Consider the following 53,869-nt stretch of genomic DNA (forward strand, 5'->3'; position numbering starts at 1 on the left):
CGAGCGGGCCGAGGCGGTGCAGGCCGAGGTCAGCCGGCGGTTCGAGGGCGTCCAGCACGAGGTCGGCCGCCAGGTCGGCGCGGTGCAGGACAGCGTCGGCCAGCAGGTGTCCGCGGCGCACACCGACGTGCTCAAGCGGCTCGCCACGCTGGAGGAGACGATGCTGGCCCTGGCCGAGGCGCTGCTGCGGCCACGGCGCGAGGGCCGGGAGACGGGCCAGCGCTGATCTTGTGGTGCGGGGTGGGGTGCCTCCTTGGTGATTTCGGGAGGTACCCCACCATGCTCGTTAATATCGGCATATAGGCCGTAAAGCCGATATGAAGGTAGGCCCGGCCCGATCAAGACACGTCGATGACGTGCAAAGGATTACGTTCTGTTCTCAGCGAATCACTCCTCATACTGGCCGGAATCCGTTTACATGGATGCCGTGACCGAAACCCGGACGTCCAGCTTGACCACTGCCGAGCCTCCGTGCGCCGCCACCCTGCGCTGGGTGGAGGAGTGCCTGGGCTCCGGCAGCGTGGTCAAAATGGTCCGGCCGCTACTCGGCGGCGACTCCCACGTCAACCACGCGCTGCTGGTCGAGACCCGCAGCGGCATCGGGCACCGGCTGGTGCTGCGCCGCTGGGCGCACCCCGGCGAGGCGGCCCTCGACCACCACGAGTTCTCACCCGAGCGCGAGATCGCGGCACTGGCCCTGCTGGCGGGCTGCGAGATCCCCACCCCGTGCCTGGTCGCGGCCGACCCCTCCGGAGTGCACTGCGACGCGCCCGCGCTGCTGATCACCAGGCTGATCGGGCACCCGCCCCGCCCGTCCAGCGAGGAACTGCCCGAATACCTGATCCAGCTCGCCGCCGCGCTGCTGGCGGTGCACGCGGTCAAGGGCGGCGCCACCATGCCGCCCTACATCCCGCACAACCGGCTCGACTCGCGGCTGCCACCCAGGGCCGCGCTACGCCCGCAGCTCTGGGACCGGGCGTTCGAGATCGCCGCCGGGCCGGCTCCGGCCGCCGACGCACACTTCATCCACCGCGACTACCACCCCGACAACACGCTGTGGTCCAACGGGCGGCTGACCGGCATCGTCGACTGGTCCAGCGCCTCCTACGGCCCCGCCGCGGTCGACATCGCGCACATGCGGCGCGACCTCACCCTCCAGTACGGAGTGGGCGCCGCCGACCGCTTCCTGGACACCTTCGACCAGGTCTCCGGCGGCTACACGCACGACCCCTACTGGGACGTGCGGTGCGTCGTCGACCTGCTGCCCGAGACCTGCGTCCGCGCCATCTCCGACTGCCGCATCCCCGTGCTGGAGGAGTACCTGATCTCACGCATCGCGCAGATCACAACGTCACCGTGGTGACCGGCAGCGACGAGTCGGCCGGCAGGTCGAGCGCCGAGGGGTCGGCCCCCGCCGCCACCAGCTCCGCGCCCAGCGCCGCCACCATCGCCCCGTTGTCGGTGCACAGCCCGGGCCGGGGAACCCGCAGCCGCACCCCGGCCGCCTCGCACCGCTCCCGGGCCAGCGCCCGCAGCCGGGAGTTGGCCGCCACCCCGCCGCCGATCAGCAGGTCCTCCACCCCCTGCTCGCGGCAGACCGCCAGCGCCTTGCGGGTGAGCACGTCGACCACGGCCTCCTGGAACGAGGCGGCGACATCGGCCACCGGCACCGGCTCGCCCGCCCGTTCCCGGGCCTCCACCCACCGGGCCACCGCCGTCTTCAGCCCGGAGAACGAGAAGTCGTAGGTGCCGTCGTCGTACTTCCCGCGCGGGAAGCCGATCGCGGCGGGGTCGCCCTCCCGCGCCGCCCGGTCGATGTACGGGCCGCCCGGGAAGCCCAGGTCCAGCACCCGGGCGACCTTGTCGAAGGCCTCGCCCGCGGCGTCGTCCACGGTGGAGCCCAGCGGCCGCACGTCGGTCGCCACGTCCGGCACCAGCAGCAGCGAGGAGTGCCCGCCCGACACCAGCAGCGCCACGCAGGGCCGCGGCAGCGGGCCGTGTTCGAGCTGGTCCACGGCCACGTGCGCGGCCAGGTGGTTCACCCCGTACAGCGGCTTGCCGAGCGCCAGCGCGTACGCCTTGGCCGCCGCCACCCCGACCATCAGCGCCCCGGCCAGCCCCGGGCCGGCGGTGACCGCGATCGCGTCGATGTCGTTGAACGTCACCCCGGCGTCCGCCAGCGCCCGCTCGACCGTGGGCGTCATCGCCTGCAGGTGCGCCCGGGAGGCCACCTCGGGCACCACCCCGCCGAACCGGGCGTGCTCCTCGACGCTGGAGGCGATGGAGTTGGCCAGCAGCGTGTGCCCCTGGACGACCCCCACCCCGGTCTCGTCGCACGACGTTTCGATTCCCAGCACCAGCGGCCCGCCGCTGCTCATGAGAAGTCCTCCTCTCGGGTGAAGCCGACCGTCGCCGCACCGGCCCGGCGGCGCATCACGATCGCGTCCATGCCGGACGGCTGGTAGTAGTTCTTGCGGACGCCCACCCGGGTGAAGCCGAACCGCTCGTACAGCGCCCGGGCCCGGTCGTTGTCGGCCCGGACCTCCAGGAACACCGCGGCACAGCCGCGCCGGCCCGCCTCGTCGAGCAGCTCCGCCAGCAGCGCGGCACCCACCCCGCGGCCCTGGTGCCCGGCCCGCACGCCGATGGTCTGCACGTCGCCCTGGTCGCCCGCGGCGGCCAGGCCCGCGTACCCCACCAGCCGGCCGCCGTCCTCGGCCACCACGTAGTGCCGGGTGCGCGGCTGGTCGGCCAGCTCGGCGCGCAGCATCCCCTCGCTCCAGGCGTCCTCGGGGAACAGTTCCCGCTCCAGCATCAGCACGGCGGGCAGGTCGGTGGCCGTCATGCTCCGCAGCCGCACGCCGGAGCCGTCCCTCCCGCGCGGTGTCATGCCGGGGTCACCTTCTTGCGCGGGCCGGGCAGCCGGGCGTCGGGACGGCGCAGGTACAGCGGCTCGGGCGGCAGCAGCGGCGGGCCCGGGGCGCCGGACAGCCGGGCCACCGCCAGTTCGGCCAGGGCGGCGGCGGTGGGCAGCAGGGGGGCCGGATCGCCGGCCGCGCCCAGCACCTCGGGATACAGTGCCGCGCCCTCCCCGATCACCGGCAGGCCGGGTTCGGCGGCCTCGGCCGGCGGGCCGACCGCGGGTTCGGTGGCCCGCTCGCGCGCCGAGTCGTACCGGGCCCAGTAGACCTCCTTGCGCCGGGCGTCGCTCGCCACCACGAACGGGTGTTCCCGGCCGGACGCCCAGGCGATCGCGTCCAGCGTGCAGATGCCGTGCACCGGCACGCGCAGCGCCTCGCCCAGCGCGCGGGCGGTCATGACGCCCACCCGCAGCCCGGTGTAGGGGCCGGGGCCGACGCCCACCGCGATGGCGCTCAGCTCGGCCGGGGCCGTGCCCGCCTCGGCCAGCACGGCGGCGACCGAGGGGGTGAGCAGTTCGGCGTGGCGGCGGTCGACGCTCTCGGTCAGGGCACGGGAGCGTACGGCCTCGCCGGGGGCCCACTCGTACAGTGCCACGGTGACCGCGGCGGTGGCGGTGTCGAAAGCCAGGACCAGCACGACTCGCAAGCGTAGTGCAGCCGAGGGTCAGGATCGGCGCGTCACTTGGCGGTGTTCAGGCCCTTGACGGCTTCCTGCAGGGCGTCCAGCGCCCCGTCGAAGGCGGTGCCCTCGCCGATCGGCTTCTTGCCGCCGCCACCGGAGAAGTGGATGGTGACGAGCACGTTGCGCACCCGGACGTTGACGATCGCCTCGCCGTTGTCGCGGCCTTCATCGACGATGTAGACCGCGTAGCCCTCATCGCCCACGCCGTCGACGGCCTTGCGCGCGGCGACCCGCTGCCCGTCCAGCAGGCTCTTGCCGCTCTCGTCCGCCTGGCGTTCGGTCTGGAACCGCTGGCCCGCCGTGGTGGCGCCGCCGTCGACGATGCGCAGTTCCACGGTGAGCTGGCGCCGCTTGGTGGCGGTGTAGTTGCTCCACACGCACTGGTTCTGCGAGTCGCCGCCCTGGTAGGCGTCGCCCTGCGTGCGGTCGCCGCCGGGCACCAGGCGGTCGCTCAGGTCGTCGCTGATCAGCGTGCACGTGTCGGGGACGACGACGCGGTCGCCGGCCGCCCCGGCCTCGGCGGAGGAGCCGCTGGCGCTCACCTGACCGCCGCCGCCCTCCCTGTCCTGGGCCCCTGTCAGCACGATGAAGCCGGCGAGCGCGCAGGCGGCGACGCCCGCCACGACCCCCGCCAATACCACCGGCAGCCGCCACGAGGAGGCGGTGCGGCCCGAGCGGACAACGCGATGATTGCCGCTCTGGGTCCGGACGACCCGATGCCCCCCGTTCGTACTGCGATGACTACCGCTCACCGGCTCACCCCTGTATTTGAAAGCCTGTCTTGTTCGCGCAGGTGAGGTTTCTTTCCGGCAAAGCGTACGACATCTGTTCGTAAGGTGGGCAGCTGAGGTTTGGGAAAAAAACGCGAACGGATCTATCTCGACTGTGAGTATGCAAGCAACTTCGCGAGGTCCTTCCAACGTTCGCCCACGCCGGTAAGATTCGCGACCCGCTCCTCGGAGTCGTCCGAACGGTCGAGAATGATCTCCAACCGTTCCTCCGCGAGCCCCTCCGCCACGCCTTCGCCCCATTCGACAACGGTCACCGATTCGGCCACGGTGGCGTCGAGATCGAGATCGTCGAGTTCCGTGACGCCCCCCAGCCGGTAGGCGTCGACGTGCACCAGCGGCGGGCCGCCCGCCAGCGAGGGGTGCACCCGGGCGATCACGAACGTCGGGGACGTGATCGGCCCGCGCACCCGCAGCCCCGCGCCGATCCCCTGGGTCAGCGTCGTCTTGCCCGCACCCAGCTCGCCCGAGAGCACCAGCAGGTCCCCCGCCCGCAGCAGCCCGGCCAGCCGTGTCCCCAGCTCGTACATCGCCGCCGCGGTCGGCACCGTGACATGCACCGTCCCGCTCATGCCGGCCGCTTCCGGTTCCGGGGCCGGGAGCGGGACCGGGTGATCAGCCGCCGCAGCGCGCCGGTGACCACCCCCGGATGCTCCAGCGGCAGGACATGACCGGCCTCCACCACCTCGATCACCTCCGCGTTCGGCAGCGCCGCCGCGATCGCCCGGCCGTGCTCGGGCGGGGTGAGCCGGTCGCGCCCGCCCACCAGCACCACCGCGGGCACCCGGGCGATCGGGTCCAGCGCCAGCCGCTTGTCATGCGCCATCAGGGAAGGATAGAACTCCGCGATCACGTCGATCGGGGTCGATCGGATCATCTCCTCCAGGAAGCCCACCACGGTCGGGCTCACGTACTTGTCCGCGAACGCCATCCGCCGGGTGACCATGAAGGCCAGGTCGGCGCCGAGATGGCGGGTGCGGTCGACCAGCTCCGGCCGCCGGCCCAGCCCGCGGACCACGCCCGGGGCCAGCGGGCGCACCAGCTTGGCCAGGAGGATCGGCAGGCCCAGGGTCATCTCGGCGAGGTTCCCGCACGAGGTGTTGATCAGCGCCACCCCGACGACCTGGTCGCCGAACAGCTCGGGGCGCAGCTCGGCCAGCGCCATGATCGCCATACCGCCCATCGAGTGCCCGACCAGCACCACCGAACTCCCCGCCGGGACCGTCGCCCGCAGCACCTCGTACAGGTCCGAGCCGAGCTGGTCGATGGTGGCCCGGGTCGGGTTGCCGCGGCCGGAGCGGCCATGGCTGCGCTGGTCCCAGAACACCAGCCGGGCCCCGGTGCCGGCCAGATCGCGCCGCTGGTAGTGCCAGGAGTCCTGGTTGAGCGTGTAGCCGTGGCAGAACAGCACGGTCAGCGCCGCGTCGTCGGGGCCGTCGACCTCCACGTACAGCGGCAGCCCGTCGTCGGCCGGGACGGTCAGCGGCCGGCCGCGCAACTCGCCGAAGGGCTCGCTCGCGTCGTGGTCGGGCCGGAACCGCTCCCGTCCGACGACGAACCGGCGGACGCCCACGGCGGTGCCGATCCCCGCGGCGCCCAGCCCGGCGACGGTCCCCGCGACGCCCACCCAGCCCGGCCGCCGCCTAGGACGTTGCTCGCCCATCGGGCCTCCCCTCGTACACCCGCGGCACCCGGGCCCCGATCCGGGTGACGATCTCATAGGAGATCGTTCCCAGCGCGCCGGCCCAGTCCTGCGCCGTGGGCTCGCCGCGGTCGCCCGGGCCGAACAGGACCACCTCGTCGCCCGCGGCGATCGGGTCGTCGCCCAGGTCGATCACGAACTGGTCCATGCAGACCCGCCCGGCGATCCGCCGGCGGCGGCCGCCCGCCAGCACCTCCAGCAGGTTCGAGCCGTGCCGGGGGACGCCGTCGCCGTACCCGGCCGGCACCACCGCCAGGGTGGTCTCCCGCCCGGTCGTGTAGGTCATGCCGTAGGAGACGCCGCTGCCCGCCGGGACCCGCTTGACCAGCGCCACCGCGGCGCTCAGCGTCATCGCGGGGCGCAGCCCGAAGGCGCCCCGCTCCGGGAGGGGCGACAGCCCGTACATCGCGATGCCCGGCCGGACCAGGTCGTAGCGGGCCGCGGGGATCGTCAGCAGCGCGGCCGAGTTCGCCAGATGCCGCACCTCGGGGTGGATCCCGGCCTTCTCCGCGTAGTCCGCCGCCTCGGCGAACGCCCGCAGCTGCGCGGCGTTCGCCGGGTGGTCCGGCTCGTCGGCGCACGCCAGGTGGGACATCAGGCCGACCGCCCGCAGCCGCCCGGCGGCCTGCCCGGCCAGCGCCGCGTCCACCAGGGACGGCCAGTCGGACGGCCCCGCACCGCCCCGGGACATCCCGGTGTCGGCCTTGAGATGCACCCGCGCCGGCCGGCCCGCCCGGTCGGCCGCCGCCGCGATCTCCGCGAGCAGCCCGGCGGATCCGGCGGCGAGGTCCACATCGGCGGCGACGGCCCGGTCGTAGGGCTCCCCCGGCCCGCACAGGCAGACCAGGATCGGCGCGGTCAGCCCGGCCTCGCGCAGGTGCAGCGCCTCGGCCAGCCGGGCCACCCCCAGCCAGGTCGCGCCGCCCGCCAGCGCCGCCCGCGCGACCTCGGCGATGCCGTGGCCGTACCCGTCGGCCTTGACCATGGCCATCGCCGGGACGCCGCCCGCCCGCTCGCGCAGCAGCGCCACGTTGGCGCTGATGGCGCCCAGGTCGATCAGCGCCCGTGCCGGGATCGTCATGTTCTTCCGTCCCTCCCTCTCAGCGCGCGTCCGGGCCGGTCACCAGTGTCGCGCATCTGATCGGATGCCCGCGCTGACCCGGATGTTCACGTCCCGGCCAGCGTCCGGAAGGCGGCGGGCAGCGCGCCGATCACGTCGCCGGCGGCGAGCGGGGCCCCGTCAGCCGCCAGGCGGGCCGCCATGCCGTGCAGGTAGGCCCCGGCGGCGGCCGCGTCGAGCGCCGCCATGCCACCGGCCAGCAGCGCACCGATCAGCCCCGACAGCACGTCGCCGGTGCCCGCGGTGGCCAGCCACGAGGTGCCGGTGGGGTTCACCCGCACCGGCCGGCCGGCCGCCGCGATCAGCGTGGTGGAGCCCTTGAGCAGCACGGTGGCCCGGAGTTCGGCCGCCGCCCGGCGGACGTGCTCCAGCCGCCGGGCCTCGATGTCGGCGCGGTCGGCGTCCAGCAGCCGGGCCAACTCCCCGGCGTGCGGGGTCAGCACGGTGGGCGCGGTCCGGCCGGGGAGCAGGTCGCGGTGGCGGGCCAGCACGGTGAGCCCGTCGGCGTCCACCAGCACGGGCACGTCGGTGCCGAGCGCCGCGGCGACCAGCGCCGCGGCGGCGTCGCCGGTGCCCAGCCCCGGGCCCACCACCCAGGCCTGCACCCGGCCCGCCGCGGCGAGGCCGGCCGCGTCCCCCGGCTCGATCACCGTGGTGACGGCCTCGGGCCAGCGCCGCCGGACCACCGCCACGGCCGGGGCGACCGAGACGAACCGCACCATCCCCGCCCCACCGTGCACGGCTCCGCCGGTGCTCAGCACCGCCGCCCCGGTGAACTGCTCGCCGCCCGCGACGATGCCGACCACCCCGCGCCGGTACTTGTCCGACTCGGGGCCGGGGAGCGGGGGGTCCACGTCGTCCGGGCCGGTGACCGTCACGTCGGGGTCCGGCAGCTCGGGGCCCAGCCCGATGTCGACCAGTTCGACCACCCCGCAGCGCGCGGCGCCGGGGTCGATGAACAGGCCCGGCTTGTGGGTGCCGAAGGTGACGGTCACATCGGCCCGCACGGCCTCGCCCTCGACCCGGCCGGAGTTCGCGTCCACGCCGCTGGGGACGTCGCAGGCCACCACCAGGCCGGGGGTCTCGTTCGCCCGCCGGGCCAGCGCGGCGTACGGCTCGCGCAGCGCCCCGCCACCGCCGATGCCGGTCAGGCCGTCGATCACCAGGTCGGCGGTGTCGATCTCGGCCGCGTCGCCCAGCCGGCCACCCGCGGCCAGCAGGGCCGCCAGCCCCGCCGGGTGCGTCCTGGACCCGGCGGGCACCGCCACCACCCGGGCTCCGCGCCGGGCCAGCCGCTCGCCCGCGTAGAGGGCGTCGCCGCCGTTGTCGCCGCCGCCGACGAGCAGCACCACGTCCGCGCCGTACACCCGCGGCAGCAGCGACGCGCAGACCGCGGCCAGCCCGGCCGCCGCCCGCTGCATCAGGGTGCCCTCGGGCAGCCGCGCCAGCAGCGCGGCCTCCGCCGCCCGGACCTTGTCGACCTCGTGCGCGTATCTCATGCCCTACCCCGCGTTTCGGCGATGACGATCGCCGTGGCGATGCCACCGTCATGGCTGAGCGAAACGTGCCAGTCCGTCACGCCCAGCCCGGCGGCCGCCGCAGCGACGGTCCCCGCGACGTGCAGTTCGGGCCGGCCGCCCGGGGCGCGGCGCACCTCCGCGTCGGTCCACCGCAGCCCGCCCGGCGCGCCCAGCGCCTTGGCCAGCGCCTCCTTGGCCGCGAACCGGGCGGCCAGCGAGCGCGCCGGCAGCCCGCGCTCGCCCTCGGTGAACAGCCTGGTCCGCAGCCCGGGAGTGCGTTCCAGGGACGCCTCGAACCGGGCGATGTCGACCACGTCGATACCCACTCCCACGATCACAGCCACGATCGTAGGAGCCCGGGTCTCGCTACTCCACCGTGACGGACTTGGCGAGGTTGCGGGGCTGGTCCACGTCGTGGCCCTTGGCGGTGGCCAACTCGCAGGCGAAGACCTGCAGCGGGACGGTGGTCACCAGCGGCTGGAGCAGCGTCGGCACCGCCGGGACCTCGATCAGCGTGTCCGCGTACGGCTGGACCGAGGTGTCGCCCTCCTCGGCGATGACGATCGTCCGGGCGCCCCGGGCGCGGATCTCCTGGATATTGGAGACGATCTTGTCGTGCAGGACGGCGCGGGCCCGCGGCGGCACCACGACCACCACCGGCAGGCCGTCCTCGATCAGCGCGATCGGGCCGTGCTTGAGCTCGCCCGCGGCGAAGCCCTCGGCGTGCATGTAGGCGAGCTCCTTGAGCTTGAGCGCGCCCTCCATGGCCACGGGGTAGCCGACGTGCCGGCCCAGGAAGAGCACGCAGTGCTCGTCGGCCAGCGACCGGGCCAGCTCGCGCACCGGCCCCATGGTCTCCAGGACCTTCTCCACCTTGTCGGGCATGCCGCTCAGCAGTTGCACCATGGCGAAGACCTCGTCGCCCCACTTGGTGCCGCGCACCTGGGCGAGGTACAGCGCGATCAGGTAGACGGCGACGAGCTGGGTGAGGAACGCCTTGGTCGAGGCGACCGCGATCTCCGGCCCGGCGTGGGTGTAGAGCACGCCGTCGCACTCGCGCGGCAGCGTGGAGCCGTTGACGTTGCAGATGCCGAGCACCCGGGCGTGCTGCTCGCGGGCGTGCCGGACGGCCATCAGCGCGTCCATCGTCTCGCCCGACTGGGAGATCGCGATGACCAGGGTGGACCGGGTCAGGATCGGGTCGCGGTAGCGGAACTCGCTGGCCAGCTCCACCTCGCAGGGCAGCCCGGCCCAGTGCTCGATGGCGTACTTGGCGATCATCCCCGCGTGGTAGGAGGTGCCGCAGGCCACGATGATGATCTTGTCGATCTCGCGGAGGGCCTGGTCGGAGATGCGCATCTCGTCGAGCGTGAGCCGCCCGTCGGTGCCGATCCGGCCGAGCAGGGTGTCGGCCACCGCCCGGGGCTGCTCGGCGATCTCCTTGAGCATGAAGTAGTCGTAGCCGCCCTTCTCGGCGGCCGAGACGTCCCAGTCGACGTGGTACTCGGTCACCTCGCCGGGCTTGCCCTCGAAGTCGGTGACGGTCACCCCGTCCCGGCGCAGCTCCACGACCTGGTCCTGGCCCAGCTCGATCGCCTGGCGGGTGTGCGCGATGAACGCGGCCACATCGCTGGCCAGGAAGTTCTCGCCGTCGCCCCGGCCGACCACCAGCGGGGAGTTGCGCCGGGCGCCGACCACCACGTCCGGGTCGGCGGCATGGACGGCCACCAGCGTGAAGGCGCCCTCCAGCTTCCGGCAGACCCGGCGCATCGCCTCGGCCAGCCCGCCGGCGGCCGCGAACTCCTCCTCCAGCAGGTGGGTGACGGTCTCGGTGTCGGTGTCGGACTGCAGCGTGTGCCCGCGCTCGGCCAGTTCGGCCCGCAGCGCCGCGAAGTTCTCGATGATCCCGTTGTGGATCACGGCGATCGACCCGGAGCAGTCGACGTGCGGGTGCGCGTTCCGGTCGGTGGGCGCGCCATGGGTGGCCCAGCGGGTGTGCCCCATGCCCGCCGTGCCGGGCGGCAGTTCCCGCTCGGCCAGCGCCTCGCGGAGGTTCACCAGCTTGCCCGCGCGCTTGGTGACGGCCAGCCCGCCCTCGGCGAGCACCGCCACCCCCGCCGAGTCGTACCCCCGGTATTCCAGCCTGGCCAGACCTTCGATCACCACATCGAGCGCCGGCTTCGACCCCACGTAGCCCACGATTCCGCACATGGCGGTCACACTAGCCGGTGTGGCCGGCGGGGAGTACCGCGCACGCTGCCGAAGGCCGTTCGGGGGCCCGCCGGACCCGCGCCCTAGGCTGCTCCCATGACCAGGGAAAAAGCCGGCGTGCCGAGCCCTTATGTCGAGCTGTCACGGGACGCCTGGCGCGCCCTCCGGGCCAGCACCCCCCTCCCGCTGGGCCGGGACGAACTGGACGCCCTCCGCGGGGTACGCGACCCCATCGACATCGCCGAGGTGGAGGAGGTGTACCTGCCGCTGTCGCGGCTGCTCAACCTGTACGCCACCGCCCGCGGCCCGCTGCGCGACGCGATCGGCGCGTTCCTGGCCGAGCCGATGCGGCCCACCCCGTTCGTCATCGGGGTGACCGGCAGCGTGGCCGTCGGCAAGTCGACCACCGCCCGGTTGCTGCGCACCCTGCTGGCCCGCCGGCCGGAGCACCCGACCGTGGAGCTGATCACGACCGACAGCTTCCTGTACGCCAACGCGGAGCTGACCCGGCTCGGGCTGAGCGAGCGCAAGGGCTTCCCCGAGACCTATGACCGGCGGGCGCTGGTCTCCACGGTCGGGGCGCTCAAGGCGGGGGCGGCCGAGGTGGAGATCCCGGTCTACTCCCATCTGCAGTACGACCTGGTGCCCGGGGCCCGGCAGACCGTCCGGCGGCCGGACATCCTGATCGTCGAGGGGCTGCACGTGCTGGAGTCCGCCGAGCCGGGCACGCTCTCCGTCGCCGACCACCTCGACTTCTCCATCTACGTGGACGCCCGGGTCGAGGACATCCAGCAGTGGTTCGTGGACCGGCTGTTCGCGTTGCGCCGCACCGCCTTCACCGACCCCCGGTCGTACTTCCACCAGTTCGCCACCCAGCTCGACGAGGACGAGACCGCGGCGTTCGCCCGACGCGTCTGGCGCGAGATCAACGAGGTCAACCTCGTCTCCAACATCCTGCCCACCCGCGCCCGCGCCACCCTGGTGCTGCACAAGGCCCGCGACCACAGCGTCCAACGCCTGCGCTTGCGCCGTATCTAGCGCGGCACCCAGCGCCGAAAAGATCATGCCCGTCCGGTGTGACCACGGCGCCCTGAGGGGTCGCGTCGATAGAGTTGGGACACCGACCGCCCGACCCCGAAAGGCCAAGATCACCCGTGGCTGACTCGTTCGTGCACCTGCATGTTCATACGGAGTACTCCATGCTGGACGGCGCGGCGAAGATCGGAAAGATGGCCGACCGGGTCTCCCAGCTGGGGATGCCCGCGATCGCCATGTCCGACCACGGAAACCTGTTCGGCTCCTACGAGTTCCACAAAAAGATCAAAGGCGCAGGACTCAAACCGATCATCGGCGTGGAGGGCTACGTCAGCCCCCAGTCGCGGTTCCACAAGAAGCCGGTCTTCTGGGGAGAGCCGCATCAGCGGAAGTTCAACGAGCAGACCGGCGCCGGCGGTGACGTGTCGGCGAGCGGCACCTATCTGCACAAGACCATGTGGGCCTACACCGCCCAGGGCCTGAAGAACCTCTTCAAGATCAGTTCCCTGGCCTCGCTCGAAGGCCACATGAAGAAGTACCCCCGGATGGACGACGAGCTGTTCGAGCAGTACCACGAGGGGATCATCGCCACCACCGGATGCCCGTCCGGCGCGGTCCAGACCCGGCTCCGGCTCGGCCAGTTCGACAAGGCCCTGGAGCACGCCGCCAAGTACCAGGAGATCTTCGGCAAGGAGAACTACTTCCTGGAACTGATGGACCACGGGAACGTCCTGATCGAGACCGCGGTCCGCGATCAGCTGCTGGAGATCGGCAGGAGGCTCGGTATCCCGCCGCTGGTCACCAACGACTCCCACTACGTCACCGAGGACCAGGCCACCGCCCACGACGCGTTGCTGTGCGTGGGCACCAACTCCCGGCTGGACAACCCCGACCGGTTCCGGTTCAGCGGCCAGGGCTACTACATCCGCTCCGCCGAGGAGATGCGCGGCCTCGACCACGACGACCTCTGGCGCGAGGGCTGCAACAACACGCTGGTGATCGCCGAGCGGGTCGAGTCCTACGACGAGGTCTTCGCCCACCGTGACCTGGCGGCCAAGTTCCCGGTCCCCGACGGGGAGACCGAGATGAGCTGGCTGCGCAAGGAGTGCCGGCGCGGCGCCGTCCACCGCTACGGGGACCCGGTGCCCGCCGAAGTCCAGGAGCGCATCGAGTACGAGCTGTCGGTCATCGAGGGGATGGGCTTCCCCGGCTACTTCCTCGTCGTCGCCGACATCTGCCAGTACGCCCGCGACAACAGCATCTGGGTCGGTCCGGGCCGGGGCAGCGCCACCGGTTCCATGGTCGCCTACGTCACCGGGATCACCGAGCTCGACCCGATCGAGCACAGCCTGCTGTTCGAGCGGTTCCTCAACCCCGAACGCATCTCCATGCCCGATGTCGACCTGGACTTCGACGAGCGTCGTCGCGGTGACATGATCCGCTACGTCACCGAGAAGTACGGCGAGGACAACGTCAGCTTGATCATCACCTATATGACGATCAAGTCGAAGGCGGCCGTGAAGGACGCCGGGCGCGTCCTCGGCTACCCCTTCGTGGTCGGCGAGAAGATCACCAAGGCGTTCCCGCCGGCCGTCATGGGCAAGGAGATCCCGCTCACCGGCATCTTCGACCCCGAGCACGAGCGTTATGCCGAGGCCACCGAGCTCCGCAAGCTCTACGAAGAAGACGTCGACGTCAAGAAGGTCATCGACACCGCGCTCGGCCTGGAAGGCCTCACCCGCGGCACCGGTGTCCACGCCGCCGGTGTCATCCTTTCCTCGCAGCCCCTCGTCGACGTCATGCCGATCTTCATGCGGCCCGACGACGGCGCGCGCATCACCGGTTTCGACGGGCCGTCCAGCGAGAACATGGGCGCGCTCAAGATGGACTTCCTGGGCCTGCGCAACCTCACCGTCCTGGGCGACGCGGTCGAGAACATCAAGACCAACCGCGGGCTCGAACTGGACATGCTCAAGGTCCCCCTGGACGACAAGAAGACCTACGAGCTCCTGGCCCGCGGCGAGACCCTGGGCGTGTTCCAGCTCGACTCCTCGATGATGCGGGACCTCACCAAGCTCATCGCACCGACCCGGTTCGAAGACGTCTCGTCGATCCTCGCGCTCGGCCGTCCGGGTCCGATGGGCGCGAACGCCCACATCAACTACGCCCTCCGCAAGGAGGGCAAGCAGGCCATCGCGCCGATCCACCCCGGCCTGAAGGACGCCCTGGAGCCGATCCTCGGCACGACCTTCCACCTGGTCGTCTACCAGGAGCAGGTCATGGCCATCGCCCAGCAGCTCGCGGGCTACACGCTGGGCGGCGCCGACATCCTCCGCCGCGCGATGGGCAAGAAGAAGAAGGAGGAGATGGACAAGCAGTGGGCCACCTTCTCCTCCGGCATGGTCGACAAGGGTTACACCGAGGAGATGGCCAAGGCCGTCTGGGACGTCCTCGAACCCTTCTCCAGCTATGGCTTCAACAAGTCCCACACCGCCGGATACGGGCTCGTCTCCTACTGGACCGCGTACCTCAAGGCCAACTACCCGGCCGAGTACATGGCGGCGCTGCTCACCTCGGTCGGTACCAACAAGGACAAGATGGCGGTTTACCTGGCCGAATGCCGCCGGATGAAGGTCCAGGTGCTGCCGCCGTGCGTCAACGAGTCCAGCCTCCGGTTCGCCGCCGTCGGTGACGACGTCCGCTTCGGCCTGGGCGCGGTCCAGAACGTCGGCGACGGCCCGATCAACGGGATCATCGGTGCCCGTAAGGAACACGGCAAGTACACCGATTTCAATGATTTCCTCACCAAGGTCCCCGCGGTCGTCTGCAACAAGCGGACCATCGAATCGCTCATCAAGGCCGGCGCCTTCGACGGCCTCGGGCACGCCCGCATGGGCCTGGTCCAGATCCACGACCAGGCCATCGACTCCGTCATCGACATCAAGAAGAAGGAGGCGATGGGCCAGGACTCGCTGTTCGGCGCCTTCGAGGACAGTGACGCCGCGACCGAGGCCTTCGCCATCACCGTCCCCTCAGCCGAATGGGACAAGAGGACCAAGCTCGCCTTCGAGCGGGAAATGCTCGGCCTCTACGTCTCCGACCATCCGCTCAACGGAGCCGAGCGCGTACTGGAACGCAACCGCGACTACAGCATCGCGCAGATCCTCAACCGGGACGCCGATCGCGAACGTGGCGAGATCCGCGTCGCCGGAATCATCTCCGGCGTCGACAAGAAGGTCACCAAGCAGGGCAACGTCTGGGCCATCCTCAAGATCGAAGACCACGACGGCTCGCTCGAAGTCCCCTGTTTCCCGGCCACCTACCAGCTCTACGGCGAGAACCTGGCTCCCGACCTCGTCGTCTCGGTCGTCGGCAAGATCCGCATCCGTGACAGCGGCGAAGACGCCAGTGTCAGTTTCAACGCCGTCGCCATCGAGTTCCTCGACATCTCCAACGTCCCCCAGGCCGGGGAACACGAACCCGTCGTCATCGCGCTCCGTGAGGCGAACGTCAACCGGGAACTCCTCGCCGAGCTGAAGCAGATGTTCCGCACCCATCGCGGCGACACCCCCGTCCACCTCATGGTCGAACGCCTCAACCGCCGCAAGGTCCTCGTGAACCTTCCCGACCACAAGGTCAACCTCGCCAACGGAGCCTTCGTCGGTGACCTCAAGGTCCTCCTCGGCCCGACGGCGCTCGCCGACAGGTGACCCTGGCCGGGAGGCCGGGGCCTCAGTCGGCGGTCGCCGCCGTCAGGGTGCCGAGCCGGCCTCCGGCCAGGAACGCGCCGCCGGCGACGACCACGACCAGCAGGACGACCGCCACCGGCAGGCTCACCGCGGGGGTGATCCGGTCGGTGTCGGCGACGGCGTCGGCCACCGACAGGGCCCACTGCTGGACGGACGCCGAGCGCGCCCCGGAGGCCAGGTTGCCGATCAGCGACTCCCAGACCAGGGCGTAGATCAGCCCGATCGTCACGGCGTTGCGGCTGATCACGGCCAGCGCCACGAAGATCGCGCAGTAGGCGGCCGCGCCCACCAGCGCCCCGGCGGTGAAGCCCGCGGTGAGCCCGCTGAAGGTGCCGGTGAGCAGTAGCCCGGTCAGCAGGGTGGGGATCACCGCGAACACGACCGCCAGGCCGAACGCCACGACCAGTTTCGTCGTGGTGATGACGGGCCGCGGGATCGGCTTGGTCAGGATGTACATGATCTGACCGTCGTCGATCTCCGGCCCGATCACCCCGGTCCCCGCGATCAGGCAGAGCAGGGGCAGCAGCGTTCCCAGCACCAGGCTCTGCAGCACCCCGGCCGAGGTGCCGAGGTCGTTGTCCCCGGTCATCCGCAGTATGACGGCCAGCAGGATCGGCAGCGCGGGCAGCGCGAACAGCAGCAGCGCCCGCCGCCGGCCGAGCATGGCCCGCAGCGTGATGGCGGCGATCGTGGCGTTCATCCGGCACCTCCGACCAGGTAGGAGAAGACGCTCTCCAGGGATTCGTCGGCGGGCGAGACCTCCAGCAGCCGGACGCCCTCCTTACGGGCGACCTGCGGCAGCAGCCAGGTGAACCGCCGGAAGTCGGTCGCCTCCACCCGCAGCCCCTGGCCGCTCAGTTCCACGCTGCGCGCCGAGCCGTCCGCGATGATCGCGGCGGCCAGCCGCCGGTCGTCGGCGGACCGCACCAGGAAGACGTGCGGCCGGTCGGTCATCAACCGCCGGATCGCCCGGAAGTCGCCGGAGGCCGCGTGCCGGCCCGCCACGATCACCTCGATGTGCGTGGCCAGCCGCTCCACCTCCTCCAGGATGTGCGAGCTGAACAGCACGGTGCGGCCTTCGGCGGCCATCCGCCGGATCAGGTCCATCAGCTGGAGCCGCTGCCGGGGGTCCATCCCGTTGAAGGGTTCGTCGAGCAGCAGCACCGGCGGGTCGTGGACCAGCGCCGAGGCCATCTTGACCCGCTGTTTCATGCCCTTGGAGTACTTGCCGATCTCGCGGTCCTGGGCGGGCTCCATCTCGACCATGGCCAGCGCCCGCTGCGCCGCGGCGCCGGGATCGGGCAGCTTGTGCAGCTTGGCCATGGCCAGCACGAACTGCCGGCCGGTCAGGAAGTCGTAGGCGCTCTCGCGCTCGGGGACCAGCCCGACATGCCGGTAGATCTGCGGGTTCTTCCAGATGGTCGCGCCGTCCAGCTCGATCGTGCCGGTGGACGGCGGCAGGAAGCCGCCCATCATGTGGATCAGCGTGGACTTGCCCGCCCCGTTGGGGCCGAGCAGCCCGGTCACCCCGGGCCCGATGGTCATGGAGATCCCGTTCACCGCGACCACGTTCCCGTACCAGCGGGACACCTGGTCGAGCCGCAACTCGCTCATGAGAGACCGGCCTTCCGGAAGCGCAGGGACAGGACGGCGACCGCACCGGCCACCAGGAGCGCGCAGAGCGCCAGCGCCACCGGGCCGCCCCAGGGCCCGGGCGGCACCGCGACGGCCGCCTTCTCCGCACCCAGCAGCCGCACCTGCACGGCGTCAACGAGGTTGAACGGGGCGAACAGCCCCGCCCAGCCGGCCAGTTCGAAGTTGGTGCGCGCCTCGGCGATGCCCTGCACGATGAGCACCATCGTGCTGCTCACCATGTAGACGGCGATCACCGCGGCCACCCCGAAGCCGCGGCGCGGCGTGAAGGCCGCGATCACCAGCGCGATGGCGGCCAGCACCAGGGCGAAGAGCACGCATCCCAGCAGGGCGCCGAGGTAGTGCAGCACGTGATCGCCCAGCGGCATCGCCCGGGCGACCTCGCCGTCCGGCATGACGAGCGGCTTCATCTTGTCGGCCCGGGTGACCAGCGCCCCGACGAAGAGCACCGTCACCGGGACGGCCAGCAGCACGAACAACGCCGTGGCGAACGCGCCGACCTTGGCCAGCGTGAAGTCCGGCGGGACGACCGGCCGGGAGAAGTACAGCGGCACCACGCGGAAACGCAGCTCCCGGGAGGCGATCACCGGTGCCTGGGTGGCCAGGAAGATCGCCACCACCACCTGCATGATCGTCGCGTACTGGGAGTACACGATCAGGGTGTTCGGCTCCTTGGTGATGGCCAGCACCGCCACGCTGCCGGCCGCCGGCAGCAGCATCATCGCCGCCAGCAGGAACGGCATCACCTTGGCCCGCGCCGGCCGGCCCAGCCCGTAGGCGGCCCGCAGGTTGTGCACGTACAGCGACCGGATGATGTAGGCCCGGCCCAGCCGTCGGCCCTCGTAGTGCCGGTAGCCGATGTCGTGGATCGCGCCCAGCGTCACCGGAACACCTCCTCGATGTGGTGGCGGCGCTGCTCCAGCCGGATCAGGCCCACCCCGAGCTCGGCGACGCCGTCCCGGATCAGGTCGTAGGTGCCCTCGTCGGCGATGTCGACCAGCAGGTGCCGGCCCTCGGGGCGGACGGCCAGCCCGGCGGTGGCGAGCCGCTGCCCGAGCGCGTCGCGCTCCTCCTCCACCTCGACCACCAGCACGCCGCTGACCTCGGTGAACGAGTCGACCGCCGAGGAGCGCAGCAGCCGGCCGCCGTCGATGACGACCACGTGGTCGCAGATGCGTTCCAGCTCGCCGAGCAGGTGCGAGGTGACGAGCACGCTGATCCCGAACTCGGTGCCGACCCGGCGGATCAGCGCCAGCATCTCGTCCCGGCCGGCCGGGTCGAGCCCGTTGGTCGGCTCGTCGAGGAAGACCAGCTGGGGGTCGTGCACCAGGGCCTGGGCCAGCTTGACCCGCTGCCGCATCCCGGTGGAGTAGCCCCCGATGGGCCGGTAGCGCTCCTCGTACAGGCCCACGTGGCGCAGCGTGTCGGCGGCCCGCTCACGGGCCGCGGTGGGGGGCAGGCCGCACATCCGGGCCAGGTGCACCACCAGTTCGGTGGCGGAGACGTCGGGCGGCAGGCAGTCGTACTCGGGCATGTAGCCGACCCGTTCCCGGATCAGCGGCCCCTGCCCGGCCACGTCGAGATCGAGCACGGCGGCCTGGCCGGAGGTCGGCGGTAGCAGCCCGAGCAGGATCTTGATCAGTGTGGACTTGCCCGCGCCGTTGGCCCCGACGAGCCCGACGACCCCGGGTTCCACGGCGAGGCTCAGGTCGTTCAGTGCGGTGAACCCCCCGAACCTCATCGTGAGGTTCTGGGTGGCGATGATCGGCATGCCCCGAACCTAGTGGGAACGTACCGCTCCCGTCGTCACCCGGAAGGACTAGCCGGTACCGTCCTTCGGACGCATTTTCGTTCGCCTTTGGGCAAACCCCCATGCCGCCCGTTGGACGACCATGGTCGCGACCCCGGCAATGACCATGCCGACCAGGTTCACCAGCAGTTGCACCGCCGAGCCCGCCACCTCCGACCAGTGCCGCAACGCGACGGCCACGGCGATGTTGCCCGCCGCGGGGACGGTCGTGACCGAGATGAACACCCCGACCAGCGACGACGACTTGTCCGCCGTCAGGGCCAGCACCCCGGCCGCCCCGGCCAGCACCGCCACGATGAACGACCAGCGGTCCGGTTCGTACACGAACCCGGTCAGCGGGCGGGCGTCCGGCAGCTCGGCCAGTTCGATCACGCCGGTCCACCGGCCGAGCAGCGCGCAGACATAGGTGATCGCGATCGCCACCGCGAAGCCCACGGCCAGCGTGCGCAGCGCGCCCGCGACCCGGCCCGGCTTCCAGAAGACCAGCCCGAACGCGATCGCCGCCACCGCGCCGAACTCCGGGCCGAGCACCATGGCGCCCACGATGAGGATCGGCGAGTCGAGCAGCGCGGCGATCCCGGCGAGCAGGGTCGCCAGCGTCAGGAACGCGATGAACGACCAGGTCAGATCGGCCGCGTCGGCGGTCCGCTGGTCGAGGTCGGCCCAGACCACCGCGTCGTCGGGGGCGCCCGGGGCGCGCCGTTCGGCGTCCTCGGCGGCCTTCGACAGCGAGATGTCGATGTGTTCCAGCGTCAGCGAGCCGTCGCGGTCCAGCCGCAGGCTGCGCAGCGCGGCCAGGATCTCGTTGGCGGACTCCCGGGCGATGTCGGCGGTGACGACGTCGCCCGCGGGGTCCCGGGCCGCCCCGGAGAACACCGCGATATGGGTCGCGCCGGGATTCCCGGCGAGGACCGTGCACACCTGTTCGGTCCGGTCCTTGGGCACGATGGCCTGCAAGCGCAGCACGGCGCCCATGGTGCCAGGACGGGACGGGCCGCGGGAGGGTTCCCGAGCTGCGCGAGTTTCGTCCGGACATGCTGGGCATATCCGACGTAGCTTCGGGCCAAGAAAGGCAGAAAATGACTCGGTGGCTCCCCGCACTGGCCGCGGGAACGGCACTGGCGGCGGCCCTCACCGGCTGCGCGGTCGAGGTGGAGGGCACGGGCGGCGGCACCGACCGGACGCCCGACCGGCGCGGCGCGGCGGCCGCCCGGGCCGACCTGAAGGACCTGCGCACCGCGGCCGAGGGCAGCGGCTCCGGATACGAGCGCGAGCGGTTCGGGGTGCGCTGGAAGGACATCGACCGCAACGGCTGCGACCAGCGCAACGACGTCCTGGCCCGCGACCTGGAGAAGATCGAGAAGCGCGGCGACTGCGTCGTGGTGAGCGGCCTGCTGCACGACCCCTACAGCGGCAAGGACATCACGTTCAGCAAGTCGGACGCCGACGAGGTGCAGATCGACCACCTCTACCCGCTGGCACTGGCCTGGCGGATGGGCGCCGACGACTGGCCCGCCGACCGGCGCGAGCGGTTCGCCAACGACCACGACAACCTGCTGGCCGTCTGGGGCGTCCCGAACCGGCAGAAAAGCGACTCGGGCCCCGGCGAGTGGAAGCCGCAGCGCGACTTCCAGTGCACCTACGCGATCAGGTACATCGCCGTGGCCGACGAGTACGCCCTCCCCGTCACCCGCACCGACCGCACCGCCCTGGACGGCTTCCTCGACCGCTGCTGAGCCCGCCCGGGTCACCCGGAGGCGAGCTCCGCGCGGACCACGTCAGCGAGCCGCTCAGCGACCGTCTGGGCCTGCTCCTGGCTCGCCGCCTCCACCATGACGCGGACCATCGGCTCGGTGCCGCTGGGCCGGATCAGCACCCGGCCGGTGTCGCCCAGCTCCGCCTCGGCCGCCGAGATCGCCTCGGCCAGCACGGGGTCGGTCGCGGCCCGCGCTTTGTCGACGCCCCGGACGTTGACCAGCACCTGCGGCAGCCGGGTCATGACCTTGGCCAGCTCGTCCAGCGGGCGGCCCCGCCGGGCCACCGCCGCCAGCAGGTGCAGGCCGGTCAGCACGCCGTCGCCGGTGGTGGCGTGGTCCAGCATGATGACGTGGCCCGACTGCTCGCCGCCGAAGCCGAAGCCGCCCTCCTTCATCGCCTCCAGCACGTAGCGGTCGCCGACCGCGGTCTCGATCACGGCGATCCCCGCCTCCCGCATGGCGATCTTGAAACCGAGGTTCGACATCACCGTGGCCACCACGGTGTCGTCGGCCAGCCGGCCCGCCTCGCGCAGTTCCAGCGCCAGGATCGCCATGATCTGGTCGCCGTCGACCGTCTCGCCGGCGGCGGTCACCGCCAGGCAGCGGTCGGCGTCGCCGTCGTAGGCGATCCCCGCGTGCGCGCCGTGCTCGACCACCGCGGCCTGCAGCGCGGCCAGGTGGGTGGAGCCGCAGCCCGCGTTGATGTTGAGGCCGTCAGGCGCGACTCCGATGGCGACCACGTCGGCCCCGGCCCGGCGCAGCGCCTCCGGCGCGACGGCGGACGCGGCCCCGTGGGCGCAGTCGACCACCACCCGCACACCGTCGAGCGACCCGGGCAGCGTGGACACCAGGTGCGCCGCGTACTGCTCGACCGCGCCGAACGCGTCGCGCACCCGGCCGACCCCGGCACCGGTCGGCGGCTCCCAGGCCTCGCCCAGGTGCGCCTCGATGCTGTCCTCGATCTCGTCGGCGAGCTTGTAGCCGCTGCGGTCGAAGAACTTGATGCCGTTGTCGGGCGCGGCGTTGTGCGACGCCGACAGCATCACCCCGAGGTCGGCGTCCAGCGCCCTGGTCAGGTACGCCACCGCCGGGGTCGGCGCCACCCCGACGCGCAGCACGTCCACCCCCGCGCTGGCCAGCCCGGCGACCACGGCCGCCTCCAGGAACTCACCCGAGGCCCGCGGGTCGCGTCCCACCACGGCCACCGGCCGGTGCCCCGCGAAGGCCCCGGCCTCCCCCAGGACCCGGGCCGCGGCGACGGACAGATCCATCGCGAGCGACGCGGTGAGATCACGGTTGGCGACCCCGCGGATGCCATCGGTGCCGAAGAGACGACCCACAACTCACTCCAGATGTACAGGTCAATGACTACAGTCCGGAACGTTCCGTTTGCGCAGTCACACTAACCCCGAAAACGGGTGTGTACATGCGAACGGACCGTCGCATGGTGCGACGGCCCGTTCGGCGGAAAGGTTCGTTTCGTCAGCGCTTGCTGTACTGCGGAGCCTTACGCGCCTTCTTGAGACCGGCCTTCTTCCGCTCCTTCACCCGCGCGTCGCGGGTGAGGAAGCCGGCCTTCTTGAGCGCGGGGCGGTGCTCGATGTCGGAGAACTGCAGCGCCCGGGCGATGCCCAGCCGCAGCGCACCGGCCTGGCCCGTCACGCCGCCGCCGTGGATGCGGGCGATGACGTCCCACTGGCCCTCGGTGCCGAGCAGCACGAACGGCTCGTTGACGATCTGCTGGTGCACCTTGTTCGGGAAGTACTGGTCGAGCGACTGCCCGTTGATCGTCCAGTTGCCCGTGCCCGGCACGATGCGGACGCGCGCGATGGCCTGCTTGCGGCGGCCGGTGCCCGCGGCGGGGCCGGCGGCGACCGGCTGCGGGACGTACTCCTCGGCGACCTCGGGGCTCTCGGTGGTGTACTCCGAGGGCACCTCTTCGGAGTACGTGTCGTACTCCTCGCCCTCGCCCTCGACGGGCGTCTCGATGCCGCTGTTCTCGGCCACTGTTCTCCTAGGGGTCTTCTAGCCAGGGCGGCGGACCCGGTGGACGGGCACCCCGGCGGCCTCTGTTGGGAAACGGCGCGCCCCTGGGGGACGCGCCGCCGGTGCGGTTACTGCGCGATCTGGGTGATCTCGAACGGCACCGGCTGCTGCGCCTGGTGCGGGTGCTCGGGACCGGAGTAGATCTTCACCTTGCCGAGCATCTTCCGGCCCAGCGAGTTCTTGGGGAGCATGCCCCTGATCGCCTTCTCCACCGCGCGCTCGGGGCGCGTGGCGAGCAGGTCGGAGTAGGCCACGGAGCGGAGCCCGCCCGGGTAGCCCGAGTGGCGGTAGGCGCGCTTCTGCTCCAGCTTCTTGCCGGTCAGCGCCACCTTGTCGGCGTTCACGATGATGACGAAGTCACCCGTGTCGGCGTGCGGGGCGTAGATCGGCTTGTGCTTCCCCCGCAGCAGGATCGCGACCTGGCTGGCAAGGCGACCCAGCACGACATCGGTCGCGTCGATGACGTACCACTGACGCTGCACGTCAGCGGGCTTAGGGGTGTACGTGCGCACGGTCGTAGCCTTCATTTCTTTCGACGACTGCGGAATCTCTTGGTCGCGCTGGGCGGTCATTGATCCCGCAGGGCGACCCGGACGGCCGGGCACCCTGGGGCACGCCGGCACATACAACGAACTGGCAGGATACCCAGCCGCACGGGCATGGGTCAAAGCGGGTCGTCCATGGCAGGCTCCCAGCCTTTCCCCAGTATGCCCTACCAGGGAAGGTCTCCCGGCCCGTCGGCGAGTGTGCACCGTCATAGTTCCGGGGATAGACGGCCTAGTTCTGAGGATAGTGAGCACTCTGTGCCGTCTGTGCAGGTAACGTGCCTCCATGTCCGGTCGAATCCTGGAGGTTTCGTGAGCAGGCCCCGCACTGGACGCGCCATGGTCATCGGCCTCGGCGCCACCCTCGCCGTCGCCTCGGGCTTCGGCCTGGAACGAGTCGTCGACACCGGCGGGAACGCCGCGGCGACCACCCGGGTGGTCGCCGGCGACCGGCCCGCGGCCGACCCCCTCTCGGACGCCTCCCCCGCTGCCGACCCCGCCGCCGGCCCCGCCGGCCCGGCCCCCGCCCCGCCCGGCATCGAGGCCGAACCGACGCCGCCGCTCAAGAGCCTGCGCGTCCGGCCCCGCGAGGACACCGCCGGGAACACCGGGAACGCCGGCACGCCCCAGAACCCGTCCACCGGCGGGAGCGCGGGCGCCCCGGCGGGCGCGGCCGGGCCGGAGGGCCAGGTCGTGCGCCTCACCAACGCCGAGCGGGCCAAGGCGGGCTGCCCGGCGCTGCGCGTCGACGCGCGGCTCACCACGTCCGCCCGGCGCCACTCGGCCGACATGAAGGCCCGGAACTACTTCTCGCACACCTCGCCCAACGGAACCGACTTCGCGGCGCGGATCAGGGCCGCCGGCTACCCCAGCCCGGGCGCCGAGAACATCGCGATGGGCTACCCGACCCCGGCGGCCGTGATGAAGGGCTGGATGAACAGTCCCGGCCACCGCGCCAACATCCTCAACTGCAAGCTGCGGGCGATCGGCACCGGAGTCGCAACCGGTGGAAGAGGCCCCTACTGGACCCAGAATTTCGGCTGGCAGTGATCGCGCCCTGACCACCCGCTGACCTGGGCCGCCCGTGCCCGCGGTTCGTCATGACCGGCGGACGGGCGGCCGGATCGCGTGTCAAGGTGGAGTCCGCGTCGTCCAGAGCAACGTAAAGGCAAGGATAGGCTCCCACGCATGGGTTACCCGGGTGATAGAGACGGGCCCGGCGGCTGGCCCGGTGAGCAGCCGCCCTACGGCGGCGAGCCGCAGCGGCCCGACTCGGGGCCGACACACCCCTTCTCGCCGCGGCTCGGCGGTGAAGGCACCGCGGCGACCCCGTCGCCCTGGGCGCAGGATCCGCCGACCCAGCAGTACGGTTCCTCCTACGATTCCCCAGGTTACGGGTCGGACCCGTACGGTTCCGACCCCTACGGCGATCCTCCCGGCCGGTACGGCACCGGCCACCCGCAGGGGCTCGCCCAGGAGCCGCCGGACGAGCTCTACGGGACGACCGGCGAGCGGTACTTCACCGGCCCCGGCGACGAGCCCGAGGAGTACACCAGGCACCGCTCCACCCCGCCACGGCGCGAGCGCAACCGCATGCCGCTGGTCATCGGCGGTGCCGCGCTGGCCGGCGTCGTCCTCATCGCCGGCGGGTTCGGGCTGTCCGCGGTGTTGAAGGACGACCCGGAGCCCGCGCCCGCGGCGGCCTCCGCCCCGCCCGCCACGCCCACCGCCGCGCCGACCCCCACCACGTCGCCACAGGTCCCGCTCAACACCAAGATCAAGACCCGGACCACCGACCCGCAGGCGCTCACCTTCACCGAGATCTTCAACCGCTCCCGGTTCACCGTGAGCCGGACCCGCTACGTCATGACGGCCCGGCGGGCAGAGCGCTCCTGCGCCCGCGCCGTGAACGGCACCGCCCTGGCCACCGCGATCACCCGGGGCGGCTGCTCCCAGGTGCTGCGCGCCACCTTCGCCCGGAGCGACGGCGCCCTGGTCGGCACGGTCGGGGTGTTCAACCTGAGCACCGAGAACGCCGCCAAGCTCGCGCAGCGGGCGGGCGGCGGCAAGGACACCTACCTCCAGCCGCTGCCCGGCGGCGGGGTGACCAGGAAGATCGGCAAAGGCGCCGCGCTCGGCACGATCTCCGTCCGCGGTCACTACCTGGTGATGACCTGGGTGCAGCGCCCCGACGGCAAGGCCGTCCCGGCCGCCCAGCACAAGGCCGTCTCGACCTTCGGTCAGCACGTGACCTGGGGCAGCAACCTCACCAAGGCGCTGCACTACCGCGGAATCGAAGGCAAGCCCTACGGGAAGTAGCGACGATGAATACCCTGTCTACCTATGTCTGGTCGTGAGGAGACCTCGGGCGACCACCCGGCTCCCGAGTTCACGGCGCCCCCCGGCTTCGGCCAGTCCGGAGCGCCGGTCGACGCGGAGTCCCCGAGCGGGGCGCAGCAGCCGGGCCCCGGCCCACTAGAGGTACCGCCCCTCGGCGGTCCCAACACCCCCTGGTGGGCCGCTTCCGAGGACGAGAACGAGAACGCCGCCGGCCCGCCCCCCGGAACCCTGGTGGCGGGCATCGGGGTGCCCAGCGTCGACAGCCGCGGCGCCGTGCCCGCCGAACCTCTCGTCGAGCCGCCGCCGTCGGCCTACCCCGACACCGACCCCGACGGCATCCCCGTCGTCGACACCTCGAACCCGCCCGCCGAACCCTCCCCGGAGCCTCCCGCGTTCCCCGCCTCCCCCGTGCCCGAGACGGGCACCGCCGACGAATCCGCCGCGCCTCCGCAGGGCGGCCCCAAGTCCGGCCCCGAGAGCATCTGGGGGCTCCCCAAGGCCCCCGCACCACCCGCGCCGGAGCCCGCCGAAGAGGCCCCGGCCGAGCCCGCCGGCGAACCCGTGGCCGGGACCGTGCGGAGCGACGACGCCGACTCCGCGGAGACCGAGCCCGTGCAGCAGGTCGGCGCGCCCTTCCCCGAGCCCGCCGCGGAGCCGCCGGCGTCCTGGATCGCCGCGCAGGCGGCCGAATCGCGATCGTCCAGGCTCAGTTCCGAATCCAGCGATCCGCTGACCCCGGACGCGATCGTGCTGCCGCGCCGGCCCGGTTCGGGTGGTGGGAACCGGCCCGGTCCCGGCGGCGGGAAGCCGGCCTTGATCGTCCCTGCCGGGGCGCCGTCCCGGCCGGCCGCCGCACCGGCGGTGAACCGCCGTCCCCTGCTGATCGGCGGCGCGGTGCTGGCCGGGCTGCTGGTCGCGGTGTTCGCCTTCGTCGGGCTCGGCGGCGGAGACGACGAGAAGGGCCGGCAGCGGCAGGCCGGCGCCCAGGTGACGCCGGAGCCCTCCGCAGCGGCCCCCGCGGCCCCGCCCGCCTCGCCGTCCGACGTCCCGGCCCCCGTCGTCGACATCAACAACGAGCGCACCGACCGCCAGCCGCTCACCCTCCAGGAGGTCTTCCCACCGGGACGGATCATCCTGGGCGGACGCACCTACACCCAGGACAAGACGTCCGTGAACCACCAGTGCTCGCTGGCCTCCCGGGGCGCGATGGCCGCGGCGCTCCAGCGCAACGGCTGCCGCAAGGTGGTGCGCGCCACCTACATCGACTCCAGCAGGCGGTACGCCGTCACCACCGGCGTCGCGGTGCTGCCCACCCACGCCGCCGCGCTGCGGGTCAACCAGGCCGGCGACCCCAGCCGCTACGAGTGGTTCCGGGGCATGCCCGGCGCCGTCGCCAGGAAGATGGACCAGGCCGGCGGCTTCGCCGCCAGCACCGTCCGCGGACGGTACCTGATCTACTCCTACGCGCAGTACGCCGACGGCACCAGGCTCACCGCCCGCGACACCGCGCTGCGAGCCATCGCCCGGGAGTTCATCCCCCACTTCTCCCGTCCCATCGACCAGCGCGCGGCCTAGGCCGGCGCCTCAGGGCACGGGGAGGGTACGGACCCGGCGGGTCTCCTGGGCTCGCCGGGCGAGGTCCTCGTCGCCCGGATAGCGGATCTCCTCCAGCGACAGCCCGTGCGCCGGAGCCACGTTGACCGCCGAATCGCGGACCTGGGCGGACAGCACCTCGGCGGGCCAGTCGATGTCGCGCCGCCCGTCGCCGACCACCAGCAGCGCGCCCACCAGGGCCCGCACCATCGAGTGGCAGAACGCGTCGGCCTCCACCGTGGCGGTCACGATGCCCCGCCCCCGGCTGTCGGCCCCGGCGGCGGGCTCCTCCCGGGCCCACTCGAACCGCAGTAGCCGCCTGATGGAGGTGGCGCCCTCGCGCCGCCGGCAGAAGGCGGCGAAGTCGTGCTCGCCGACCAGCCGGGCCGCGGCGGCGTTCATCCGGCCCAGGTCGAGCGGGCGAGGGTGCCACAGCACGTCGTGCCGGCGCAGCGGATCGACGCCCATCGGGTCGTCCCCCACCCGGTACGCGTAGCGGCGCGACAGCGCGGAGAACCGGGCGTCGAAGCCGTCGGGCGCCACCGCGACCCGGCGGACCCGCACGTCCGGCGGCAGCAACCGGGCCAGCCGGCGCGGCATGGTGTCGTTGACGGTGGTGTAGGCGGCCATCGGGACGACGACGTGCGCCACCTGGCCGCGGGCGTGCACCCCGGCGTCCGTCCGGCCCGCCACGGTGAGCACGGGCGGGGGGTCGAGCCGCAGCAGCCGGCCCAGCGCGTCCTCGATCACGCCCTGGACGGTGCGCTGCTCGGGCTGGCGGGCCCAGCCGGCGAAATCCGACCCGTCGTAGCCGATGTCGAGGCGGAGGCGTACCAGGGCGGTCATCTCGTCAGTCTCCCAAACATCGGGCCCGCCGTCCCGTAGCGGGAACGGCGGGCCCTGTTCGCGGCGCGAGCGCGCCGGTTACTTCTCGGTGCCCTCGGCGGACTTCGCCTCGGCCGCTTCGGTCTCCTCGACCTCCGCGCTCTCGGCCTCCGTCGCCTCCGGCTCGGCCGGCTTCGACTCGGGCGCCGGCTCGGCCTTGGGGGCGGCCTTGGTGGTGGACACGGTCAGCGCCTCCACCAGCTCGATCACGGCCATCGGAGCGTTGTCGCCCCGGCGCGGACCGATCTTGGTGATCCGGGTGTAGCCCCCGGGACGGTTCTCGAACCGCTCCGCGATCTCGGTGAAGAGGCCGTGCACGACGCCCTTGTCCCGGATGACCGCCGCGACCTGGCGGCGGTTGTGCAGATCGCCCTTCTTGGCCTTGGTGATCAGCTTCTCCGCGTACGGACGAAGCCGCCGGGCCTTGGCCTCGGTGGTCGTGATCCGGCCGTGCTCGAACAGCGACGTGGCGAGGTTCGCCAGGATCAGCCGCTCGTGCGCCGGGCTACCGCCGAGGCGGGCGCCCTTGGTGGGCTTGGGCATCGTCGTTCCTTCCTGGTCCGGCCGTATCAGGTACCGGATCAGTTCATGGCCATGCGGCCGGGGTCAGTACTGCTCGGTCTCGGCGTAGCTCTGGTCGTCGTCGCCGTAGTTGTCGGCCGCCGCGCTCGGGTCGAACCCGGGCGGGGAGTCCTTCAGCGACAGGCCCATGTCGTTGAGCTTCTGCTTGACCTCTTCGATCGACTTGGCGCCGAAATTCCTTATATCGAGGAGGTCCTGCTCGCTGCGGGCCACCAGCTCACCCACGGAGTGGATGCCCTCGCGCTTGAGGCAGTTGTAGGAGCGGACCGTGAGGTTCAGCTCCTCGATCGGCAACGCCAGGTCGGCCGCCAGGGCGGCGTCCGTCGGGGACGGGCCCATGTCGATGCCCTCGGCCTCGACGTTGAGCTCGCGGGCCAGCCCGAACAGCTCGACCAGGGTCTTACCGGCGCTGGCCACCGAGTCGCGGGGCAGCATCGACTGCTTGGTCTCGACGTCCAGGATGAGCCGGTCGAAGTCGGTGCGCTGCTCGACTCGGGTCGCCTCGACCTTGTAGGTGACCTTGAGAACGGGCGAGTAGATCGAGTCGATCGGAATCCGGCCGATCTCCTGGCCGGGCTGCTTGTTCTGCGCGGCGGAGACGTAACCGCGGCCGCGCTCGACCGTCAGCTCCATCTCCAGCTTCGCCTTGTTGTTCAGGGTGGCGATGCGCAGGTCGGGGTTGTGCACCTCGACGCCGGCCGGCGGCGCGATGTCGGCCGCGGTGACCTCACCGGGGCCCTGCTTGCGCAGGTACATCACGACGGGCTCGTCGTGCTCGGAGGAGACGACGAGTTCCTTGAGGTTCAGGATGATGTCGGTGACGTCCTCCTTGACGCCCGGCACGGTGGAGAACTCGTGCAGGACGCCCTCGATCCGGATGCTGGTCACAGCCGCACCGGGAATCGAGGAGAGCAGGGTACGACGCAGCGAGTTGCCGATCGTGTAGCCGAAGCCCGGCTCCAGCGGCTCGATGGTGAACCGCGACCGGTACTCGTCGACCTGCTCTTCGGAGAGAGTGGGACGCTGAGCGATGAGCATGTGAATTCCTCACATTCCGCGACGCCCGCCATATGACGCCGCTGGAGATTACGTACCCCTCCCCATCTGAAACCTACGTATTCAGATGGGGAGGGTCGTGAGCCCTTACTTGGAGTAGAGCTCGACGATCAGCTGCTCCTGGACCGGCGTGTCGATCTGCTGCCGGACCGGGAGGGCGTGCACGAGGACGCGCATCCGGTCGGCGATGACCTCCAGCCACGCCGGCACGGGACGCTCGCCGGCCTCGGCCCGGGCCACCACGAACGGGGTGTCCTCCAGGGACTTCTGCCGAACCTCGATGATGTCGGCCTCGCTCACCAGGAAGGACGGGATGTCGACCTTCCTGCCGTTGACCCGGAAGTGGCCGTGGCGGATGAGCTGACGGGCCATGTCGCGGGACTTCGCGAAGCCCGCGCGGTAGACCACGTTGTCGAGGCGGCGCTCCAGCAGGGTCAGCAGGTTCTCACCCGTCTTGCCCTGCCGGCGGTTGGCCTCGTCGTAGTAGTTGCGGAACTGCCGCTCCAGCACGCCGTAGATGCGGCGGGCCTTCTGCTTCTCCCGAAGCTGGAGCAGGTACTCGGTCTCCTTGGGCCGACCGCGGCCGTGCTCACCCGGAGGGTAGGGCCGGTTCTCGATCGGGCACTTGGGACTTTCGCACTTGCTGCCCTTGAGGAACAGCTTCATCTTCTCGCGACGGCAGAGCTTGCAGTCGGCGCCGGTGTAACGAGCCATCTCTTTATCTCTCCTCAGACCCGGCGGCGCTTCGGCGGGCGGCAGCCGTTGTGCGGCACTGGCGTGACGTCCTGGATCGAGCCCACCTCAAGGCCGGTCGCCTGCAGCGACCGGATGGCGGTCTCGCGGCCCGAGCCCGGGCCCTTCACGAAGACGTCGACCTTGCGCATGCCGTGCTCCATGGCCCGGCGGGCGCACGCCTCGGCGGCCTGCTGGGCGGCGAACGGCGTGGACTTGCGCGAACCCTTGAAGCCCACGTGGCCGGAGGAGGCCCAGGCGATCACGTTCCCGTTCGGGTCGGTGATCGTGACGATCGTGTTGTTGAACGTGCTCTTGATGTGGGCGTGCCCGTGAGCGACGTTCTTCTTTTCCTTGCGGCGCACCTTTTTGGCGCCGACACGGCTCTTGGGAGGCATCTGCTCTCTTTACTCCTGAGGTCGTCGATCCGGAGCGCCGCAGGGCGGCGGCCGGACTACTTCTTGCCGGCCTTCTTCTTGCCGGCCACGGTCTTCTTCTTGCCCTTGCGGGTGCGCGCGTTGGTCTGCGTGCGCTGGCCGTGGACGGGAAGACCACGGCGGTGCCGGATGCCCTGGTAGCACCCGATCTCGATCTTGCGTCGGATGTCGGCCTGGACCTCACGCCGCAGGTCACCCTCGACCTTGTAGTTCGTGTCGATCCAGTCGCGGAGCTTCACCAGCTCCTCGTCGCCGAGCTGGTGCACCCGCAGGTCACCGCTGATGCCGGTCTCCCGCAGGGTCTCCAGGGCACGGGTACGGCCAACGCCGTAGATGTAAGTGAGAGCGACCTCCAGGCGCTTATCGCGCGGGAGGTCGACGCCAACGAGGCGTGCCATCGTCGGGCAGTTCCCTTCATGTCGCGGAGGTCCTGCACGACGCTCCGCACCCTGCCCGAGTGCGGCCCCGGCCTCCGTCCGGGGGTCTCCCCGGCCGGCTCGTGCCGTTCCGGGGATCGCGACGCGCTGTATTGCCTGCGGCGGGGTGTCAGCCCTGCCGCTGCTTGTGCCGCGGGTCGGAGCAGATCACCATGACCCGACCGTGGCGCCGGATGACCCGGCACTTGTTGCAGATCTTCTTGACGCTCGGCTTGACCTTCACTGGGTCTCCATTGCGATTCGCGGCCGGTCGGCCGCCACCACAAAGGGTCACCCCCACGCCGCCGGGACGAGGGGAAGGCAACCCCAGTGGACTACTTGTACCGGTAGACGATCCGACCGCGCGTGAGGTCGTAGGGGCTCAACTCCACGACGACGCGGTCGTCCGGCAGGATACGGATGTAGTGCATCCGCATCTTGCCGCTGATGTGGGCGAGCACCTTGTGCCCGTTGTCCAGCTCCACCCGGAACATGGCGTTCGGAAGGGACTCGACGACGGTGCCCTCGATTTCGATGGCCCCCTCTTTCTTGGGCATATCCTCCGCGCTTTGCTGCTCGGCTCATCTGGGATCGGCCCATGCAGGACTCATCTCACCGGAAGAGGTGCAGCGGGACCTGCCATCCCCCACTCCGCCAGGCGCATCGGCGCACGCGGAACAGTCAAGGGGTGGACCGTCAAAGGAGTCTACGTCACCGGAGCGGAGAATGTGAAATCGTGGCCACGCCCACACACCGGTGACCGGCTCGGCCCGGGAGGTCGTACGGCTGCCACCAGCTTAACGCCTCGCCGAACGAACCCCTACGTCGTTTCCCCTCGGCACCGCGGGTTGTACCTTTTTCCACACGGGCACGTATGTCGCGCGGGCCGATGCGGCGGGGCCGCCCGCCCAGGAGGATCCGAAGGAGGATCGGCATGCCGGGGTACGACTTCGAGCTGATCCTCAGCCGTCCCTTCTACGAGGCCGAGCTCGACCCCCTGTTCCAGCGCACGCACGGCGCGGTGACCGTGGGGTTCGTCCGCGAGGGCCAGCAGGCCGGACGTCCCGGCCAGGCCGGCGCCGACTGGCAGGCCCCCTCGCTGGCGGTGGCGATGATGGACGTCATCGCGCACATCGAGGCCAGCGCACCCGGGCTGCGCGTGCTCCGGGTCGAGGCCGACCCGCTGCTGTCGATGCACGAGATCGCCGAGCGGGTGGGCCGCAGCGTCGAGTCGGTGCGGCTCTGCATCAAGGGCGCCCGCGGGCCGGGACACTTCCCGGCCGCCGAGACCTCCACCCCCCGGCACCGGCTCTGGCGCTGGTCGCACGTGGCCGACTGGTACGGCATCCAGGACCCGCAGATCCTGGAGGCCGGCCCCACCAGCCAAGCCGTCAACGGCTGGCTGGCGCTGCGCGAGGTGGTACCGGACGTGGCCCCCGCCCCGCACGAGCTGACCGAGGCCCTGTCCGCGGTCTTCCCGCACGTGGCCTGAACCCGGCTAGCCCGGCGGGCGGCGGCCCTGGCCGCGCAGCCAGGTGGCCAGCAGCACCAGGCCCCACGGGCCGGCGACCCAGAGCCACCAGGGGTAGAACGCGCCCGTGGTGACCCCCACGGCCAGCCAGATGGTGAAGCAGAGCAGGCTCACCCCGGCCCAGGTCCCCCAGGCCGCGATCGCGTCCCGATGGGTCAGCGCACCGCCCGCCCGCCGCTCCGGAACCGAGCTCGCCCGCCGGGCGGCCGGTACCGGCAGCGCGTAGAGGTCCTCCTCGGGCAGGTCGGCCGTGATCTCCTGGAGCTGACCCAGCGTCCGGGCGGCATAGGTCGACTCCAGCCGTTCCTGGAGCTCGTCCAGGGTGATCCGGCCCTGCGCGCAGTGCTCGCGGAGCGCCTCCGCCACCTGGTCGCGGTCCCGGTCCGAGGCCCGCATCTCGGGGTTCGGCTGCATGGCCAGTCCTTCTGGGTCAGGAAGCGGCGACCCGTCCGCCGAGTGCGGTGAGGCGCTCGCGTCCCTCGTCGAGCGCCGTGAGCACCCGGGGGCCGTCCTCGGTCACCGCGAAGGTGTGCTCGAAGTGCGCGGACCGGCGGCCGTCGGCGGTGACCACCGTCCAGCCGTCGGCGAGTTCGTAGGTGTCCTTGGTGCCGAGGTTGACCATCGGCTCGATCGCGAAGCACATGCCGGGCAGCAGTTCCGGGCCGTGCCCCGGCGCGCCGTGGTTGGCCACCAGCGGGTCCATGTGCATCTCGGTGCCGATGCCGTGCCCGCCGTAGCCCTCGACGATCCCGTACGGCCCCTGGTCGCGGATGTACCGCTCGATGGCGTGCGAGATGTCGGTCAGCCGGGCGCCCGCGACTCCGGCCGCCAGGCCGTGCCACAGCGAGTTCTCGGTGACCTCCAGCAGCCGCCGCAGCTCCGCGGAGATCTCGCCGACCGGGACGGTGATGGCCGCATCGCCGTGCCAGCCCGCGACGATGGCACCGCAGTCGATGGAGATGACGTCGCCGTCCCGCAGCACCTTGCCGGGGTCGGGGATGCCGTGCACGATCTCCTCGTTCACCGAGGCGCAGATCGTCGCGGGAAAGCCGTGGTAGCCCTTGAAGGAGGGGACGCCACCGCCCGCCCTGATCGACTCTTCGGCCAGTGCGTCGAGATCGGCGGTGGTGATGCCGGGCTTGACGGCCTCGCGCAGCAGCTCCAGGGTCTGCCCGACCAACAGCCCGGCGGCACGCATCAACTCGACCTGCTCGGCGCTCTTCACCTGGATCGCAGGCTTACGCCTCTTCCACATGTCCCCTCCCGTACTCGTGCAGGAGGTCCGTTACTTGTCGAACTGTCGCACCACGGCGAGCGCGCGCTCGGTGACCTCTTCGACCGGACCGGTCGCGTCGATGCCGCGCAGGATCTCCTCATCGGCATAGAACGACACGAGGGGCGCGGTCTGTTCCTGGTAGACCTCCAGCCGGTGCCGGACGACCTCTTCCTTGTCGTCGTCCCGCTGGAACAGGGCGCCCCCGCAGTCGTCGCAGATGTCGTCCTGCTTGTCGTCGAAGTCGACGTGCCAGATCTTGCCGCACTGGCCGCAGGTCCGCCGCCCGGAGAGCCGGCGGACCACCTCGTCCTCATCGACCACGAGTTCGAGCACCAGATCGAGCCGCTGATCCCACTCGGCGAGGATCTTCTTCAGGGTCTCGGCCTGGGGCACGTTCCGCGGGAAACCGTCGAGCAGGAACCCCTCCCTCGCATCCTTCTCGGCGAGCCGGTCGCGGACCATCGCTATGGTGACCTCGTCGGGGACGAGGTCACCGCGGTCCATGTACTGCTTGGCCTTCCGGCCGAGCTCGGTGCCGCCGCTCACGTTGGCGCGGAAGATGTCACCTGTCGAGATTTTCGGGATCGACAGATGGGAGGCGATGAATTGGGCCTGCGTCCCCTTGCCCGCTCCCGGGGGGCCCACGAGCACGATACGCACTACCGGAGGAAGCCCTCGTAGTGACGCTGCTGCAGTTGGCTCTCGATCTGCTTCACGGTGTCCAGTCCAACGCCGACGACAATGAGGATGCTCGTCCCTCCGAAGGGGAACTCATCCCCGACCCCCAGGATCGCGAGGGCCACCATCGGGATCAGAGCGACGAGCCCCAGGTACAGCGCACCGGGTGTGGTGATCCGGGTCAGCACGTAGTCGAGGTACTCGGCGGTCGGCCGACCCGGACGGATGCCTGGGATGAACCCACCATACTTCTTCATGTTGTCGGCGACTTCAGTGGGGTTGAACGTGATCGCCACGTAGAAGTACGTGAAGAAAACGATCAGCCCGAAGAAGACGGCCATGTGCACCGGGTCGGTCGGCTGGAGGTACTTGCCCAGGGTCTGGTTGAGGAACTTGTTCTCCGGCCAGAGCCCCTGCGCCAGCACCGGCAGGTACAGCAGCGACGAGGCGAAGATGATCGGGATGATGCCGGCCTGGTTGACCTTGAGCGGGATGTAGGTGGAGGTCCCGCCGTACATCCGGCGGCCGACCATCCGCTTGGCGTACTGCACCGGGATGCGCCGCTGGGCCTGCTCGACGAAGACCACGGCCATCATGATCGCGAGGCCGACGAGCATGACGATGGCGAAGGTGAAGCCGCCCTTGGCCTGGTAGATGGCCCAGAACTGGGCCGGGAAGATCGCGACGACCTGGGTGAAGATCAGGATCGACATGCCGTTGCCGACGCCGCGGTCGGTGATCAGCTCGCCCAGCCACATGATCACGGCGGTGCCGGCGGTCATCACGATCACCATGGTGATGACCGTGAACAGGCTGTTGTCGTACAGCAGGTCACCCGACGCCTGCCCCTGGAACAGGTTGCCGGTGCTCGCCATCGCGACGATGCCCGTCGCCTGCAGGATCGCCAGGCCGATGGTCAAGTAGCGGGTGTACTGTGTGATCTTGGTGGTGCCGGCCTGGCCCTCCTTCTTCAGTGCCTCCAACCGCGGAATCACCACGGTCAGCAACTGAAGGATGATGCTCGCGGTGATGTACGGCATGATGCCGAGCGCGAACACCGAAAGCCGCAGCAGCGCGCCACCGCTGAACAGGTCGACAAGTTGGAAGACCTGGGCGGAGCCGCCTTCCTTCGCCGCCTCCGCGCTCTCGCGCAGCACCGCGGTGTTCACCCCCGGCGTCGGCAACAGCGAGCCGACCCGGAAGATCGCAATGATGAAAAGCGTGAACAGCAGCTTCTTACGCAGGTCCGGCGTACGGAATACCCGAGTGAACGCGGTCAGCACCAATCCTCCTGGGCGATTCCCGATCTCTGGCCGCCGACGGGGCCCGGGGCATAAGCGACGGCGTGCCGCACGATAGCGCACGCTGACCGTCGCACTCTAACAGCACAAGATGCCGGGGCCTGCCGGTCGAGCGCCCGGGGCGTCCCGCCCCGGGCGCCGAACCGGCGCAACCCCGGCATCTTGGTTACAGCTCTTCGGTGCTTCCGCCGGCCGCCGCGATCTTCTCTTTCGCGGAGGCGGAGAAGGCGTGCACCTTCACCTGCACCGCGACGGAGATCTCGCCGCTACCGAGGATCTTGACGGGACGGTTCCGGCGCACCGCGCCCTTCGCCGCCAGTTCTTCCGCCGTGACCTCGCCGCCCTGCGGGTAGAGCTCGGTCAGCTTGTCCAGGTTGACGACCTGGTACTCGACGCGGAAGGGGTTCTTGAAGCCCTTCAGCTTCGGCACCCGGCGGATCAGCGGCATCTGGCCGCCCTCGAATCCGACGGGCACGGTGCTGCGGGCCTTGGTGCCCTTGGTGCCGCGGCCTGCGGTCTTCCCCTTGGAGGCCTCGCCGCGACCCTTACGGGTCTTGGCCTTGTTGGCTCCGGGGGCCGGGCGCAGGTGGTGCACCTTCAGGGGAGTTCCTTGGGTGGACTCCGCCATTGTCAGTCGACCTCCTCGACGGCGACCAGGTGGGCCACCGTCCGGATCATGCCGCGCACCTGGGGGTTGTCCGGGCGGACCGTGCTCTGACCGATCCGCCGCAGGCCCAGGGTACGCAACGTCTCACGCTGGTTGCGCTTCTCGCTGATCACGGACTTGGTCTGCGTGATCTTCAGGTCGCTCATGAGGCCACCTCCGCCCGTGGCTCGGAGCCGGCGGCCCGCGCCCGGAGCATCGCGGCCGGAGCCACGTCCTCGATCGGCAGGCCGCGCTTGGCCGCGATCTCCTCGGGCCGGTTGAGCTGCTTCAACGCGGTCACCGTGGCGTGCACGATGTTGATCGCGTTGGACGTGCCCAGCGACTTCGACAGAACATCGTGGATGCCTGCACACTCCAGCACGGCGCGCACCGGGCCGCCGGCGATGACACCGGTACCGGGGCTGGCCGGCTTCAGCAACACGACGCCCGCGGCTCGCTCGCCCTGGGTGGTGTGCGGGATGGTGCCCTGGATCCGCGGCACCTTGAAGAAGTGCTTCTTGGCCTCCTCGACGCCCTTGGCGATCGCCGCGGGCACCTCCTTGGCCTTGCCGTAGCCGACGCCGACGGTGCCGTTGCCGTCACCGACGACGACCAGGGCGGTGAAGCTGAAGCGCCGACCGCCCTTGACGACCTTGGCGACGCGGTTGATCGCCACGACGCGCTCGATGTACGACTGACCCTTGTCGGCGCCACCGCGGCGGTCGTCGCGGCGGTCGCGACGGTCGCCACCCTGACCGCCGCCACGCCTCTGCGCTGCCATCAGTGGTTCCTCTTCTCGTTGACGTGCGTGGGCCGGGCCGGCATCAGAACTCCAGCCCGTTCTCGCGGGCACCGTCCGCCAGCGCGGCGATGCGACCGTGGTACTTGTTGCCGGCGCGGTCGAAGACGACCTGCTCGATGCCCGCCGCCCGGGCGCGCTCGCCGAGGAGCTCGCCCACCTTGCGGGACTTGGCGGTCTTGTCGCCGGAGTCGGCCCGCAGGTCGGCCTCCATGGTCGACGCCGACACCAGGGTGTGCCCGACGGTGTCGTCGATGATCTGGGCGAACACGTGGCGGGTGGAGCGGGTCACGACCAGCCGCGGCCGTGCGGCGGTGCCGACGACCTTCTTGCGGACCCGCAGATGCCGGCGCTTGCGGGACAGCGCCCGCGCCGCCGTGCCCTTCCGGGCCAGGGTCTTGGTGCCAGGCATGACTACTTACCAGCCTTTCCGACCTTGCGGCGGATCTGCTCGCCTTGGTAACGCACGCCCTTGCCCTTGTACGGGTCGGGCTTGCGCAGCTTGCGGATGTTGGCGGCGACCTCGCCGACCTTCTGCTTGTCGATGCCCTCGACCTTGAGGATCGTGGGCCGCTCGACGGTGAAGGTGATGCCCTCGGGCGGCTCGACGGTGATCGGGTGGCTGTAGCCCAGGGAGAACTCCAGGTTCTTGCCCTTGGCCTGGACCCGGTAGCCGACGCCCTGGATCTCCAGCGTCTTGCTGTAGCCCTCGGTCACCCCGACGACCATGTTGTTGATCAGCGAGCGGGTGAGGCCGTGCAGCGCGCGCACGGTGTTCTCGTCGCTCGGGCGCAAGACCTTGACCTCGCCGTCGGTGAGCTCGACCTTGATCGGCTCGGCAACGGTGTGCTTCAGCTCGCCCTTCGGCCCCTTGACGGTGACCGCCTGGCCGTCGACCTTGATGTCGACTCCGCCCGGAACGGGAACGGGCAGACGTCCAATACGAGACATGTTGAGTGCCCTCCCCTCACCAGACGTAGGCGAGGACTTCGCCGCCCACGCCACGCTTGCCGGCCTGCTTGTCAGTCATGAGACCGGACGACGTCGAGATGATCGCGACGCCGAGACCGCCCAGGACCTTCGGCAGGTTGTCCTTCTTCGCGTACACCCGCAGACCCGGCTTCGAGACCCGCTTGATCCCGGCGATCGAACGCTCACGGGTGGGGCCGAACTTCAGGTCGATCACGAGCTTCTTGCCGACCTCGGCGTCCTCCACGTGCCACGCGGAGATGTAGCCCTCCTGCTGGAGGATCTCGGCGATGTGCGCCTTGATCTTCGAGTAGGGCATCGCCACGGCATCGTGGTAGGCCGAGTTGGCGTTCCGCAGACGCGTCAACATGTCTGCGATCGGGTCGGTCATCGTCATGGCCTACTGGCCCTCCCTCGCCGCGGTTTCCGCACCATGCGGACCTTCGACGCGGTCATGGGCGCCGGCCCCTCCCGGATGGGGCGGCCGGGCACCCGGCTTATCAGGTTATCTGCGCTTCCGGCCGAGGTGGCCGGTCGCGTCCGCTACCAGCTCGACTTGGTGATGCCGGGCAGCTCGCCCCGGTGCGCCATCTCCCGGAAGCAGACCCGGCAGAGGCCGAACTTACGGTAGACGGAGCGAGGGCGTCCGCAGCGCGAGCAGCGGGTGTAGCCGCGCACCCCGAACTTGGGCTTGCGCGCCGCCTTGGAGATCAGCGACTTCTTCGCCATAGGTCAGTACTCCCTGTTGCGATTCTCGGGACCGCTCGCGGCGGCCTAGGCTTCCTTGAACGGGAAGCCCAGCAGCTTCAGGAGCGCCCGGCCCTCGTCGTTGGTCTTCGCGGTCGTCACGACCGTGATGTCCATGCCACGCTGCCGGTCGACCTTGTCGGGGTCGACCTCGTGGAACATCACCTGCTCGGTCAGACCGAAGGTGTAGTTGCCGTGGCCGTCGAACTGCTTGGGCGACAGGCCGCGGAAGTCACGGATCCGGGGAAGCGCGGTCGACAGCAGCCGGTCGAGGAACTCCCACATCCGGTCGCCGCGCAGCGTGACGTGCGCGCCGATCGGCATGCCCTCGCGCAGCTTGAACTGGGCGATCGACTTCTTGGCACGGTTGACCATGGGCTTCTGACCCGTGATCAGCGTTAGGTCGCGTACGGCGCCCTCGATCAGCTTGGCGTCCTTGGCCGCCTCGCCGACCCCCATGTTGACCACGATCTTGGTCAGCCCGGGGATCTGCATCACGTTGGCGTAGCCGAACTGCTCCTGCATCGCCTTCGCGGTCTCCTCGCGGTAGCGGAGCTTGAGCCGGGGCTGCGGAACGGGACGCTCGGTGGTCGTCTCGGTCATCGGAATCAGATCTCCTTGCCGGAACGGCGCGAGATCCGGACCTTCGTGCCGTCGTCGTTGATCTTGTAGCCGACGCGGGTGGGCTTGCCGTCCTCGACCAGGGCCACGTTGCTGGCGTGCAGGGCGGCCTCGACCGTGACGATGCCGCTCTCCCGGCCGGCCCGCTGGGCGTCGGCCTTGATGTGCTTCTTGACGAAGTTGACGCCCTCGACGATGACGCGGTTGCGCTCCGGGAAGACCTTGATGATCTTGCCCGTTTTGCCCTTGTCCTTACCGGCGAGGACGATGACCTCGTCGCCCTTCTTGATCTTCATCACAGCACCTCCGGCGCGAGCGAGATGATGCGCATAAACTTCTTCTCGCGAAGCTCCCGGCCCACCGGGCCGAAGATGCGCGTGCCGCGCGGGTCTCCGCCGTCCTTGATGAGCACCGCCGCGTTCTCGTCGAAGCGGATGTAGGAGCCGTCGGCACGGCGGCGCTCCTTGCGGGTGCGCACGACGACGGCCTTGACGACGTCACCCTTCTTCACGCCGGCGCCGGGAAGGGCGTCCTTCACCGTCGCGACGATGATGTCGCCGACTCCCGCGTAGCGCCGACCCGAGCCGCCGAGCACACGGATGCAAAGGATCTCCTTCGCTCCCGTGTTGTCGGCGACCTTGAGTCGCGACTCCTGCTGGATCACGTCAACTCCTGTTCGTCACACCGGTTCTCCCCGCGAACTCCTGCGAGTTCGCGGAGAGCCTGGTGGAACCAGTAATTACTTGGCCTTCTCGAGCAGCTCCACGACGCGCCAGCGCTTGGTGGCCGACAGCGGCCGGGTCTCCATCAGGCGGACCCGGTCGCCGACGCCGTACTCGTTGGCCTCGTCGTGCGCCTTGTACTTGGTCGTACGGCGGATGATCTTGCCGTACAGGGGGTGCTTCACGCGGTCCTCGACGGCGACCACAACGGTCTTGTCCATCTTGTCGCTGACCACGATGCCCTCGCGGACCTTGCGGTTACCGCGGGTCTTCTCGGTCGTCTGCTCAGTCATCGTTCTTGTCCTCCACGGGCTCCTCGACGACCGTGACGATGCCGAGCTCCCGCTCCCGCATCACGGTGTAGATGCGAGCGATCTCGCGCTTGACGGTACGCAGCCGCCCGTGGCTCTCAAGCTGGCCGGTCGCCGCCTGGAAGCGGAGGTTGAACAGCTCCTCCTTGGCTTCCTTCAGCTTGGTCACCAGCTCATCCTCAGGCTGGGTCCGCAATTCGTCAGCGGTCAGTCCCTTGGCCATTACTCAGCCACCTCACGCTTAACGATCTTGCACTTCATCGGCAGCTTGTGGATGGCGCGGGTGAGCGCCTCCCGGGCCACCGTCTCGTTGGGGTACGAGAGCTCGAACATCACCCGGCCAGGCTTGACGTTCGCGATCCACCACTCCGGCGAACCCTTACCGGAACCCATCCGGGTCTCGGCCGGCTTCTTGGTCAGCGGACGGTCCGGGAAGATGTTGATCCAGACCTTGCCACCACGGCGGATGTGCCGGGTCATCGCGATACGCGCGGCCTCGATCTGCCGGTTGGTCACGTAGTGGCCCTCGACGGCCTGGATGCCGTACTCGCCGAAGGTCACCTTCGTCCCGCCCTTGGCCATGCCGCGCCGCTTCGGGTGGTGCTGCTTGCGGTGCTTGACCTTGCGAGGGATCAGCATTGGTCGGTCAGCTCCCCTCACCACTCGCAGCGGGCGCCGCCGACTCGGGCGCCTGCTGCTCTGCACTCTGCTTCGGCGCGCCGCCGCGGTCGCCACCGCGCTCGCCACGCCGTCCGCCGCCGCCACCGCCGCCACCGCGGCGCTGCGGACGCTCCCGGCGACCGCCGCCACCGCCGCCACCGGCGCCGGCCCGGGCCGCAGCGGCCTTGGCCTCGCGCTCGGCCCGCGTCTGCGGCGCCTCGCCCTTGTAGATCCACACCTTGACGCCGATCCGGCCGAACGTCGTACGGGCCTCGTAGAAGCCGTAGTCGATGTCGGCGCGCAGCGTGTGCAGCGGGACCTGGCCCTCGCGGTAGAACTCCGACCGCGACATCTCCGCGCCACCGAGCCGGCCGCCGCACTGGACCTTGATGCCCTTGGCGCCGCTCTTCATCGCGCTCTGGATGCCCTTGCGCATCGCCCGGCGGAAGGCCACCCGGCTCGACAGCTGCTCGGCCACGGCCTGCGCGACGAGCTGGGCGTCGACCTCGGGGTTCTTGACCTCGAGGATGTTCAGCTGGACCTGCTTGCCGGTCAGCTTCTCCAGGTCACCGCGGATGCGGTCGGCCTCCGCGCCGCGCCGGCCGATGACGATGCCCGGCCGGGCGGTGTGGATGTCGACGCGGACGCGGTCGCGGGTGCGCTCGATCTCCACCTTGGAGATGCCGGCCCGCTCCATGCCCTTCTGCAGCATGCGGCGGATCGCGACGTCTTCCTTGACGTAGTCCTTGTAGAGCTTGTCGGCGTACCAGCGGCTCTTGAAGTCGGTGGTGATGCCGAGCCGGAACCCGTGCGGGTTGATCTTCTGACCCACTAGCGGGCCCTCCTCGTCTTCTTACCGCCGGCCGCGACGACGCTCTCGTCGCGCGACTCCACGATCACCGTGATGTGGCTCGTGCGCTTGTTGATGCGGTAAGCCCGTCCCTGGGCGCGCGGCCGGAACCGCTTGAGCGTCGGCCCCTCGTCGACCCAGGCCCGGCTCACGACCAGCGTGTCGGCGTCGAGCTTGAAGTTGTGCTCGGCGTTGGCGATGGCGCTCGCGAGCACCTTGCCCACCGGCTCGCTCGCAGACTGGGGGGCGAACCGCAGCACCGCCTGAGCCTCCTCGGCCGGCAGGCCGCGGATGAGGTCCACCACGCGGCGGGCCTTCCTGGGCGTGACACGGATGAACCGCGCCTGGGCCCTGGCTTCCATCGCTGTTCCCTCTCTCCTACAGACTGGCTCGCTCAGCCTCGACGGCTGCGGCGGTCTTCCTTGACGTGGCTGCGGAAGGTGCGCGTCGGGGCGAACTCTCCCAGCTTGTGGCCGACCATGGCGTCCGTGACGAACACCGGCACGTGCTTGCGGCCGTCGTGCACGGCGATCGTGTGACCGATCATCTCGGGCACGATCATGGAGCGTCGCGACCACGTCTTGATGACGTTCTTGGTGCCCTTCTCGTTCTGGTCGTCCACCTTCTTCATCAGGTGGTCGTCCACGAAGGGGCCCTTCTTCAGGCTACGTGGCATGACGGCTCCTACCGCTTCTTCTTGCTGCGCCGACGGACGATCAGCCGGTCGCTGGCCTTGTTGGCCTGGCGGGTGCGGCCTTCCTTCTTACCCTTCGGGTTCACCGGGTGCCGACCACCGGAGGTCTTGCCCTCACCACCACCGTGCGGGTGGTCGATCGGGTTCATGGCCACACCGCGGACGGTCGGGCGCTTGCCCTTCCAGCGCATCCGGCCGGCCTTGCCCCAGTTGATGTTCGACTGCTCGGCGTTGCCGACCTCGCCCACCGTGGCCCGGCACCGCACGTCGACCATGCGCATTTCACCCGAAGGCATGCGCAGGGTGGCGTACTTGCCCTCCTTGGCCAGCAGCTGGGCGCCGGCACCGGCGGAGCGGGCCAGCTTGGCGCCGCCCCCCGGCTTGAGCTCGATCGCGTGCACGACCGTACCCGTGGGGATGTTGCGCAGCGGCAGGCAGTTGCCCGGCTTGATGTCCGAGCCCGGGCCGTTCTCCACCCGGTCGCCCTGCTTGAGGCCCTGCGGGGCGAGGATGTAGCGCTTCTCGCCGTCCACGTAGTGCAGCAGCGCGATCCGCGCGGTGCGGTTCGGGTCGTACTCGATGTGCGCGACCTTGGCCGGCACGCCGTCCTTGTCGGCCCGGCGGAAGTCGATCAGCCGGTAGGCGCGCTTGTGGCCACCGCCCTGGTGCCGGGTGGTGATACGGCCGTGGTTGTTGCGGCCGCCCTTCTTGGGGAGCGGACGCAGCAGCGACTTCTCGGGCTCGCGGCGCGTGACCTCGACGAAGTCGGCCACGCTGGACCCGCGACGACCCGGAGTCGTCGGCTTGTACTTACGGATGCCCATCTTTTTCGTTCATCCCTTGTTTCGCTCTTCCGCACCCGGCCTAGGAGGTCGGGCCGCCGAAGATGTCGATCCGCTCGCCCTCGGCCAGGCTGACGATGGCGCGCTTGGTGTCCTTGCGCTTGCCGTAGCCGAACTTGGTCCGCTTGCGCTTGCCCTGGCGGTTGATGGTGTTCACGTTCGTCACCTTGACGTTGAACACCGCCTCGACCGCCTGCTTGATCTGCGTCTTGTTGGCGTCGGGCCGGACCACGAACGTGTACTTGTTCTCGTCCAGCAGCCCGTAGCTCTTCTCCGAGACGACCGGCGCGAGGATGATGTCGCGGGGGTCGGCGATCCTGCTCACTTGTCGCCACCCTCCTTCTTGCTCTTCGTCGCTTGGGCCACGAAGGCCTCGTAGGCCTTCTCGGTGAAGACCACGTCGTCGTTGACCATGACGTCGTAGGTGTTGAGCTGGTCGGCCGCCAGCAGGTGCACGCTCGGCTCGTTGCGCAGGCTGAGCCAGGCGACCTGCTCGGACCGGTCGAGCACCACGAGGACGCGGCGCGCGTCGGTGACCTCGCGCAGCGCCTTGAGGGCCGTCTTGGTCTTGGGCGTCTCGCCCTCGATCAGCTGGTCGACGACGTGGACCATCCCGTGCCGCGCCCGGTCGGAGAGGGCGCCGCGCAGCGCGGCGGCCTTCATCTTCTTGGGCGTCTTCTGGGAGTAGTCGCGCGGCTGCGGGCCGTGGACGATGCCGCCGCCGGCGAACTGCGGGGCGCGGGTCGAACCCTGGCGGGCGCGGCCGGTGCCCTTCTGCCGGTACGGCTTCTTGCCACCACCGCGGACGTCACCGCGGGTCTTGGTGGAGTGGGTGCCCTGCCGGGCCGCCGCCAGCTGCGCCACCACGACCTGGTGGATCAGCGGGACGCTGGTCTTGGCCTCGAAGATCTCGGGCGCCAGCTCGACGTCGATTTTGGCGGTCACTTGCCTGCCCCCTTCACGGCGTCGCGAACCAGCACCAGGCCGCCGTTGGGACCGGGGACCGCGCCCTTGATGAGCAGCAGGCCCTTCTCCACGTCGATGGCGTGAACGGTCAGGTTCTGCACGGTGGTGCGGGCGTTGCCGTGCCGCCCGGCCATGCGGAGGCCCTTGAAGACGCGACCCGGGGTCGCACAGCCGCCGATCGAACCCGGCGAGCGGTGCTTGCGCTGGGTGCCGTGCGAGGCGCCGAGGCCCTTGAAGCCGTGGCGCTTCATGACACCGGCGGTGCCCTTGCCCTTGCTGGTGCCGGTCACGTCGATCTTCTGGCCGGCCTCGAAGACCTCAACGGTGATCTCCTGGCCGAGGGTGTACTCGGAGGCGTCGTCGGTGCGCAGCTCGACCAGGAAGCGGCGTGGGGTCACGCCGGCCTTGTCGAAGTGCCCCGTGCTCGGCTTGTTCACCTTGCGCGGGTTGATCTGGCCGTACCCGATCTGGACGGCGGCGTAGCCGTCCCGCTCGGAGTCACGGACCTGGGTGACGACGCACGGCCCGGCCTGGACGACGGTTACCGGAACCATCCGGCCCTCATCGTCGAAGACCTGGGTCATGCCGAGCTTCTCGCCCAGGACGCCCTTCCTCTGCTTACTCATCTCGGTGCGTCCCTCAGAGCTTGATCTCGATGTCGACGCCGGCGGGAAGGTCGAGCCGCATGAGCGAGTCAACCGTCTTCGGCGTCGGGTCGATGATGTCGATCAGCCGCTTGTGCGTGCGCATCTCGAAGTGCTCGCGCGAGTCCTTGTACTTGTGCGGCGAGCGGATGACGCAGTACACGTTCTTCTCGGTCGGCAGCGGCACCGGGCCCGCGACCTTGGCGCCCGTCCGCGTCACCGTCTCGACGATCTTCTTCGCCGAGGAGTCGATGACCTCATGGTCGTAGGCCTTGAGCCGGATGCGGATCTTCTGTCCCGCCATGGTGGCCTCGGTGTCCTTTGCTGGTAGTGCCGCTGAATGACTTCGGTGTCGCGGTGCGGCGGCCCAGCCCCCTCGGGAGCCGGACCGCCGCTCCGACGATCTCTACTACTTGATGATCTTGGTGACGCGACCGGCGCCGACGGTACGGCCGCCCTCGCGGATCGCGAACTTGAGGCCTTCCTCCATCGCGATCGGCTGGATGAGCTCGACCCGCATCTCGGTGTTGTCGCCCGGCATGACCATCTCGGTGCCCTCGGGGAGGTGCACCACGCCGGTGACGTCCGTGGTACGGAAGTAGAACTGCGGGCGGTAGTTGTTGAAGAACGGCGTGTGCCGGCCGCCCTCGTCCTTGGACAGGATGTAGACCTGCGCCTCGAACTCGGTGTGCGGGGTGTTCGTGCCCGGCTTGATGACACACTGGCCGCGCTCGACGTCCTCGCGCTTGATGCCGCGCAGGAGCAGGCCGACGTTGTCGCCCGCCTGGCCCTGGTCGAGCAGCTTGCGGAACATCTCGACACCGGTGACCGTGGTGCTGGTCGCGGTCTCCTTGATGCCGATGATGTCGACGGTCTCGTTCACGTTGACCACACCGCGCTCGATGCGGCCGGTCACGACGGTGCCGCGGCCGGTGATCGAGAAGACGTCCTCGATCGGCATCAGGAACGGCTTGTCGGTCTCACGCACCGGCTCGGGGACGTTCTCGTCCACGGCGGTCATGAGCTCGACGATCGACTCGGCCCACTTCTCGTCGCCCTGCAGCGCCTGGTAGGCGGAGACGCGCACGACCGGGACGTCGTCGCCCGGGAACTCGTACTCGCTCAGCAGCTCGCGGACCTCGAGCTCGACGAGCTCCAGGATCTCCTCGTCGTCGACCATGTCGCACTTGTTCAGGGCGACGACGATGTACGGAACGCCGACCTGGCGGGCCAGGAGCACGTGCTCCTTGGTCTGCGGCATCGGGCCGTCGGTGGCGGCGACCACCAGGATCGCGCCGTCCATCTGCGCGGCACCGGTGATCATGTTCTTGATGTAGTCGGCGTGACCCGGGCAGTCCACGTGCGCGTAGTGCCGCGACTCGGTCTGGTACTCAACGTGCGCGATGGAGATGGTGATCCCGCGCTCGCGCTCCTCCGGTGCCTTGTCGATGTCCTCGAACGGCGTGAAGGGGTTGATGTCCGGGTACTTGTCGTGGAGCACCTTGGTGATCGCCGCGGTAAGCGTGGTCTTACCGTGGTCGATGTGCCCAATGGTGCCGATGTTGACGTGCGGCTTCGTCCGCTCGAACTTGGCCTTGGCCACTTGGGTGTCTCCTTGTAAATCTCAGGACGTTCGACTGCGTCGCTGTCGGCTTGTGGTTGTTCGGTCTGGCGGGCTCAGGGTGCTCTTACTCGCCCCGGGCCTTGGCGATGATCTCCTGCGCCACATTCGAGGGAACCTCGGCGTAGGAATCGAACTGCATGCTGAAAACAGCCCGGCCCTGGGTCTTGCTGCGCAGATCGCCCACGTAGCCGAACATCTCGGAAAGCGGAACGGTGGCCCGGACGACGCGCGCGCCGTGCGTCTCGTCCATGGCCTGGATCATGCCGCGGCGGCTGTTCAGGTCGCCGATGACATCGCCCATGTAGTCCTCGGGAGTGGTGACCTCGACGGCCATCATCGGCTCGAGCAGCGTGGGCGCCGCCCGGCGGGCGGCCTCCTTGAACGCCATCGAACCGGCGACCTTGAACGCCATTTCCGAGGAGTCGACCTCGTGGTAGGCGCCGTCGAGCAGGGTCACCTTGATGCCGACCATCGGGTAGCCGGCGAGCACACCGAACTCGGCGGCCTCCTGGCAGCCCGCGTCCACCGACGGGATGTACTCCCGCGGGATGCGGCCACCGGTCACCTTGTTCTCGAACTCGTAGCCGTCGCTGCCGCCGCCGATGGGCTCCAGGTTGATGATCACTCGACCGAACTGGCCCGAGCCACCCGTCTGCTTCTTGTGGGTGTACTCGACCTTCTCGACGGCCCGGGTGATCGTCTCGCGGTACGCCACCTGCGGGCGGCCCACGTTGGCCTCGACCTTGAACTCGCGCTTCATCCGGTCGACGAGGATCTCCAGGTGGAGCTCGCCCATCCCCCAGATGATGGTCTGCCCGGTCTCCTCGTCCGTGCGGACCTGGAACGACGGGTCCTCCTCGGCCAGCCGCTGGATCGCGGTGCCCAGCTTCTGCTGGTCGGCCTTGGTCTTGGGCTCGATCGCCACATTGATGACCGGCGCCGGGAAGGTCATCGACTCCAGCACGACGGGGTTCTTCTCGTCGCTCAGCGTCTCGCCGGTGGTGGTCTGCTTGAGGCCCATCACCGCGACGATGTCGCCGGCGCCCACCTGCTCGATCTCCTCACGCTTGTTCGCGTGCATGCGGTAGATCTTGCCGATGCGCTCTTTGCGCTCCTTGACGGAGTTGAGCACCGACGAGCCGGACGTCAGCACACCCGAGTAGATGCGCACGAAGGTGAGCTTGCCGAGGTGCGGGTCGCTCATGATCTTGAACGCGAGCGCCGAGAAGGGCTCGTCCTCGCTCGGCTTGCGAATGATCACCTTCTCCTCGTCGCGCACGTCGTGGCCCTCGACGGCCTCGACGTCCAGCGGCGACGGGAGGTAGCGGATGATCGCGTCCAGCAGCGGCTGCACGCCCTTGTTCTTGAAGGCCGTGCCGCACAGCACCGGGGTGAGCTTGCTGCCGATGGTCGCCCGCCGGATCGCCGGGATCAGCTGGTCCACGGTGGGCTCGTCGCCCTCCAGGTACAGCTCCATGATCTCGTCGTCGGCCTCGGCCAGCGTCTCGACCAGCTTGTCGTGCCACTCGCGGGCGGCGTCGGCGTGGCTGTCGGGGATGTCGACCTCGTCGTACATCTCGCCCAGCTTGGCCTCGGCGTTCCAGACCAGGGCCTTCATCTTGACCAGGTCGATGACGCCCTTGAAGTCGGCCTCGGCGCCGATCGGCAGCTGCATGACCAGCGGCACCGCGCTGAGGCGGTTCACGATCATGTCCACGCAGCGGTGGAACTCCGCGCCGACCCGGTCGAGCTTGTTGACGAAGCAGATGCGCGGCACGCCGTACCGGTCGGCCTGACGCCACACGGTCTCGGACTGCGGCTCGACACCGGCCACACCGTCGAACACCGCGACCGCACCGTCGAGCACCCGCAGCGACCGTTCGACCTCAATGGTGAAGTCGACGTGCCCGGGGGTGTCGATGATGTTGATCGTGTGCTCGACCTTGTCGACGGGCCACTTGCAGGTGACCGCGGCCGAGGTGATCGTGATGCCCCGCTCCTGCTCCTGCTCCATCCAGTCGGTGGTGGCAGCGCCGTCGTGGACCTCGCCGATCTTGTAGCTCATCCCGGTGTAGTACAGGATGCGCTCGGTCGTCGTGGTCTTGCCCGCGTCGATATGGGCCATGATCCCGATGTTGCGGACCTTGGCCAGGTCTACACCGGTCTGAGTAGCCACTGTGCTGCGTCCTCGTGTCTCGTGCGGTCTTCGGTCCGCTGTTACCAGCGGTAGTGGGCGAAGGCCTTGTTGGACTCCGCCATCTTGTGGGTGTCTTCGCGCTTCTTCACCGAGGCGCCCAGACCGTTGCTCGCGTCGAGCAGCTCGTTCATCAGGCGCTCGGTCATGGTCTTCTCGCGGCGGGCCCGGGCGAAGACCACGAGCCAGCGCAGCGCCAGGGTGGTGCTCCGCGCGGGGCGCACCTCGACCGGCACCTGGTAGGTCGCGCCACCCACGCGGCGGCTGCGGACCTCAAGGGTCGGCTTGACGTTGTCGAGCGCGCGCTTGAGGGTGACGACCGGGTCGTTGCCGGTCTTCTCCCGGGCGCCCTCCAGGGCGTCGTAGACGATGCTCTGCGCGATCGAGCGCTTGCCGTCGAGCAGCACCTTGTTGATCAGCGCGGTGACCAGCGGCGAGTTGTACACCGGGTCGGCGATCAGCTGGCGCTTCCCGGCGGGGCCCTTACGCGGCATTAGCTCTTCTCCTTCTTCGCGCCGTAGCGGCTGCGCGCCTGCTTGCGGTTGCGCACGCCCTGCGTGTCGAGCGTGCCGCGAACGATCTTGTAGCGAACACCCGGGAGGTCCTTCACTCGACCGCCGCGCACGAGCACGATGGAGTGCTCCTGCAGGTTGTGTCCGACGCCGGGGATGTAGGCCGTGACCTCGATCCCGCTGGACAGCCGGACACGGGCGACCTTGCGAAGCGCGGAGTTCGGCTTCTTGGGCGTCGTCGTGTAGACGCGCGTGCAGACGCCCCGGCGCTGGGGGCTGCCCTTGAGCGCAGGCGTCTTGTTCTTGGTCACCTTGTCCTGGCGGCCCTTTCGGACCAGCTGCTGGATCGTGGGCACCGCGTCTCCGTCTTCTTCGTACCGAGCCGTAATCTGAGTCAAGCCTTGGTCTGGCCGAATCTCGCTCGCGCGAGACCCGTGATCACGGCCTATTCCAAGGCTGTGACCTGCCGGTTTATCCACTCTTCCGACCCACGCGGTCGGGCGTGTCGCACCGCCCGCACCGGCCCGTCAAGGCCGAATCAAGCCGAGGAGTCGATTGCGCGGCGTCGCCTAGCATCTGAGGCCTGGCAGACGCATACGCAGAGTGGCCCGCAAGCGCGGGCACGAAGGAAGAGACTACCTACCCCCGCAGCAAAGGTCAAAGCGAACGCCTCTACAGCGCGCACCCCGCTTCGCGCAAGCGTCGTACGCCTGCGGCAGGGCCTCGTGTCGATCACAACGACAGAATGCCGAGGGAGGTTCCCCTCGGCATTCTGTCCTAGTTGCTCACTCTTGGGGAAGGGGTGTTCCCCGCTTCCCCGGCCATTCCCCGTTCGTTCGTCCCAGGCTCACAGGACGAACGCAACGATGGCGACCACCACGACGACCACGATCAGAATCGCGGCGATCCCGATCATCATGCCCTTCTTGGAGGACTTGTCGGCCTGACCGCTCCCGCCGTACTGCTGCTGCTGACCGTAGGTCTGCTGGCCATACTGCTGCTGGCCCTCGGGCTGACCGCCGTACTGCTGGCCGTACTGCTGCTGGCCCTGACCGTAGCCCTGCTGGCCTTCCGCCTGACCGCCGTACTGCTGCTGGCCCTGACCCTGGCCGTAGCCCTGCTGACCCTCGGGCTGACCGCCGTACGCCTGCTGCTGGCCCTGACCCTGGCCGTAACCTTGCTGACCCTCGGGCTGACCGCCGTACGCCTGCTGCTGGCCCTGACCCTGGCCGTAACCTTGCTGACCCTCGGGCTGACCGCCGTACGCCTGCTGCTGGCCCTGACCCTGGCCGTAACCCTGCTGGCCGTACTGCTGCTGACCCTCCGCCTGGCCGCCGTACTGCTGCTGGCTCTCAGGCTGACCGCCGTACGCCTGATGGCCCTGGCCATAGCCCTGCTGGCCATACTGCTGCTGGCCCTGACCGTAACCCTGCTGGCCTTCCGCCTGACCGCCGTACTGCTGCTGGTCGGCGGGGTTGAACGCCTGGGTGGAGTCGTCCTGCTGCTGACCCTGCTGCGGCTGGCCGTAACCCTGCTGGGCCGGCGGGGCGTACGGGTCCTGCTGCCCGTAGCCGGGCTGCGAGCCGTACCCCTGGGCCGGCTGCTGGCCGTACTGCTGCTGGTCGGACCCCTGCCAGGGCTGCCGTTCCTGCTGGGCGCCGTAGGCGGGCGGCTCCTCCGCGACCGGGCCGGCACCGGCACCGGGCTCCGGCGGCGGCACCATCATGGTGCGGTCGAGCCCGGCGTCGGCGCCACGAGGCTGGTCCGCGGGCGTGCTCCACGGGTCCTGTGCGGGCTCCTGGCGATCGGGCGACCAGGCCATCGTCGCCTGGTCGTCGGCGGGCCGCCGCTCGACGGAGGCCGGCGGGTCGTACGGGCCGGGGGTCTCCCCCGGGCCCGGAACGATCACCGTGCGCTCGCCGCCCTGGTCGGCGGGCGGCTCCTGACCGTAGGACGGCTGCTGGTAGGGCTCCTGCGGCGCGCCGTAGGAGGGCTGCTGCTGCTGCCCGTAGGAGGGCTCCTGCCCGCCGTACGGCTGGGCCGGGCGACCCTGCTGCTCGGCGGGCGCGCCGTACTGGTCGGACGGAGAGCCGTACACGGGCTGCTGCGGATAGCCGCCCGACGACGCCGGCCCGGGCTGCTGCTGCCCGTAGGACTGCTCCTGGCCGTACCCCGGCTGCCGGCCACCGTACGGGGCCTGCTGCTCGGGCTGCGGCGGCGGGTTGTACAGCTGCTGGCCCGCGACCGGCTGGTCGTAGGGCTGCTGCGGCCGGGCCGGCGGCTCCGGGGGACGCTGCTGCTCGGGCTGCCCGCCGAACGAGGCGATCGGCTCCACGATGGTCGGCGGTGCGGGCGGCGGCTGCGGGGCCGGCGGCGGCTCCGGCGGGGCCTGCTCGGCGGGCGGCTGGGCGCCGCGCTGCGGCATGCCGAACACCACCGTGCGGTCGCCCATCGGGCGGGCGGGCGGCTCCGGCGGGGCGCCGGTCTCCTCGGCACCGCCGTAGCGCGGGTCTTGGTCGTCAGGTGACGGTGTCTGCGGTCCCTGCGTACCGTCTCGTTCGGTCATCGTCGGGCTCCTTCAGCGCCGTCGCTCCGGACATTTCCCGTGCCCGGCCCCGCACCGACCCCGCCCGGAAACGCGCCGCGGGCGGCGCGATGGCCGGGCTTCCGCTGCGGTCTCGGTGCGGCGTGGGCACTCGCTGGGGGTTCCATCACCGAACAGCCTGCCGCGATCGCCCTCCCTATCGCAAATCACCACGCTTTCGAAGGCGTTCAAACGAGATCTTCCATGCCGTTTTCGGAGCGTCCCGTGACGGGCGGGACCGGTGGGGCCGGTGAACACGGCGAGAGGCCGCCTCCCCAGGGGAGACGGCCTCCGGCCGGTGGGTGAGGGGCGCGGCCCCGCACCCGTCAGCGGTTGTACTGACCGAAGTCGTACTCCTCCAGCGGGACGGCTTCGCCGGAGCCCTGACCGAAGGCGTACTCGGCGCCGTCGTCGTAGGAGCCGACGGAGTAGACCGCGGCCTTGGCCTCCTCGGTGGGCTCGACCCGGATGTTGCGGTACTGCGGCATGCCCGTACCGGCCGGGATGAGCTTTCCGATGATGACGTTCTCCTTGAGGCCCAGCAGCGGGTCGCTCTTGGCGTGCATCGCCGCCTCGGTGAGCACCCGGGTGGTCTCCTGGAAGGACGCCGCCGACAGCCACGACTCGGTGGCCAGCGAGGCCTTGGTGATCCCCATGAGGACCGGGCGCCCCGCCGCGGGGGTGCCGCCCTCGGCGACCACGGTACGGTTGCGCTCCTCGAAGATCGGCCGCTCGATCAGGTCACCGGGCAGCAGGTCGGTGTCACCCGACTCGAGGATGTTCACCCGCTTGAGCATCTGGCGGACGATGATCTCGATGTGCTTGTCGTGGATCGACACACCCTGCGACCGGTACACCTCCTGGACCTCCTGGACCAGGTGGAGCTGGACGGCACGCGGGCCGAGGATGCGCAGCACCTCGTGCGGGTTGATCGCACCCGCGACGAGCTTCTGGCCGACGTCGACGTGCTCGCCCTCCTTGACCTCCAGCCGGGAACGCATACCGACCGGGTAGCCGATCTCCTCGGCGCCGTCGTCGGGGATGACGACGACCTTCCGGGTCTTCTCGGTCTCCTCGATCTTGATCCGGCCGGCGACCTCGCTGATCGGGGCGACACC

At 70.3% G+C, this 53,869-nt stretch carries 66 protein-coding genes (2 of these 66 only partly in view); 9 read left to right on the forward strand and 57 right to left on the reverse strand.

Going from position 1 to position 53,869, the window contains the following annotated elements; genetic code table 11:
* On the forward strand, positions 1-226 hold the 3' end of the coding sequence (locus DPM19_RS10260) for an apolipoprotein A1/A4/E domain-containing protein (RefSeq protein ID WP_111865446.1). Its footprint begins 1,349 nt before the window's first position; only the last 226 of its 1,575 coding nucleotides appear in the window; its start codon lies off the left edge, out of view; the stop codon is at positions 224-226.
* A 225-nt stretch (positions 227-451) separates the two neighbouring features.
* Positions 452-1,363 carry a phosphotransferase family protein gene (locus tag DPM19_RS10265; protein ID WP_233510024.1) on the forward strand — a complete coding sequence of 304 codons (912 nt, stop codon included), beginning with the start codon at positions 452-454 and terminating at the stop codon, positions 1,361-1,363.
* Here DPM19_RS10265 and tsaD read toward each other — a convergent pair.
* The 10 genes from tsaD to glmS all read right to left on the reverse strand — a co-directional run bounded on the left by tsaD (position 1,344) and on the right by glmS (position 10,944).
* Positions 1,344-2,378: a tRNA (adenosine(37)-N6)-threonylcarbamoyltransferase complex transferase subunit TsaD gene (gene tsaD / locus DPM19_RS10270; protein ID WP_111865450.1), complete on the reverse strand. Its 1,035-nt coding sequence runs from the start codon at positions 2,376-2,378 to the stop codon at positions 1,344-1,346. The genes DPM19_RS10265 and tsaD overlap by 20 nt on opposite strands.
* Positions 2,375-2,890, reverse strand: a complete 516-nt coding sequence (gene rimI, locus DPM19_RS10275; RefSeq protein WP_233510025.1) for a ribosomal protein S18-alanine N-acetyltransferase — start codon at positions 2,888-2,890, stop codon at positions 2,375-2,377. Before rimI ends, tsaD begins: the two co-directional genes overlap by 4 nt.
* The gene (tsaB, locus tag DPM19_RS10280; RefSeq protein WP_111865453.1) at positions 2,887-3,558 is read right to left on the reverse strand and encodes a tRNA (adenosine(37)-N6)-threonylcarbamoyltransferase complex dimerization subunit type 1 TsaB; all 672 of its coding nucleotides are present in this window, start codon (positions 3,556-3,558) and stop codon (positions 2,887-2,889) included. The genes rimI and tsaB overlap by 4 nt, the downstream gene beginning before the upstream one ends.
* A 41-nt stretch (positions 3,559-3,599) precedes the next feature.
* A complete protein-coding gene (locus tag DPM19_RS10285; RefSeq protein ID WP_146778804.1) occupies positions 3,600-4,244 on the reverse strand; it encodes a hypothetical protein in 645 nt (214 codons plus the stop codon).
* Between the two features lie 233 nt (positions 4,245-4,477).
* Positions 4,478-4,963 (reverse strand): tRNA (adenosine(37)-N6)-threonylcarbamoyltransferase complex ATPase subunit type 1 TsaE, encoded by a 486-nt coding sequence (tsaE, locus tag DPM19_RS10290; RefSeq protein ID WP_111865457.1) that lies wholly within the window; start codon positions 4,961-4,963, stop codon positions 4,478-4,480.
* The gene (locus DPM19_RS10295) at positions 4,960-6,054 is read right to left on the reverse strand and encodes an alpha/beta fold hydrolase (protein ID WP_111865459.1); all 1,095 of its coding nucleotides are present in this window, start codon (positions 6,052-6,054) and stop codon (positions 4,960-4,962) included. The genes tsaE and DPM19_RS10295 overlap by 4 nt, the downstream gene beginning before the upstream one ends.
* Positions 6,035-7,174, reverse strand: coding sequence for an alanine racemase (alr, locus tag DPM19_RS10300; protein WP_111865461.1), 1,140 nt, complete (start codon positions 7,172-7,174; stop codon positions 6,035-6,037). Before alr ends, DPM19_RS10295 begins: the two co-directional genes overlap by 20 nt.
* Positions 7,175-7,260: 86 nt before the next feature.
* The gene (locus tag DPM19_RS10305) at positions 7,261-8,712 is read right to left on the reverse strand and encodes an NAD(P)H-hydrate dehydratase (RefSeq protein ID WP_111865464.1); all 1,452 of its coding nucleotides are present in this window, start codon (positions 8,710-8,712) and stop codon (positions 7,261-7,263) included.
* Complete coding sequence (locus DPM19_RS10310) at positions 8,709-9,071, reverse strand: holo-ACP synthase (protein ID WP_111865467.1); 363 nt, start codon at positions 9,069-9,071, stop codon at positions 8,709-8,711. Before DPM19_RS10310 ends, DPM19_RS10305 begins: the two co-directional genes overlap by 4 nt.
* A gap of 28 nt (positions 9,072-9,099) precedes the next feature.
* Entirely contained in the window at positions 9,100-10,944 is a 1,845-nt protein-coding gene (glmS, locus tag DPM19_RS10315; RefSeq protein ID WP_111865469.1) for a glutamine--fructose-6-phosphate transaminase (isomerizing), read from the reverse strand.
* 96 nt (positions 10,945-11,040) lie between these two features.
* On the opposite strand from glmS, the gene coaA reads away from it, so the two are divergent.
* Both coaA and dnaE read left to right on the forward strand, forming a co-directional pair.
* Positions 11,041-11,982, forward strand: coding sequence for a type I pantothenate kinase (gene coaA, locus DPM19_RS10320; RefSeq protein WP_111865472.1), 942 nt, complete (start codon positions 11,041-11,043; stop codon positions 11,980-11,982).
* A 116-nt stretch (positions 11,983-12,098) separates the two neighbouring features.
* Entirely contained in the window at positions 12,099-15,689 is a 3,591-nt protein-coding gene (gene dnaE, locus DPM19_RS10325) for a DNA polymerase III subunit alpha (RefSeq protein ID WP_111865474.1), read from the forward strand.
* A gap of 22 nt (positions 15,690-15,711) precedes the next feature.
* Here dnaE and DPM19_RS10330 read toward each other — a convergent pair whose 3' ends face one another.
* The 5 genes from DPM19_RS10330 to DPM19_RS10350 are packed head-to-tail and all read right to left on the reverse strand — an operon-like array spanning position 15,712 to position 20,157.
* Entirely contained in the window at positions 15,712-16,428 is a 717-nt protein-coding gene (locus DPM19_RS10330) for an ABC transporter permease (RefSeq protein ID WP_111865477.1), read from the reverse strand.
* The gene (locus tag DPM19_RS10335; protein WP_111865480.1) at positions 16,425-17,342 is read right to left on the reverse strand and encodes an ABC transporter ATP-binding protein; all 918 of its coding nucleotides are present in this window, start codon (positions 17,340-17,342) and stop codon (positions 16,425-16,427) included. Before DPM19_RS10335 ends, DPM19_RS10330 begins: the two co-directional genes overlap by 4 nt.
* Positions 17,339-18,265: an ABC transporter permease gene (locus DPM19_RS10340; RefSeq protein WP_111865482.1), complete on the reverse strand. Its 927-nt coding sequence runs from the start codon at positions 18,263-18,265 to the stop codon at positions 17,339-17,341. Before DPM19_RS10340 ends, DPM19_RS10335 begins: the two co-directional genes overlap by 4 nt.
* Positions 18,262-19,152, reverse strand: a complete 891-nt coding sequence (locus DPM19_RS10345; RefSeq protein ID WP_111865484.1) for an ABC transporter ATP-binding protein — start codon at positions 19,150-19,152, stop codon at positions 18,262-18,264. The genes DPM19_RS10340 and DPM19_RS10345 overlap by 4 nt, the downstream gene beginning before the upstream one ends.
* Positions 19,153-19,200: 48 nt before the next feature.
* A complete protein-coding gene (locus DPM19_RS10350; RefSeq protein ID WP_111866343.1) occupies positions 19,201-20,157 on the reverse strand; it encodes a DUF389 domain-containing protein in 957 nt (318 codons plus the stop codon).
* Between the two features lie 113 nt (positions 20,158-20,270).
* On the opposite strand from DPM19_RS10350, the gene DPM19_RS10355 reads away from it, so the two are divergent.
* A complete protein-coding gene (locus tag DPM19_RS10355; protein ID WP_111865487.1) occupies positions 20,271-20,927 on the forward strand; it encodes an HNH endonuclease family protein in 657 nt (218 codons plus the stop codon).
* An 11-nt stretch (positions 20,928-20,938) separates the two neighbouring features.
* Here DPM19_RS10355 and glmM read toward each other — a convergent pair whose 3' ends face one another.
* The 3 genes from glmM to rplM all read right to left on the reverse strand — a co-directional run bounded on the left by glmM (position 20,939) and on the right by rplM (position 23,506).
* Entirely contained in the window at positions 20,939-22,288 is a 1,350-nt protein-coding gene (gene glmM, locus DPM19_RS10360) for a phosphoglucosamine mutase (RefSeq protein ID WP_111865490.1), read from the reverse strand.
* 142 nt (positions 22,289-22,430) lie between these two features.
* Entirely contained in the window at positions 22,431-22,955 is a 525-nt protein-coding gene (gene rpsI, locus DPM19_RS10365) for a 30S ribosomal protein S9 (RefSeq protein ID WP_111865492.1), read from the reverse strand.
* Positions 22,956-23,062: 107 nt separating this feature from the next.
* A complete protein-coding gene (gene rplM / locus DPM19_RS10370; protein WP_111865494.1) occupies positions 23,063-23,506 on the reverse strand; it encodes a 50S ribosomal protein L13 in 444 nt (147 codons plus the stop codon).
* Positions 23,507-23,851: 345 nt separating this feature from the next.
* Between rplM and DPM19_RS10375 the strand changes: the two genes are divergently transcribed.
* The 3 genes from DPM19_RS10375 to DPM19_RS10385 all read left to right on the forward strand — a co-directional run bounded on the left by DPM19_RS10375 (position 23,852) and on the right by DPM19_RS10385 (position 27,454).
* Positions 23,852-24,589, forward strand: a complete 738-nt coding sequence (locus DPM19_RS10375) for a CAP domain-containing protein (protein ID WP_199484976.1) — start codon at positions 23,852-23,854, stop codon at positions 24,587-24,589.
* A 138-nt stretch (positions 24,590-24,727) separates the two neighbouring features.
* The gene (locus tag DPM19_RS10380) at positions 24,728-25,858 is read left to right on the forward strand and encodes a hypothetical protein (protein WP_111865496.1); all 1,131 of its coding nucleotides are present in this window, start codon (positions 24,728-24,730) and stop codon (positions 25,856-25,858) included.
* Between the two features lie 24 nt (positions 25,859-25,882).
* Positions 25,883-27,454, forward strand: coding sequence for a hypothetical protein (locus DPM19_RS10385; protein WP_111865499.1), 1,572 nt, complete (start codon positions 25,883-25,885; stop codon positions 27,452-27,454).
* Positions 27,455-27,463: 9 nt separating this feature from the next.
* Here DPM19_RS10385 and truA read toward each other — a convergent pair whose 3' ends face one another.
* The 8 genes from truA to infA all read right to left on the reverse strand — a co-directional run bounded on the left by truA (position 27,464) and on the right by infA (position 32,137).
* Complete coding sequence (truA, locus tag DPM19_RS10390; protein ID WP_199484977.1) at positions 27,464-28,318, reverse strand: tRNA pseudouridine(38-40) synthase TruA; 855 nt, start codon at positions 28,316-28,318, stop codon at positions 27,464-27,466.
* Positions 28,319-28,396: 78 nt separating this feature from the next.
* Positions 28,397-28,900, reverse strand: a complete 504-nt coding sequence (gene rplQ / locus DPM19_RS10395; protein ID WP_111865502.1) for a 50S ribosomal protein L17 — start codon at positions 28,898-28,900, stop codon at positions 28,397-28,399.
* Positions 28,901-28,963: 63 nt separating this feature from the next.
* The gene (locus DPM19_RS10400; protein WP_111865505.1) at positions 28,964-29,977 is read right to left on the reverse strand and encodes a DNA-directed RNA polymerase subunit alpha; all 1,014 of its coding nucleotides are present in this window, start codon (positions 29,975-29,977) and stop codon (positions 28,964-28,966) included.
* A 105-nt stretch (positions 29,978-30,082) separates the two neighbouring features.
* Positions 30,083-30,709 (reverse strand): 30S ribosomal protein S4, encoded by a 627-nt coding sequence (rpsD, locus tag DPM19_RS10405; RefSeq protein ID WP_111865507.1) that lies wholly within the window; start codon positions 30,707-30,709, stop codon positions 30,083-30,085.
* A 14-nt stretch (positions 30,710-30,723) separates the two neighbouring features.
* Positions 30,724-31,125, reverse strand: coding sequence for a 30S ribosomal protein S11 (gene rpsK, locus DPM19_RS10410; RefSeq protein WP_111865510.1), 402 nt, complete (start codon positions 31,123-31,125; stop codon positions 30,724-30,726).
* Positions 31,126-31,181: 56 nt separating this feature from the next.
* Positions 31,182-31,562 (reverse strand): 30S ribosomal protein S13, encoded by a 381-nt coding sequence (gene rpsM / locus DPM19_RS10415; RefSeq protein ID WP_111865512.1) that lies wholly within the window; start codon positions 31,560-31,562, stop codon positions 31,182-31,184.
* Between the two features lie 148 nt (positions 31,563-31,710).
* Positions 31,711-31,824, reverse strand: coding sequence for a 50S ribosomal protein L36 (gene rpmJ, locus DPM19_RS10420; protein ID WP_021596712.1), 114 nt, complete (start codon positions 31,822-31,824; stop codon positions 31,711-31,713).
* Positions 31,825-31,915: 91 nt separating this feature from the next.
* Positions 31,916-32,137, reverse strand: a complete 222-nt coding sequence (gene infA, locus DPM19_RS10425; protein WP_067912209.1) for a translation initiation factor IF-1 — start codon at positions 32,135-32,137, stop codon at positions 31,916-31,918.
* A 377-nt stretch (positions 32,138-32,514) separates the two neighbouring features.
* On the opposite strand from infA, the gene DPM19_RS10430 reads away from it, so the two are divergent.
* Entirely contained in the window at positions 32,515-33,072 is a 558-nt protein-coding gene (locus DPM19_RS10430) for a hypothetical protein (RefSeq protein ID WP_111865515.1), read from the forward strand.
* A gap of 6 nt (positions 33,073-33,078) precedes the next feature.
* Here the strand turns inward: DPM19_RS10430 and DPM19_RS10435 are convergent, their stop codons facing one another.
* From DPM19_RS10435 to DPM19_RS10585, 31 genes are all read right to left on the reverse strand, one after another.
* Complete coding sequence (locus DPM19_RS10435) at positions 33,079-33,525, reverse strand: DUF1707 SHOCT-like domain-containing protein (RefSeq protein WP_111865517.1); 447 nt, start codon at positions 33,523-33,525, stop codon at positions 33,079-33,081.
* 16 nt (positions 33,526-33,541) lie between these two features.
* The gene (gene map / locus DPM19_RS10440; RefSeq protein WP_111865520.1) at positions 33,542-34,366 is read right to left on the reverse strand and encodes a type I methionyl aminopeptidase; all 825 of its coding nucleotides are present in this window, start codon (positions 34,364-34,366) and stop codon (positions 33,542-33,544) included.
* Between the two features lie 30 nt (positions 34,367-34,396).
* Positions 34,397-35,047 (reverse strand): adenylate kinase, encoded by a 651-nt coding sequence (locus tag DPM19_RS10445; RefSeq protein WP_111865522.1) that lies wholly within the window; start codon positions 35,045-35,047, stop codon positions 34,397-34,399.
* Positions 35,047-36,348 (reverse strand): preprotein translocase subunit SecY, encoded by a 1,302-nt coding sequence (secY, locus tag DPM19_RS10450; RefSeq protein WP_111865524.1) that lies wholly within the window; start codon positions 36,346-36,348, stop codon positions 35,047-35,049. Before secY ends, DPM19_RS10445 begins: the two co-directional genes overlap by 1 nt.
* Positions 36,349-36,532: 184 nt before the next feature.
* Positions 36,533-36,994, reverse strand: coding sequence for a 50S ribosomal protein L15 (gene rplO, locus DPM19_RS10455; protein ID WP_111865527.1), 462 nt, complete (start codon positions 36,992-36,994; stop codon positions 36,533-36,535).
* A gap of 2 nt (positions 36,995-36,996) precedes the next feature.
* Positions 36,997-37,179, reverse strand: coding sequence for a 50S ribosomal protein L30 (gene rpmD, locus DPM19_RS10460; RefSeq protein ID WP_111865530.1), 183 nt, complete (start codon positions 37,177-37,179; stop codon positions 36,997-36,999).
* On the reverse strand, positions 37,176-37,793 hold the full coding sequence (rpsE, locus tag DPM19_RS10465; RefSeq protein WP_407642503.1) for a 30S ribosomal protein S5: 618 nt from the start codon (positions 37,791-37,793) through the stop codon (positions 37,176-37,178). The genes rpmD and rpsE overlap by 4 nt, the downstream gene beginning before the upstream one ends.
* A gap of 43 nt (positions 37,794-37,836) precedes the next feature.
* Positions 37,837-38,223, reverse strand: a complete 387-nt coding sequence (gene rplR / locus DPM19_RS10470; RefSeq protein ID WP_111865532.1) for a 50S ribosomal protein L18 — start codon at positions 38,221-38,223, stop codon at positions 37,837-37,839.
* A 2-nt stretch (positions 38,224-38,225) separates the two neighbouring features.
* The gene (gene rplF, locus DPM19_RS10475; protein ID WP_111865535.1) at positions 38,226-38,762 is read right to left on the reverse strand and encodes a 50S ribosomal protein L6; all 537 of its coding nucleotides are present in this window, start codon (positions 38,760-38,762) and stop codon (positions 38,226-38,228) included.
* 16 nt (positions 38,763-38,778) lie between these two features.
* Positions 38,779-39,177, reverse strand: coding sequence for a 30S ribosomal protein S8 (gene rpsH, locus DPM19_RS10480; RefSeq protein WP_111865538.1), 399 nt, complete (start codon positions 39,175-39,177; stop codon positions 38,779-38,781).
* A 146-nt stretch (positions 39,178-39,323) separates the two neighbouring features.
* Positions 39,324-39,509, reverse strand: coding sequence for a type Z 30S ribosomal protein S14 (locus DPM19_RS10485; protein ID WP_111865540.1), 186 nt, complete (start codon positions 39,507-39,509; stop codon positions 39,324-39,326).
* A 45-nt stretch (positions 39,510-39,554) separates the two neighbouring features.
* The gene (rplE, locus tag DPM19_RS10490) at positions 39,555-40,130 is read right to left on the reverse strand and encodes a 50S ribosomal protein L5 (RefSeq protein ID WP_111865543.1); all 576 of its coding nucleotides are present in this window, start codon (positions 40,128-40,130) and stop codon (positions 39,555-39,557) included.
* Positions 40,131-40,135: 5 nt separating this feature from the next.
* Positions 40,136-40,444: a 50S ribosomal protein L24 gene (gene rplX / locus DPM19_RS10495; RefSeq protein ID WP_111865546.1), complete on the reverse strand. Its 309-nt coding sequence runs from the start codon at positions 40,442-40,444 to the stop codon at positions 40,136-40,138.
* Entirely contained in the window at positions 40,444-40,812 is a 369-nt protein-coding gene (rplN, locus tag DPM19_RS10500; protein ID WP_103937839.1) for a 50S ribosomal protein L14, read from the reverse strand. The genes rplX and rplN overlap by 1 nt, the downstream gene beginning before the upstream one ends.
* Before the next feature lie 75 nt (positions 40,813-40,887).
* The gene (gene rpsQ, locus DPM19_RS10505; protein WP_111865549.1) at positions 40,888-41,163 is read right to left on the reverse strand and encodes a 30S ribosomal protein S17; all 276 of its coding nucleotides are present in this window, start codon (positions 41,161-41,163) and stop codon (positions 40,888-40,890) included.
* A complete protein-coding gene (gene rpmC / locus DPM19_RS10510; RefSeq protein ID WP_111865551.1) occupies positions 41,156-41,404 on the reverse strand; it encodes a 50S ribosomal protein L29 in 249 nt (82 codons plus the stop codon). The genes rpsQ and rpmC overlap by 8 nt, the downstream gene beginning before the upstream one ends.
* Positions 41,404-41,820 carry a 50S ribosomal protein L16 gene (gene rplP / locus DPM19_RS10515; protein WP_111865554.1) on the reverse strand — a complete coding sequence of 139 codons (417 nt, stop codon included), beginning with the start codon at positions 41,818-41,820 and terminating at the stop codon, positions 41,404-41,406. The genes rpmC and rplP overlap by 1 nt, the downstream gene beginning before the upstream one ends.
* A 7-nt stretch (positions 41,821-41,827) precedes the next feature.
* A complete protein-coding gene (gene rpsC, locus DPM19_RS10520; RefSeq protein WP_111865556.1) occupies positions 41,828-42,673 on the reverse strand; it encodes a 30S ribosomal protein S3 in 846 nt (281 codons plus the stop codon).
* The gene (gene rplV / locus DPM19_RS10525; protein WP_111865559.1) at positions 42,673-43,053 is read right to left on the reverse strand and encodes a 50S ribosomal protein L22; all 381 of its coding nucleotides are present in this window, start codon (positions 43,051-43,053) and stop codon (positions 42,673-42,675) included. Before rplV ends, rpsC begins: the two co-directional genes overlap by 1 nt.
* Before the next feature lie 32 nt (positions 43,054-43,085).
* A complete protein-coding gene (rpsS, locus tag DPM19_RS10530) occupies positions 43,086-43,367 on the reverse strand; it encodes a 30S ribosomal protein S19 (protein ID WP_111865562.1) in 282 nt (93 codons plus the stop codon).
* Between the two features lie 8 nt (positions 43,368-43,375).
* The gene (rplB, locus tag DPM19_RS10535) at positions 43,376-44,209 is read right to left on the reverse strand and encodes a 50S ribosomal protein L2 (protein ID WP_111865564.1); all 834 of its coding nucleotides are present in this window, start codon (positions 44,207-44,209) and stop codon (positions 43,376-43,378) included.
* A 40-nt stretch (positions 44,210-44,249) separates the two neighbouring features.
* Positions 44,250-44,552, reverse strand: coding sequence for a 50S ribosomal protein L23 (gene rplW / locus DPM19_RS10540; protein ID WP_111865567.1), 303 nt, complete (start codon positions 44,550-44,552; stop codon positions 44,250-44,252).
* Complete coding sequence (rplD, locus tag DPM19_RS10545; RefSeq protein ID WP_111865570.1) at positions 44,549-45,172, reverse strand: 50S ribosomal protein L4; 624 nt, start codon at positions 45,170-45,172, stop codon at positions 44,549-44,551. Before rplD ends, rplW begins: the two co-directional genes overlap by 4 nt.
* Positions 45,169-45,819, reverse strand: coding sequence for a 50S ribosomal protein L3 (rplC, locus tag DPM19_RS10550; protein WP_111865572.1), 651 nt, complete (start codon positions 45,817-45,819; stop codon positions 45,169-45,171). The genes rplD and rplC overlap by 4 nt, the downstream gene beginning before the upstream one ends.
* A gap of 13 nt (positions 45,820-45,832) precedes the next feature.
* Positions 45,833-46,141 (reverse strand): 30S ribosomal protein S10, encoded by a 309-nt coding sequence (gene rpsJ, locus DPM19_RS10555; protein ID WP_012854632.1) that lies wholly within the window; start codon positions 46,139-46,141, stop codon positions 45,833-45,835.
* A 105-nt stretch (positions 46,142-46,246) separates the two neighbouring features.
* Positions 46,247-47,440, reverse strand: coding sequence for an elongation factor Tu (gene tuf, locus DPM19_RS10560; protein WP_111865575.1), 1,194 nt, complete (start codon positions 47,438-47,440; stop codon positions 46,247-46,249).
* 85 nt (positions 47,441-47,525) lie between these two features.
* Complete coding sequence (gene fusA / locus DPM19_RS10565) at positions 47,526-49,637, reverse strand: elongation factor G (protein WP_111865578.1); 2,112 nt, start codon at positions 49,635-49,637, stop codon at positions 47,526-47,528.
* 41 nt (positions 49,638-49,678) lie between these two features.
* On the reverse strand, positions 49,679-50,149 hold the full coding sequence (gene rpsG, locus DPM19_RS10570) for a 30S ribosomal protein S7 (RefSeq protein WP_111865580.1): 471 nt from the start codon (positions 50,147-50,149) through the stop codon (positions 49,679-49,681).
* Complete coding sequence (gene rpsL, locus DPM19_RS10575; RefSeq protein WP_111865582.1) at positions 50,149-50,523, reverse strand: 30S ribosomal protein S12; 375 nt, start codon at positions 50,521-50,523, stop codon at positions 50,149-50,151. The genes rpsG and rpsL overlap by 1 nt, the downstream gene beginning before the upstream one ends.
* A 491-nt stretch (positions 50,524-51,014) precedes the next feature.
* Complete coding sequence (locus tag DPM19_RS36750; protein WP_146778805.1) at positions 51,015-52,733, reverse strand: hypothetical protein; 1,719 nt, start codon at positions 52,731-52,733, stop codon at positions 51,015-51,017.
* A 344-nt stretch (positions 52,734-53,077) separates the two neighbouring features.
* Positions 53,078-53,869, reverse strand: the final stretch of a protein-coding gene (locus DPM19_RS10585) for a DNA-directed RNA polymerase subunit beta' (RefSeq protein ID WP_111865588.1). Its footprint extends 3,081 nt past the window's final position; the window shows 792 of its 3,873 coding nt (coding positions 3,082-3,873); its start codon lies beyond the right edge, outside the window; the stop codon is at positions 53,078-53,080.

The organism is Actinomadura craniellae (assembly GCF_003289645.1).
In the GTDB taxonomy this organism is placed as follows: domain Bacteria; phylum Actinomycetota; class Actinomycetes; order Streptosporangiales; family Streptosporangiaceae; genus Actinomadura_D; species Actinomadura_D craniellae.

Excerpts from the sequence above, each read along its gene's own strand:
- tsaD (WP_111865450.1), bottom strand. The coding sequence starts at position 2,378 with ATGAGCAGCGGCGGGCCGCTGGTGCTGGGAATCGAAACGTCGTGCGAC.
- rimI (WP_233510025.1), bottom strand. The coding sequence starts at position 2,890 with ATGACACCGCGCGGGAGGGACGGCTCCGGCGTGCGGCTGCGGAGCATG.
- tsaE (WP_111865457.1), bottom strand. The coding sequence starts at position 4,963 with ATGAGCGGGACGGTGCATGTCACGGTGCCGACCGCGGCGGCGATGTAC.
- DPM19_RS10295 (WP_111865459.1), bottom strand. The coding sequence starts at position 6,054 with ATGGGCGAGCAACGTCCTAGGCGGCGGCCGGGCTGGGTGGGCGTCGCG.
- alr (WP_111865461.1), bottom strand. The coding sequence starts at position 7,174 with ATGACGATCCCGGCACGGGCGCTGATCGACCTGGGCGCCATCAGCGCC.
- DPM19_RS10305 (WP_111865464.1), bottom strand. The coding sequence starts at position 8,712 with ATGAGATACGCGCACGAGGTCGACAAGGTCCGGGCGGCGGAGGCCGCG.
- glmS (WP_111865469.1), bottom strand. The coding sequence starts at position 10,944 with ATGTGCGGAATCGTGGGCTACGTGGGGTCGAAGCCGGCGCTCGATGTG.
- coaA (WP_111865472.1), top strand. The coding sequence starts at position 11,041 with ATGACCAGGGAAAAAGCCGGCGTGCCGAGCCCTTATGTCGAGCTGTCA.
- DPM19_RS10330 (WP_111865477.1), bottom strand. The coding sequence starts at position 16,428 with ATGAACGCCACGATCGCCGCCATCACGCTGCGGGCCATGCTCGGCCGG.
- DPM19_RS10335 (WP_111865480.1), bottom strand. The coding sequence starts at position 17,342 with ATGAGCGAGTTGCGGCTCGACCAGGTGTCCCGCTGGTACGGGAACGTG.
- DPM19_RS10345 (WP_111865484.1), bottom strand. The coding sequence starts at position 19,152 with ATGCCGATCATCGCCACCCAGAACCTCACGATGAGGTTCGGGGGGTTC.
- DPM19_RS10355 (WP_111865487.1), top strand. The coding sequence starts at position 20,271 with ATGACTCGGTGGCTCCCCGCACTGGCCGCGGGAACGGCACTGGCGGCG.
- DPM19_RS10380 (WP_111865496.1), top strand. The coding sequence starts at position 24,728 with ATGGGTTACCCGGGTGATAGAGACGGGCCCGGCGGCTGGCCCGGTGAG.
- DPM19_RS10385 (WP_111865499.1), top strand. The coding sequence starts at position 25,883 with ATGTCTGGTCGTGAGGAGACCTCGGGCGACCACCCGGCTCCCGAGTTC.
- truA (WP_199484977.1), bottom strand. The coding sequence starts at position 28,318 with ATGACCGCCCTGGTACGCCTCCGCCTCGACATCGGCTACGACGGGTCG.
- rplQ (WP_111865502.1), bottom strand. The coding sequence starts at position 28,900 with ATGCCCAAGCCCACCAAGGGCGCCCGCCTCGGCGGTAGCCCGGCGCAC.
- DPM19_RS10400 (WP_111865505.1), bottom strand. The coding sequence starts at position 29,977 with ATGCTCATCGCTCAGCGTCCCACTCTCTCCGAAGAGCAGGTCGACGAG.
- rpsD (WP_111865507.1), bottom strand. The coding sequence starts at position 30,709 with ATGGCTCGTTACACCGGCGCCGACTGCAAGCTCTGCCGTCGCGAGAAG.
- rpsK (WP_111865510.1), bottom strand. The coding sequence starts at position 31,125 with ATGCCTCCCAAGAGCCGTGTCGGCGCCAAAAAGGTGCGCCGCAAGGAA.
- rpsM (WP_111865512.1), bottom strand. The coding sequence starts at position 31,562 with ATGGCACGCCTCGTTGGCGTCGACCTCCCGCGCGATAAGCGCCTGGAG.
- infA (WP_067912209.1), bottom strand. The coding sequence starts at position 32,137 with ATGCCCAAGAAAGAGGGGGCCATCGAAATCGAGGGCACCGTCGTCGAG.
- DPM19_RS10430 (WP_111865515.1), top strand. The coding sequence starts at position 32,515 with ATGCCGGGGTACGACTTCGAGCTGATCCTCAGCCGTCCCTTCTACGAG.
- DPM19_RS10435 (WP_111865517.1), bottom strand. The coding sequence starts at position 33,525 with ATGCAGCCGAACCCCGAGATGCGGGCCTCGGACCGGGACCGCGACCAG.
- map (WP_111865520.1), bottom strand. The coding sequence starts at position 34,366 with ATGTGGAAGAGGCGTAAGCCTGCGATCCAGGTGAAGAGCGCCGAGCAG.
- rplO (WP_111865527.1), bottom strand. The coding sequence starts at position 36,994 with ATGGCGGAGTCCACCCAAGGAACTCCCCTGAAGGTGCACCACCTGCGC.
- rpmD (WP_111865530.1), bottom strand. The coding sequence starts at position 37,179 with ATGAGCGACCTGAAGATCACGCAGACCAAGTCCGTGATCAGCGAGAAG.
- rpsE (WP_407642503.1), bottom strand. The coding sequence starts at position 37,793 with ATGGCAGCGCAGAGGCGTGGCGGCGGTCAGGGTGGCGACCGTCGCGAC.
- rplR (WP_111865532.1), bottom strand. The coding sequence starts at position 38,223 with ATGCCTGGCACCAAGACCCTGGCCCGGAAGGGCACGGCGGCGCGGGCG.
- rplF (WP_111865535.1), bottom strand. The coding sequence starts at position 38,762 with ATGTCTCGTATTGGACGTCTGCCCGTTCCCGTTCCGGGCGGAGTCGAC.
- rpsH (WP_111865538.1), bottom strand. The coding sequence starts at position 39,177 with ATGACGATGACCGACCCGATCGCAGACATGTTGACGCGTCTGCGGAAC.
- DPM19_RS10485 (WP_111865540.1), bottom strand. The coding sequence starts at position 39,509 with ATGGCGAAGAAGTCGCTGATCTCCAAGGCGGCGCGCAAGCCCAAGTTC.
- rplE (WP_111865543.1), bottom strand. The coding sequence starts at position 40,130 with ATGACCGAGACGACCACCGAGCGTCCCGTTCCGCAGCCCCGGCTCAAG.
- rplX (WP_111865546.1), bottom strand. The coding sequence starts at position 40,444 with ATGAAGATCAAGAAGGGCGACGAGGTCATCGTCCTCGCCGGTAAGGAC.
- rpsQ (WP_111865549.1), bottom strand. The coding sequence starts at position 41,163 with ATGACTGAGCAGACGACCGAGAAGACCCGCGGTAACCGCAAGGTCCGC.
- rpmC (WP_111865551.1), bottom strand. The coding sequence starts at position 41,404 with ATGGCCAAGGGACTGACCGCTGACGAATTGCGGACCCAGCCTGAGGAT.
- rplP (WP_111865554.1), bottom strand. The coding sequence starts at position 41,820 with ATGCTGATCCCTCGCAAGGTCAAGCACCGCAAGCAGCACCACCCGAAG.
- rplV (WP_111865559.1), bottom strand. The coding sequence starts at position 43,053 with ATGGAAGCCAGGGCCCAGGCGCGGTTCATCCGTGTCACGCCCAGGAAG.
- rpsS (WP_111865562.1), bottom strand. The coding sequence starts at position 43,367 with ATGCCACGTAGCCTGAAGAAGGGCCCCTTCGTGGACGACCACCTGATG.
- rplB (WP_111865564.1), bottom strand. The coding sequence starts at position 44,209 with ATGGGCATCCGTAAGTACAAGCCGACGACTCCGGGTCGTCGCGGGTCC.
- rplC (WP_111865572.1), bottom strand. The coding sequence starts at position 45,819 with ATGAGTAAGCAGAGGAAGGGCGTCCTGGGCGAGAAGCTCGGCATGACC.
- rpsJ (WP_012854632.1), bottom strand. The coding sequence starts at position 46,141 with ATGGCGGGACAGAAGATCCGCATCCGGCTCAAGGCCTACGACCATGAG.
- rpsG (WP_111865580.1), bottom strand. The coding sequence starts at position 50,149 with ATGCCGCGTAAGGGCCCCGCCGGGAAGCGCCAGCTGATCGCCGACCCG.
- DPM19_RS36750 (WP_146778805.1), bottom strand. The coding sequence starts at position 52,733 with ATGACCGAACGAGACGGTACGCAGGGACCGCAGACACCGTCACCTGAC.